52 protein-coding genes and 1 tRNA gene (1 of these 53 cut by a window edge) are annotated in these 57,294 nt (G+C 60.5%); 19 read left to right on the forward strand and 34 right to left on the reverse strand.

The window, feature by feature from the left end:
* A protein-coding gene (locus PH547_RS24650; RefSeq protein WP_104822076.1) for an RNA polymerase sigma factor crosses the window boundary here: on the reverse strand, positions 1 to 558 show its 5' portion. The gene continues 87 nt to the left of window position 1, outside the view; the window shows 558 of its 645 coding nt (coding positions 1-558); the start codon lies at positions 556 to 558; its stop codon lies beyond the left edge, outside the window.
* 59 nt (positions 559 to 617) lie between these two features.
* On the reverse strand, positions 618 to 1,160 hold the full coding sequence (locus PH547_RS24655; RefSeq protein ID WP_104822075.1) for a tetratricopeptide repeat protein: 543 nt from the start codon (positions 1,158 to 1,160) through the stop codon (positions 618 to 620).
* 199 nt (positions 1,161 to 1,359) lie between these two features.
* Here PH547_RS24655 and PH547_RS24660 point away from each other — a divergent pair, with 199 nt between their 5' ends.
* The 3 genes from PH547_RS24660 (at position 1,360) to PH547_RS24670 (ending at position 4,267) form a co-directional block, all read left to right on the forward strand.
* Positions 1,360 to 2,412: a type III polyketide synthase gene (locus PH547_RS24660; protein WP_104822074.1), complete on the forward strand. Its 1,053-nt coding sequence runs from the start codon at positions 1,360 to 1,362 to the stop codon at positions 2,410 to 2,412.
* Positions 2,412 to 2,909 (forward strand): isoprenylcysteine carboxyl methyltransferase family protein, encoded by a 498-nt coding sequence (locus PH547_RS24665; protein WP_104822073.1) that lies wholly within the window; start codon positions 2,412 to 2,414, stop codon positions 2,907 to 2,909. The genes PH547_RS24660 and PH547_RS24665 overlap by 1 nt, the downstream gene beginning before the upstream one ends.
* Before the next feature lie 110 nt (positions 2,910 to 3,019).
* Complete coding sequence (locus tag PH547_RS24670) at positions 3,020 to 4,267, forward strand: NAD(P)/FAD-dependent oxidoreductase (protein ID WP_104822072.1); 1,248 nt, start codon at positions 3,020 to 3,022, stop codon at positions 4,265 to 4,267.
* A gap of 10 nt (positions 4,268 to 4,277) precedes the next feature.
* On the opposite strand, the gene PH547_RS24675 is transcribed toward PH547_RS24670, so the two are convergent.
* The 11 genes from PH547_RS24675 to PH547_RS24725 all read right to left on the reverse strand — a co-directional run bounded on the left by PH547_RS24675 (position 4,278) and on the right by PH547_RS24725 (position 15,684).
* Positions 4,278 to 4,805 (reverse strand): gluconokinase, encoded by a 528-nt coding sequence (locus PH547_RS24675; protein ID WP_104822071.1) that lies wholly within the window; start codon positions 4,803 to 4,805, stop codon positions 4,278 to 4,280.
* A gap of 14 nt (positions 4,806 to 4,819) precedes the next feature.
* On the reverse strand, positions 4,820 to 5,773 hold the full coding sequence (locus tag PH547_RS24680) for a peptide ABC transporter ATP-binding protein (RefSeq protein ID WP_104822070.1): 954 nt from the start codon (positions 5,771 to 5,773) through the stop codon (positions 4,820 to 4,822).
* A complete protein-coding gene (locus PH547_RS24685; protein ID WP_104822069.1) occupies positions 5,773 to 6,786 on the reverse strand; it encodes an ABC transporter ATP-binding protein in 1,014 nt (337 codons plus the stop codon). The genes PH547_RS24680 and PH547_RS24685 overlap by 1 nt, the downstream gene beginning before the upstream one ends.
* Entirely contained in the window at positions 6,786 to 7,679 is an 894-nt protein-coding gene (locus tag PH547_RS24690; RefSeq protein WP_104822068.1) for an ABC transporter permease subunit, read from the reverse strand. Before PH547_RS24690 ends, PH547_RS24685 begins: the two co-directional genes overlap by 1 nt.
* Positions 7,680 to 7,688: 9 nt before the next feature.
* Positions 7,689 to 8,693, reverse strand: coding sequence for an ABC transporter permease subunit (locus tag PH547_RS24695; RefSeq protein WP_104822067.1), 1,005 nt, complete (start codon positions 8,691 to 8,693; stop codon positions 7,689 to 7,691).
* Positions 8,694 to 8,783: 90 nt separating this feature from the next.
* Positions 8,784 to 10,379, reverse strand: a complete 1,596-nt coding sequence (locus PH547_RS24700; protein ID WP_104824990.1) for an ABC transporter substrate-binding protein — start codon at positions 10,377 to 10,379, stop codon at positions 8,784 to 8,786.
* A gap of 336 nt (positions 10,380 to 10,715) precedes the next feature.
* Positions 10,716 to 11,204 (reverse strand): iron-responsive transcriptional regulator RirA, encoded by a 489-nt coding sequence (gene rirA / locus PH547_RS24705; RefSeq protein WP_104822066.1) that lies wholly within the window; start codon positions 11,202 to 11,204, stop codon positions 10,716 to 10,718.
* A gap of 132 nt (positions 11,205 to 11,336) precedes the next feature.
* A complete protein-coding gene (locus tag PH547_RS24710) occupies positions 11,337 to 12,449 on the reverse strand; it encodes a M48 family metallopeptidase (protein ID WP_104822065.1) in 1,113 nt (370 codons plus the stop codon).
* Entirely contained in the window at positions 12,421 to 13,488 is a 1,068-nt protein-coding gene (locus tag PH547_RS24715; protein WP_104822064.1) for a YjgN family protein, read from the reverse strand. Before PH547_RS24715 ends, PH547_RS24710 begins: the two co-directional genes overlap by 29 nt.
* A 194-nt stretch (positions 13,489 to 13,682) precedes the next feature.
* On the reverse strand, positions 13,683 to 14,030 hold the full coding sequence (locus PH547_RS24720) for a VOC family protein (protein WP_104822063.1): 348 nt from the start codon (positions 14,028 to 14,030) through the stop codon (positions 13,683 to 13,685).
* 157 nt (positions 14,031 to 14,187) lie between these two features.
* Positions 14,188 to 15,684, reverse strand: coding sequence for a CoA-acylating methylmalonate-semialdehyde dehydrogenase (locus tag PH547_RS24725; RefSeq protein WP_260303356.1), 1,497 nt, complete (start codon positions 15,682 to 15,684; stop codon positions 14,188 to 14,190).
* Between the two features lie 112 nt (positions 15,685 to 15,796).
* Here PH547_RS24725 and PH547_RS24730 point away from each other — a divergent pair, with 112 nt between their 5' ends.
* Positions 15,797 to 16,678, forward strand: coding sequence for a LysR family transcriptional regulator (locus PH547_RS24730; protein WP_104822061.1), 882 nt, complete (start codon positions 15,797 to 15,799; stop codon positions 16,676 to 16,678).
* A gap of 114 nt (positions 16,679 to 16,792) precedes the next feature.
* Here PH547_RS24730 and PH547_RS24735 read toward each other — a convergent pair whose 3' ends face one another.
* Positions 16,793 to 16,951: a hypothetical protein gene (locus PH547_RS24735; RefSeq protein WP_199773519.1), complete on the reverse strand. Its 159-nt coding sequence runs from the start codon at positions 16,949 to 16,951 to the stop codon at positions 16,793 to 16,795.
* A gap of 210 nt (positions 16,952 to 17,161) precedes the next feature.
* Between PH547_RS24735 and PH547_RS24740 the strand changes: the two genes are divergently transcribed.
* On the forward strand, positions 17,162 to 17,875 hold the full coding sequence (locus PH547_RS24740) for a hypothetical protein (RefSeq protein WP_104822060.1): 714 nt from the start codon (positions 17,162 to 17,164) through the stop codon (positions 17,873 to 17,875).
* Between the two features lie 75 nt (positions 17,876 to 17,950).
* Positions 17,951 to 18,097 (forward strand): hypothetical protein, encoded by a 147-nt coding sequence (locus PH547_RS24745; RefSeq protein WP_199773518.1) that lies wholly within the window; start codon positions 17,951 to 17,953, stop codon positions 18,095 to 18,097.
* Between the two features lie 49 nt (positions 18,098 to 18,146).
* Here the strand turns inward: PH547_RS24745 and PH547_RS24750 are convergent.
* Positions 18,147 to 18,223: transfer RNA gene (locus tag PH547_RS24750), tRNA-His, on the reverse strand.
* Between the two features lie 213 nt (positions 18,224 to 18,436).
* A complete protein-coding gene (locus tag PH547_RS24755; RefSeq protein ID WP_283049204.1) occupies positions 18,437 to 18,886 on the reverse strand; it encodes a phasin in 450 nt (149 codons plus the stop codon).
* A gap of 223 nt (positions 18,887 to 19,109) precedes the next feature.
* Here PH547_RS24755 and PH547_RS24760 point away from each other — a divergent pair, with 223 nt between their 5' ends.
* Positions 19,110 to 22,808, forward strand: coding sequence for an ATP-binding protein (locus PH547_RS24760; protein ID WP_104822058.1), 3,699 nt, complete (start codon positions 19,110 to 19,112; stop codon positions 22,806 to 22,808).
* A gap of 12 nt (positions 22,809 to 22,820) precedes the next feature.
* On the opposite strand, the gene PH547_RS24765 is transcribed toward PH547_RS24760, so the two are convergent.
* Complete coding sequence (locus PH547_RS24765) at positions 22,821 to 23,222, reverse strand: GFA family protein (protein WP_104822057.1); 402 nt, start codon at positions 23,220 to 23,222, stop codon at positions 22,821 to 22,823.
* 57 nt (positions 23,223 to 23,279) lie between these two features.
* Positions 23,280 to 24,170, reverse strand: coding sequence for a LysR family transcriptional regulator (locus PH547_RS24770; RefSeq protein WP_104822056.1), 891 nt, complete (start codon positions 24,168 to 24,170; stop codon positions 23,280 to 23,282).
* Positions 24,171 to 24,345: 175 nt separating this feature from the next.
* On the opposite strand from PH547_RS24770, the gene PH547_RS24775 reads away from it, so the two are divergent.
* Together PH547_RS24775 and PH547_RS24780 are read left to right on the forward strand one after the other, a co-directional pair.
* A complete protein-coding gene (locus PH547_RS24775; RefSeq protein WP_104822055.1) occupies positions 24,346 to 25,260 on the forward strand; it encodes a DMT family transporter in 915 nt (304 codons plus the stop codon).
* A 155-nt stretch (positions 25,261 to 25,415) separates the two neighbouring features.
* Positions 25,416 to 26,438, forward strand: a complete 1,023-nt coding sequence (locus tag PH547_RS24780) for an SAM-dependent methyltransferase (protein WP_104822054.1) — start codon at positions 25,416 to 25,418, stop codon at positions 26,436 to 26,438.
* Positions 26,439 to 26,608: 170 nt separating this feature from the next.
* Here the strand turns inward: PH547_RS24780 and PH547_RS24785 are convergent, their stop codons facing one another.
* The 3 genes from PH547_RS24785 to PH547_RS24795 form a co-directional block, all read right to left on the reverse strand.
* On the reverse strand, positions 26,609 to 27,136 hold the full coding sequence (locus PH547_RS24785) for a hypothetical protein (RefSeq protein ID WP_104824989.1): 528 nt from the start codon (positions 27,134 to 27,136) through the stop codon (positions 26,609 to 26,611).
* 223 nt (positions 27,137 to 27,359) lie between these two features.
* A complete protein-coding gene (locus PH547_RS24790) occupies positions 27,360 to 29,279 on the reverse strand; it encodes a DEAD/DEAH box helicase (RefSeq protein ID WP_285169650.1) in 1,920 nt (639 codons plus the stop codon).
* A gap of 354 nt (positions 29,280 to 29,633) precedes the next feature.
* Positions 29,634 to 31,586: an acetoacetate--CoA ligase gene (locus PH547_RS24795; RefSeq protein WP_285169651.1), complete on the reverse strand. Its 1,953-nt coding sequence runs from the start codon at positions 31,584 to 31,586 to the stop codon at positions 29,634 to 29,636.
* A 164-nt stretch (positions 31,587 to 31,750) separates the two neighbouring features.
* Here PH547_RS24795 and PH547_RS24800 point away from each other — a divergent pair, with 164 nt between their 5' ends.
* Entirely contained in the window at positions 31,751 to 33,649 is a 1,899-nt protein-coding gene (locus PH547_RS24800) for an AsmA family protein (protein WP_285169652.1), read from the forward strand.
* Positions 33,650 to 33,676: 27 nt separating this feature from the next.
* Here PH547_RS24800 and PH547_RS24805 read toward each other — a convergent pair whose 3' ends face one another.
* The 4 genes from PH547_RS24805 to PH547_RS24820 all read right to left on the reverse strand — a co-directional run bounded on the left by PH547_RS24805 (position 33,677) and on the right by PH547_RS24820 (position 37,788).
* Positions 33,677 to 34,492: an ABC transporter permease subunit gene (locus tag PH547_RS24805; RefSeq protein ID WP_104822051.1), complete on the reverse strand. Its 816-nt coding sequence runs from the start codon at positions 34,490 to 34,492 to the stop codon at positions 33,677 to 33,679.
* A gap of 3 nt (positions 34,493 to 34,495) precedes the next feature.
* Positions 34,496 to 35,407: an ABC transporter permease subunit gene (locus PH547_RS24810; RefSeq protein ID WP_283049185.1), complete on the reverse strand. Its 912-nt coding sequence runs from the start codon at positions 35,405 to 35,407 to the stop codon at positions 34,496 to 34,498.
* Between the two features lie 2 nt (positions 35,408 to 35,409).
* A complete protein-coding gene (locus tag PH547_RS24815) occupies positions 35,410 to 36,552 on the reverse strand; it encodes an ABC transporter ATP-binding protein (RefSeq protein ID WP_283051443.1) in 1,143 nt (380 codons plus the stop codon).
* A 150-nt stretch (positions 36,553 to 36,702) separates the two neighbouring features.
* Positions 36,703 to 37,788: a polyamine ABC transporter substrate-binding protein gene (locus PH547_RS24820; protein ID WP_483315578.1), complete on the reverse strand. Its 1,086-nt coding sequence runs from the start codon at positions 37,786 to 37,788 to the stop codon at positions 36,703 to 36,705.
* A 336-nt stretch (positions 37,789 to 38,124) separates the two neighbouring features.
* Between PH547_RS24820 and PH547_RS24825 the strand changes: the two genes are divergently transcribed.
* Positions 38,125 to 39,123, forward strand: coding sequence for an aldo/keto reductase (locus tag PH547_RS24825; protein WP_104822048.1), 999 nt, complete (start codon positions 38,125 to 38,127; stop codon positions 39,121 to 39,123).
* A 37-nt stretch (positions 39,124 to 39,160) separates the two neighbouring features.
* Here the strand turns inward: PH547_RS24825 and PH547_RS24830 are convergent, their stop codons facing one another.
* The gene (locus PH547_RS24830) at positions 39,161 to 40,033 is read right to left on the reverse strand and encodes a LysR family transcriptional regulator (protein WP_285169655.1); all 873 of its coding nucleotides are present in this window, start codon (positions 40,031 to 40,033) and stop codon (positions 39,161 to 39,163) included.
* A gap of 88 nt (positions 40,034 to 40,121) precedes the next feature.
* On the opposite strand from PH547_RS24830, the gene PH547_RS24835 reads away from it, so the two are divergent.
* Positions 40,122 to 40,376, forward strand: a complete 255-nt coding sequence (locus tag PH547_RS24835; protein WP_285169656.1) for a hypothetical protein — start codon at positions 40,122 to 40,124, stop codon at positions 40,374 to 40,376.
* On the opposite strand, the gene PH547_RS24840 is transcribed toward PH547_RS24835, so the two are convergent.
* From PH547_RS24840 to PH547_RS24855, 4 genes are all read right to left on the reverse strand, one after another.
* Positions 40,352 to 42,889 carry a methyl-accepting chemotaxis protein gene (locus PH547_RS24840; RefSeq protein ID WP_285169657.1) on the reverse strand — a complete coding sequence of 846 codons (2,538 nt, stop codon included), beginning with the start codon at positions 42,887 to 42,889 and terminating at the stop codon, positions 40,352 to 40,354. The two genes, PH547_RS24835 and PH547_RS24840, sit on opposite strands and share 25 nt — an antisense overlap.
* A 355-nt stretch (positions 42,890 to 43,244) precedes the next feature.
* A complete protein-coding gene (locus PH547_RS24845) occupies positions 43,245 to 43,388 on the reverse strand; it encodes a hypothetical protein (protein ID WP_199773517.1) in 144 nt (47 codons plus the stop codon).
* A gap of 229 nt (positions 43,389 to 43,617) precedes the next feature.
* Positions 43,618 to 44,802, reverse strand: coding sequence for a BaiN/RdsA family NAD(P)/FAD-dependent oxidoreductase (locus PH547_RS24850; protein ID WP_283049174.1), 1,185 nt, complete (start codon positions 44,800 to 44,802; stop codon positions 43,618 to 43,620).
* Entirely contained in the window at positions 44,786 to 44,974 is a 189-nt protein-coding gene (locus PH547_RS24855; RefSeq protein WP_199773591.1) for a hypothetical protein, read from the reverse strand. The genes PH547_RS24850 and PH547_RS24855 overlap by 17 nt, the downstream gene beginning before the upstream one ends.
* Between PH547_RS24855 and PH547_RS24860 the strand changes: the two genes are divergently transcribed.
* From PH547_RS24860 to edd, 5 genes are all read left to right on the forward strand, one after another.
* Complete coding sequence (locus tag PH547_RS24860; protein ID WP_285169658.1) at positions 44,940 to 46,376, forward strand: glutamine synthetase family protein; 1,437 nt, start codon at positions 44,940 to 44,942, stop codon at positions 46,374 to 46,376. The two genes, PH547_RS24855 and PH547_RS24860, sit on opposite strands and share 35 nt — an antisense overlap.
* Positions 46,377 to 46,389: 13 nt before the next feature.
* Positions 46,390 to 47,688 carry an NAD(P)/FAD-dependent oxidoreductase gene (locus PH547_RS24865; protein ID WP_285169659.1) on the forward strand — a complete coding sequence of 433 codons (1,299 nt, stop codon included), beginning with the start codon at positions 46,390 to 46,392 and terminating at the stop codon, positions 47,686 to 47,688.
* 130 nt (positions 47,689 to 47,818) lie between these two features.
* The gene (gene zwf / locus PH547_RS24870) at positions 47,819 to 49,294 is read left to right on the forward strand and encodes a glucose-6-phosphate dehydrogenase (protein WP_283049170.1); all 1,476 of its coding nucleotides are present in this window, start codon (positions 47,819 to 47,821) and stop codon (positions 49,292 to 49,294) included.
* Positions 49,295 to 49,309: 15 nt separating this feature from the next.
* On the forward strand, positions 49,310 to 50,008 hold the full coding sequence (pgl, locus tag PH547_RS24875; protein ID WP_104822040.1) for a 6-phosphogluconolactonase: 699 nt from the start codon (positions 49,310 to 49,312) through the stop codon (positions 50,006 to 50,008).
* A gap of 179 nt (positions 50,009 to 50,187) precedes the next feature.
* Positions 50,188 to 52,011, forward strand: a complete 1,824-nt coding sequence (edd, locus tag PH547_RS24880) for a phosphogluconate dehydratase (RefSeq protein WP_285169661.1) — start codon at positions 50,188 to 50,190, stop codon at positions 52,009 to 52,011.
* A gap of 43 nt (positions 52,012 to 52,054) precedes the next feature.
* Here edd and PH547_RS24885 read toward each other — a convergent pair whose 3' ends face one another.
* Positions 52,055 to 52,885, reverse strand: coding sequence for a DUF3313 domain-containing protein (locus PH547_RS24885; RefSeq protein WP_445944975.1), 831 nt, complete (start codon positions 52,883 to 52,885; stop codon positions 52,055 to 52,057).
* An 85-nt stretch (positions 52,886 to 52,970) separates the two neighbouring features.
* On the opposite strand from PH547_RS24885, the gene PH547_RS24890 reads away from it, so the two are divergent.
* Both PH547_RS24890 and PH547_RS24895 read left to right on the forward strand, forming a co-directional pair.
* A complete protein-coding gene (locus PH547_RS24890) occupies positions 52,971 to 53,195 on the forward strand; it encodes a hypothetical protein (protein WP_158704417.1) in 225 nt (74 codons plus the stop codon).
* On the forward strand, positions 53,177 to 53,773 hold the full coding sequence (locus PH547_RS24895) for a TetR/AcrR family transcriptional regulator (protein WP_104822037.1): 597 nt from the start codon (positions 53,177 to 53,179) through the stop codon (positions 53,771 to 53,773). The genes PH547_RS24890 and PH547_RS24895 overlap by 19 nt, the downstream gene beginning before the upstream one ends.
* 181 nt (positions 53,774 to 53,954) lie before the next feature.
* Here the strand turns inward: PH547_RS24895 and PH547_RS24900 are convergent, their stop codons facing one another.
* The 3 genes from PH547_RS24900 to bglA form a co-directional block, all read right to left on the reverse strand.
* Positions 53,955 to 54,368, reverse strand: coding sequence for a hypothetical protein (locus PH547_RS24900; RefSeq protein WP_199773516.1), 414 nt, complete (start codon positions 54,366 to 54,368; stop codon positions 53,955 to 53,957).
* A gap of 140 nt (positions 54,369 to 54,508) precedes the next feature.
* Complete coding sequence (locus PH547_RS24905) at positions 54,509 to 55,600, reverse strand: ABC transporter ATP-binding protein (RefSeq protein ID WP_104822036.1); 1,092 nt, start codon at positions 55,598 to 55,600, stop codon at positions 54,509 to 54,511.
* A 24-nt stretch (positions 55,601 to 55,624) separates the two neighbouring features.
* Positions 55,625 to 57,277 carry a beta-galactosidase BglA gene (gene bglA / locus PH547_RS24910; protein ID WP_104822035.1) on the reverse strand — a complete coding sequence of 551 codons (1,653 nt, stop codon included), beginning with the start codon at positions 57,275 to 57,277 and terminating at the stop codon, positions 55,625 to 55,627.
* Between the last annotated feature and the right edge of the window lie 17 nt (positions 57,278 to 57,294).

Below are 57,294 nucleotides of genomic sequence, written 5' to 3' on the forward strand. Positions count from 1 at the left end.
TGCCGCCAGCCGGCTCATCACCGTTCCGATCGGCACATCCAAAACCTCCGCCACCTCGCGATAGGAAAGTCCTTCGACATAGGCGAGGAACACGGCGGTGCGTTGCGCTTCCGGCAGCGCCTGCACCTGTTTCAGCACCTGACCAGCGAGAATATGCGTCTCCGTCTCGCGCGCACCATCAAAGACCAACGTCTCGTCGGCATCGACAAAACCCTGGCCCATGCGCACCCGGCGCGATCGGATCTCGTTCAGCCAGATCGAATGCAAGATCGAAAACAACCACCGATCGAGCCGCGTACCGGCTGCGAACTGACCCGCCCGCTCCAACGCTCTCACGCAGGTCGCCTGCACCAGGTCATCCGCAACATCGCGTTGGTGCGACAGCACCACTGCATAGCGCCAGAGCCGCGTCAGATGCTGTGACAGACCCGCCCTGATATCGTCTTCGCTGGCTATGGCACCCTCCGCGAGGTTCGCGTTTTTGGGAATCGCCGGTCGTACCGGCGGTTCCGATCTTACCCGACTATAAGCAGAAATTGTGGAATGAGCGACTGACACTCGAATATCCCTTTAAATGCTGACTGCTTATGCCGGCCATCTTAGGTCCGACGCCGAAATCAGAGGCTCGACGGATTCTTGATGGCGTCGTTCAGGTCCTGATATTCCTCGCAGGACGTGTTGCCGCAGAGCGTTTTGATCGTGCTCAACTGGTCCTTGGCGAGGTCGATCTGACCCTTGATGACATAGGCTTCGCCGAGATATTCGCGAACCAACGCGTATTTCGGGTCCATTGCGACCGACTTCAGGTAATAGGAAATGCCCTCATCCGTGCGGCCGAGCTTGCGGGTGGCGTAACCGCGATAATTCAATGCCTCCGCCGTGTTCGGATTCTGCATGGTGTCGAGAACTTCCAGCGCTTCTTCATAGCGGTGGTCCTTCTTGGCGAGCGAATAAGCATAATCGGCGCGATTTTCATCGGTGATATTGGCGCCCTGCTGCTTTACGCACTTCTTCGTCTTCTTGTCGTAGATTTCGCCCTTCTTGCAGGTCGGCGTCGAGCTGCTGTCGTCGCCCATCGCGAAAACCGGAACGGTAAAGGCGCCGAGGGTGAGGCAGGCGCCGAGCGCGACGGAGGCCAGGCGGAAAGCGGTAGTCGTCATGGGATTGCTCCTTGGCAAAAATGAACGTTGCGACGGGAGAACACGCCATCCGTTCATTTTATTCGCGAGCGAGAGATATTTTCTGGCGCTTTGCCCTACGACCGGCCGTCACTCTTTCGTGACCGGCGTCCTGCCGAATAATTCCTGATGCTGGCGTGTTTCTACCTGCGTACCCGCCGAGGGTTACAAGGAGAAACAAGTGTCCGATACCGTCAAGCTTGTCAGTCTGGCCGTCGCCACGCCCGACAACATCATCTATCAATCCGAGGCTGCCGAGACCGCCGGCCGCCTGTTTTCCGATCGCTTCCGCGATTTCAAACATCTCGCCCGCGTGTTCGATAGCGCCGGCATCCGCAAACGCTATGCCGCGCGTCCGCTCTCGTGGTTCGAACAATCGCATGGCTGGCAGGACCGCATGGACGCCTATGCCGAGGTCGCAAGCCAGCTCTTCAGGAAGACTGCTACCGATGCGCTGGAACGCGCCGGTTTGAAGGCAGAAGATGTTGATTGCATCGTTACGGTGTCGTCGACGGGCATTACGACGCCAAGCCTGGAGGCGAGACTTGCGGCTGAGATGGGCTTCCGCTCCGATATTGAGCGCGTGCCTGTCTTCGGTCTTGGTTGCGCGGCCGGTGTTTCCGGCCTTGGCATCGCCGCGCGCATGGCGAAAGCCCGCCCAGGGGCTGTCGTGCTCTTCGTTTCCGTCGAACTCTGCTCGCTGGCCTTCCGGCTGGACGAGCTGACGCGACCGAACATCATCGCGACAGCGCTGTTCGGCGATGGCGCCGCCGCCTGTATCCTGCGCGCCGGCAAGGATGGTCTCGCGGAAATCGAATCGACGGGCGAGCACCTCTTTCCCGATACGCTTGGAATCATGGGCTGGAAGATCGACGATACCGGCTTCGGCATCATCCTGGAGCAATCGCTGCCACCCTTTGCCGAAGCGAATATCAAGCCCGCCGTCGCCGGCATTCTCGAACGCGCCGGCCTGGCCATATCCGATGTCGACCGCTTCATCTGCCATCCCGGCGGCACCAAGGTACTGGTGGCACTGGAGACTGCCTTCGGTCTCGAACCCGGCTCGCTCGATATCGAACGCGAGGTGATCGGCGATTATGGCAATATGTCGTCGCCGACCGTGCTCTTCGTACTGGAGCGAGCGATCAATGCCGGCCTGCCGCGGCGTTCGGCTCTCATCGCCATGGGCCCCGGCTTCGCGGCAAGTTGCGTCACGCTGAAGAGGGCCGCCTGATGCTCTGGCCATCGATCGCACTTCTGACCTTCGTCACCCTGCAGCGGCTGGCCGAACTGCTGCACGCCCGGCGCAACACCGCCGCGCTCCTTGCGCGTGGTGCCCGCGAGATTGCGCCGGAACACTATCCCTATATGGTCGCGATGCACGCGGCCTGGCTCGCCGGTCTGTGGCTTCTCGCCGCCGGCCGGCCGGTCAATCTTCTCTGGCTCGCCATCTTCATGGTGCTGCAGGGCTTGCGCGTCTGGGTGCTGGCGACGCTGAAAGGACGCTGGACAACGCGGATCATCGTGCTGCCGGGTGCAGCCTTGGTGGCAAGCGGACCCTATCGCTTCCTCAGCCATCCGAACTATGCGGTGGTCATCGGCGAGATCGCCGTGCTGCCGCTCGCCTTCGGCCTGCCGCTCTACGCCTTGGTCTTTTCGCTGCTCAATGCCGCCATTCTCACCATACGCATTCGCGCCGAAAATACGGCTTTGAGACAGGCCGTGGCTTGATTGCATTTTTCATTTGCGCCGCAGCATTTTGGCAGGCATTTTCGATGCTTGAGCATGGTTTCCGGACGGGATCGTGCGCAACTAAAAGAAGAATGCGGATAGCAGGGAACATGACAAAAGACGCAATCGTGCTCGGCGCGGGCATCGTCGGCATATCGACGGCCATCCACCTTCAGCGGCGCGGGCGGCAGGTCATCCTCGTCGACCGCAAAGCTCCCGGTAAAGAGACCTCTTTCGGCAATGCCGGGCTGATCCAGCGCGAAGGCGTCGTACCCTACGGCTTTCCGCAGCAGTTCGGCCTGCTACTGCGCTATGCCTTCAACAACCGCATCGACGCGCATTACCATCTGCGCGCCCTGCCAGGCCAGATTGCCTTTCTTGCTCGCTATTGGTGGAATTCCAACACCAAGCGGCATGAGATGATCTCACGCGCCTATGCGCCGCTGATCGAGCATTCGATCAGCGAGCACAACGACCTGATAGAAGCATCGCATGCAGAGGAATTGATCCGCAAGAACGGCTGGATGGAGATTTTCCGCACGAACGAGAAACGCGATGCGGAATTCGCCGAGGCCGAACGTCTCAACCGCGAATTCGGCGTCGCTTACGATGCACTGACCGGCGCCGATATCGCAACATTGGAGCCGCATATCAGAGGCAGCTTCTCCGGCGGCCTGCGCTGGCGCGATCCCTGGTCCGTGCTCGATCCGCATGGTCTGATCGCTGCCTACCGCAACTACTTCGAAAGCATTGGCGGGCGTTTCGCGACCGGCGACGCCCTCTCGCTCGGCCGGTCCGGCGCCCACTGGAAGATGGTGACGTCGGAAGGCTCGATCGAGGCCGAGGATGCCGTCGTCGCCCTCGGCCCCTGGGCCGATCTCGTGACGAAGCGTCTCGGCTATGCTTTTCCTTTGGGCGTCAAGCGCGGCTATCACATGCACTACGCCGCCGAGGGTGACGCCATCCTCAACAACTGGACGCTGGATGCCGAGCGCGGCTATTTTCTGGCGCCGATGAGCCGCGGCATCAGGCTGACGACCGGGGCGGAATTTGCGCTGCGCGATGCGCCGAAAACACCGATCCAGCTCGACCGTGCCGAAGCCGTCGCCCGCACCGTCTTCCCGCTCGGCGAGCGACTCGACCCGGAGCCCTGGATGGGCGCCCGCCCTTGCACGCCGGATATGATGCCGATCATCGGCAAGGCGCCGCGCCACAACGGCCTATGGTTCGCCTTCGGCCACGCCCATCATGGACTGACGCTGGGACCCGTCACCGGGCGCGTGCTTGCCGAGCTGATTACCGGAGAAAAACCGTTCATCGACATCTCGGCTTATGCACCAGACCGGTTCGCGCCCTGATATCCTGGATTTAGCGGATCGCGTCGAGACCCTTGAGTGCAGCTTCGACGATGCCGTCGATCGTGTCGTCGATGCCGACGGTAACGACGCCGGGTTCCCCCGTCGGCACTTCCAGCGTTTGTAGCTGGCTTTCCAGCAGCGACGCGGGCATGAAATGGCCCTTGCGCTCGCCCATGCGCTTGGTTAGCAGCTCCTTCGAGCCGTCGAGATAGACGAGATAGAGGTGCCCGCCAGCGGCGGCGCGCAGACGCTCGCGATAAATACGCTTTAGCGCCGAGCAGGTAACGGCGACCCCCTCGCCTTTCGCAAGGCTCGCCGCAATTTCCTGACCGATCCTTTCCAGCCAGGGCCAACGATCCTCATCCGTCAGGGGAATGCCCTTGCTCATCTTCTCGACATTGGCGGCAGGATGCAGCGCGTCGCCTTCGATGAAACGGATGCCGAGCTTGGCCGCGACACCCTCGCCGATCGAGGATTTGCCGCTGCCGCTGACGCCCATGATAATGACGGCAAGGGGGGATTTCGGTACGTCGCTCATAGTGCTTCCAGCCATCAATCCAGCGGAAAGAAACAGGCGAATTTATGCGTGCCGTCGCCGAGCAATTCCGGCGTCACCTGCCGGCACTTGTCCTGCGCACGCCAGCAACGCGGATTGAAGTGACATCCGGTTGGTGGATTGAGGGGAGACGGCAATTCGCCCTGCAGGCGGATGCGGTTCTTCTCGCGCTCGGGATCGGCGATCGGCGTCGCCGACAGCAGCGCGGCGGTATAGGGATGGCGCGGACGGGTAAAGACTTCCTCCGCCGTGCCGGTCTCGACCGGGCGGCCGAGATACATCACCATCACATCGTCGGCGATATGGCGAACGACCGAAAGACCGTGGGAGATGAAGAGATAGGCGAGACCCATCTCCTTCTGCAGGTCCATCAAAAGGTTCAGCACCTGGGCCTGGATCGACAGGTCGAGCGCGGAGACAGGCTCGTCCAGCACCAGCACCTTCGGCCGCAGCATCAATGCGCGGGCGATGGCGATGCGCTGGCGCTGGCCGCCGGAGAACATGTGCGGATAGCGGTCGTAATGTTCCGGGCGCAGACCGACGCGCGCCATCATCTCCTCGGCCTTGCGGCGGCGCGTGGCGGCATCATCATCGGTGTTGATCTTCAGCGGCTCCTCGAGGATGGAGCCAACCTTCTGGCGCGGATTGAGCGAGCCGTAAGGATTCTGGAAGACGATCTGCACGGCGCTGCGCAGGCTGCTGTCGCCAAGCTTAGCCGGCTTACCATCGATCAGCAATTCGCCCGCCGTCGGGTCTTCGATCATCGTCACCAGGCGGGCGAGCGTCGACTTGCCGCAACCGGATTCACCGACGACGGCGAGCGTGCGGCCGGACTGCAGGCTGAAGCTGACGCCGTTCAACGCCTTGACGGTCGCCTCCGGTTTGAAGGCGCCGCGCCTGACGGTGTAAAAACGGGCGAGATCACGCCCTTCGAGAACAGCACCCGTCATCAACGGCCTCCTGCTGCTTGCGTGGCGGCAACGCCGGGATGGCCTAGCGGCTTGCCGTGTTCCAATGGATAGTTGCAGAGTGCCACGCCGAGCTCCGCGCCCTGCCGCTTTACGCCGCGGTCGCAGGCCGGCGTTGCAAACGAGCAGCGTGGCGCGAAAAGACAGCCGGTGGGGCGGTCATGCTGGCCGGGCACGACGCCGGCAATCGACGGCAGGCGCTCGCCGACCACGGCACGCTCCGGCAGAGCCGAGAGAAGTGCGGCCGTATAGGGATGATGCGGATCGCGGAACAATGCCTTGACCGGCTGCTCCTCGACCTTCTGGCCGGCATATTGCACCTGCACGCGCTCGGCAGTTTCGGCCACCACGCCCATATCGTGGGTGATCAGCACTAGCGCCATGCCCTGTTCTTTCTGCAGGCGCGCGAGAAGATCGAGGATCTGTGCCTGGATGGTCACGTCGAGCGCGGTGGTCGGCTCGTCGGCAATCAGAAGCTTCGGATTGCAGGCGAGCGCCATGGCGATCATGACGCGCTGGCTCATACCACCGGACATCTGGTGCGGGTAGTTCGACAAGCGGTCCGCGGGCGCCGGGATACCGACCAGATTCAAGAGCTCGATCGAGCGCTCACGACGCGCCTTGCGGTCGAGACCCATGTGGATGCGCAGGGTCTCGCCGAGCTGGAAGCCGACCGTGAAGCACGGATTGAGGCTCGACATCGGCTCCTGGAAGATCATCGCCATGTCCTTGCCGATGATCTTCCGGCGCTGGCGGGACGAGATGCCGCGCAGGTCTTTGCCGTCGAATGTCATGCGATCGGCGGTAATCTTCGCCGTCCAAGGCAGAAGCCCCATCATGGCGAGCATGGACACCGACTTGCCGGAGCCGGATTCGCCGACAATCGAGAGGATTTCACCCTTGTCGCAGGTGAGCGATACGCCGTCCACTGCCCGGAACAGGCCCGACGCGGTCTGAAATTCAACGGTGAGATTTTCAATATCGAGAAGCGGCATCACGACCTCTTCAGCTTCGGGTCGAAGGCATCGCGCAGGCCGTCACCCATCAGATTGATGGCGAGAACCGTGATCAGGATGCACAGACCGGGAAAAGTGACGAGCCATGGGTTGCTCTGGAAGAATTCACGCGAATCCGCGAGCATCGTGCCCCATTCTGGTGTCGGCGGCTGCGCGCCCTGGCCGAGAAAGCCGAGGGCGGCGGCATCGAGAATTGCGGCCGAAAAGGCGAGCGTCGCCTGCACGATGAGCGGCCCCAGACAGTTCGGCAGGATGGTCTTGAACATCAGGCGAAGCGGGCCGGCGCCGGAGACGCGCGAGGCGATGACATATTCCTTGTCACGCTCGGCAAGCACCGAGGCACGTGTCAGGCGGACGAAATGCGGCTGGTTGACGATGGAGATCGCGATCATGGCGTTGGTCAGGCCAGGCCCCAGGATCGCCACCAGTACCAAGGCGAGCAGCAGCGAGGGAATGGCAAGGATGATATCCATGATGCGCATGATGATCGTATCGGTGCGGCCACGAACATAGCCGGCAACGAGGCCGATCAGGATGCCGGCGAGCGCCGAAAGCGAGGCAACCACCAGACCGATGAACAGCGAAAACCGCGTGCCGTAGATCAGGCGCGAGAGAAGGTCGCGACCATTGGCATCCGTGCCGAGGAGAAAGCTGCCATTGCCGCCTTCGGCCCAGGCGGGCGGCAGGCGCTGCATGGCGCTGCCATAGGCGGCATCCGGATTATGCGGGGCGACGACGCCGGCGAAGATCGCCAGGAACAGGACGAAGACGAAGATCGCCAGCCCGATGACGGCGCCCTTGTTGCGCGAGAAATAGTACCAGAACTCCGCAAGAGCGGAGGGGCGGTCGGATTTGAGACTTACCGTGCTCATGGGCCGCTCCTAGTGACGAATGCGTGGATTGATGAAGCCGTAGAGCAGGTCGACGGCGAGATTGACGAGCATAACAATGCCCGCGATCAGCAGCAGACCGCCCTGCACCACAGGATAATCGCGCTTGAAGACGGCGTCGATCATCCACTTGCCGATGCCCGGCCAGGAAAAGATGCTTTCCGTCAGGATGGCACCGCCGAGCAGCACGCCGACCTGCAGGCCGATGGTAGTGACGACCGGGATCATGGCGTTGCGCAGGGCATGCACGGAGACGACGCGCAGCGGCGCGAGGCCCTTGGAGCGCGCGGTGCGAACATAATCCTCGCCCAGAACTTCGAGCATGGCCGAGCGCGTTTGCCGCGCGATGACGGCGAGCGGAATGGTGCCGAGCACGATGGTCGGCAGGATCAGCGAATTCAGAGCAGACCAGAAGGCGCCCTTTTGACCGGACAGGAGGCTGTCGATCAGCATGAAGCCGGTGATCGGCTTGAAGAAATAGATGAGCCCAATGCGGCCCGAAACCGGCGTCCAATGCAGATAGCCGTTGAAGACGATGATCAGCAGCAGGCCCCACCAGAAGATCGGCATGGAATAGCCGACAAGGGCGACGCCCATCACGCTCTGATCGAACCACGTGCCGCGCTTGACGGCGGCGAAGACGCCGGCCGGAATGCCAAGACAGATCGCAAGGATCATGGCGCAGATCGACAGTTCCAGCGTTGCCGGGAAGAAGGTCAGGAAGTCGGTCAGCACATCGCGCTTGGTGGTGATCGAAGTGCCGAGATCACCGTGCAAGGCACTCCAGATATAATGGCCGTATTGCATGACCAGCGGCTGGTCATAGCCGAGATCATGGGAGATCTGGGCGTGACGCTCCGGCGACATGACGCGCTCGCCTGACAACAGCATGACGGGATCGCCGGGAAGCAGGCGGATGAAAGAAAAGGCGACGATCGATACGCCGAGGAATGTCGGGATCAGCACTGCAAGGCGGCTGAAAAGAAATCGCAACATGGCAGATGTCCAAAGTTTTCCGGCGGTCAAGCATGTTGCCTGACCGCCGGTTTCACCCGGCTTTCGACCGGGTATTTCAGAGCGTGTCCGTTATTCGGCGATATCAACGCCATCGAAGCGGTGAACGCCGACCGGATCCTGCACGTAGCCGGAAACCTTGGAGCTCATCGGAATGAACTCTTCGGAATGGTCGATGGTCATCCACGGAGCTTCGCGCTTGAAGACGACCTGCGCCTGTTCGTAGAGCTTGGTGCGCTCCTTGACGTCGGCAGTCTGCTTGGCCTTCTTCACGAGATCGTCGAATTCCTTGTTGCACCACTGGGCACGGTTGTTACCGCCGACTGCATCGCAGCCGAGCAGCGTGTCCAGGAAGTTGTCCGGATCGCCGTTGTCGCCGGTCCAGCCGAGGATGGCCGCGCCATCGCGGTCCTTGGCGGAGGAGAGCTTCAGGTACTGAGCCCAGTCATAGGTGACGATCTCGACCTTGACGCCGATCTTGCCGAGGTCAGCCTGCATCAGCTCGGCAGCGCGGCGAGCATTCAGCATGTAAGGACGCGAAACCGGCATCGCCCAGATTTTCATGCTGAGGTTCTTGACCCCAGCCTTTTCGAGCATCTTCTTGGCTTCTTCGGGGTTGTACGGATCGTCCTTGATGTCCTTGTTGTAGGACCACATGGTCGGCGGGATCGGGTTGGTGGCGACCGAGCCGGAACCCTGGAAGACGGCGTCGACGATCGCCCGCTTGTCGACGGCCATGTTCAGCGCCTTGCGCACTTCGGCCTTATCGAAGGGAGCGACCAGCGTGTTGTAGGCGAGATAGGAGACGTTCAGGCCCGGCTGTTCGAGAACCTTCAGGCTCTTGTCTGTCTGGAGATCCTTGATGTCGGCGGCGTTCGGATAAGGCATGATCTGGCATTCGCCGGACTTCAGCTTCTGCGCGCGAACCGATGCGTCCGGCGTGATCGCAAAGACGAGATCGTCGATCTTTTCCTTGCCCTTGAAGTAGGTTTCATTCGCCTTGTAGCGGATGACGGCATCAGGCTGATAGGCGACGAAGGTGAACGGACCAGTGCCGAGCGGCTGCTGGTTCATCTGTTCCATCTTCTTGTCGGCCTGCAGCTTGTCGCCGTATTCCTTCGACAGGACCGATGCGAAGTCCATGGCGAGGTCGGCGATGAACGGCGCTTCCGGACGGTTCAGGACGAACTTGACCGTGAGGTCATCAACCTTCTCGATCGACTTGATGAGCTTCGGGAAGCCCATGCCCGCAGCGTATTCATAGGAACCGCCGGCGACGTACTTGGCCCACGGGCTGTCTTCCTTGAGCTGACGCTCGAACGAGAAGACGACGTCGTCGGCATTGAGATCGCGCGTCGGGGTGAAGAAATCAGTGGTCTGGAACTTCACGCCCTTGCGGAGCTTGAAGGTGTATTCCTTACCGTCAGGGGAAACAGTCCAGCTTTCGGCGAGGCCCGGCTCAACCTCGGTGCTGCCGTGCTTGAACTCGACGAGGCGGCTGTAGACCGTACGCGAAGAGGCATCGAAGGTGGTGCCGGCGGTATAAATCCCCGGATCGAAACCTTCCGGCGACCCTTCCGAGCAATAGACAAGCGTTTTGGACCAGGCGGACGTCGCCATAACCGAAGTCAGGGCTGTCACTGCCAGCAGGACAGAGATCTTTTTCATGATATCGTTTCCCAGGTTTGTTATTCTTTTGAAGCCGTGGATCCCCATAGGTTCCTATCCGGATCGCGCCGATGGAACGCTATTTAATGTATGAAAGCAACACGCTCCGCCTAAAATTTTTCCAAATTTTGGAGTTTGGAAATTTTAAGCTAAAAATGGTCTGGGATTGGTAATAATCTGACGAAATCGCGCCCCTTTTTGACGCAATCTGGATAATTTTGCGCTTGCCTCTTCGAAAAATATTAAGATTGGCAGCGAATTCCCCGACCCTACAAACGAAAAATCCGCGGACACCTCAAGGCGACCGCGGATTGAAGAATTGCGCAAATTCAGGCGTCAGGCGGCCGGCGCCGCGATCGCCGGCTTCTTGGCGATCGCCCTGTGATCGTTCTCGGTCAGACCGAGCAGGAAATTGATCTGCGGACGGGCCTTGACGAGATCGTCGATGGAATATTCCGTCAGCACGTCGAAGAAGGCATTGAGTGCCTTGCGCAGCGCCGAATTCAGGCCGCAGCTATCGACCAGCGGGCACTCCACGACACCTTCCTCAAAGCATTCCGCCATCGCGAAACTATCTTCGGTCACCTTGACAACGTCGAACAGGCTGATGTTGGCCGCCGGCTTGCCGAGACGCACGCCGCCATTGCGGCCACGCACCGTTTCGACCAGACCAGCCTTGGTGAGCGGCTGCAAAATCTTGAACAAAAACAGCTCGGAAACACCATAGGCCTTTGCGATTTCCGGGATACGGCTCAAGTTGCCTTCATTGGCGGCGCAATACATGAGCATGCGCACTGCGTAGTTGGTCTGCTTGGTCAAGCGCATGCCGATCTCCTGGAATCAAGGCCGTATGGGACGGTTCGACTGGTATATAGTGCCTTTCGTAGTTTTGAACAATTCCAAAATATGAAAATCACATTCACGTTATTCTGATGGGGATATTCGTCGCCAGTCGTCTTACGGCAAATGCGTATCCGTCGCTCCCTGCCCCGCCCGCAGCTCCCTGGCGTAATCGAGGATAGCCTGCTTGCGTTCCGGCGTGCCGGGATGGGTCGACAGCATGCTGGTGCTGGAATGATCGTCGAGTTTGGTTTCCAGAATGTCGAAGAAGCGCGACAACGCTGTCGGGTCCATGCCCGCTTCCTGCATCAGCTCGACCGAACGGCGATCCGACTGGGCTTCGGCCGAGCGGGAATAGGAAAGCGCCAATAGGCCACCGCCTTGGGTCAAAACATCCTGCACGCCGGAACCGACATCGCCGGCAATCAGTAAGACCAGACCGGCGACGCCAGCGGCGCGGTAAAGCTGGCGGAGGCTGTGCTTGTATTCGACGTGGCCGATCTCGTGGCCGAGAACGGCGGTGATCATTTCCGTATCCCCGTCGGCAAGGTTCACCAATTCGTCCGTCAGGATCAGATTGCCGTCCGGCAACGCAAAGGCATTCGGACCGATGACACCGCCGTCGCGAAAATTCAGCTTGTATCGCCCGACGCCGCCTTCCGCATGGGTGGCGATCTTTTCGAATTGATCGGTGATTTCCTTACGCTTGGCTTCCGGCAGCCTGCTCGCGCTGAGCGTTACCTGATCCAGCGTCTTCAACGTGCCCGCAGACATCATCTCCGGCACAACGGGCGGCGTCACCAGCACGGCGACCTCCACCAGCGCCGGCAAGGCGTAGTGGTAGATGGTCGATGCCAGCACGACCGTCGCAACGGCGAAAGCAATCATACGCGGGCGAACGATCTCCAGCCGATGCACGAAACCGCTGCGCCCTTCGCCGCGGCTTTGGAGATAGGCGTCGACGGCATCGTTATCGCGCGTTTCGAACACCGACTCGTTGCCGAAAACGATGCGTCGCGGAATGGAGCCGACACGCGGGCTGATTTCAATATCGGAACGGATGCCCCAGGCGAGGCGCTTGTCCTTCTCGTCGTCCTCGTCCGAGAGCACGGTGAGCGAACCGCCGATATCAACCAGCCGGGCGGCAACCGCCCGGCTGGAATGGGGCGGATGCCAGGTGCCCGTGGCAATTGATGCCGGATCAGAAACCAAAGTCGAAACCGTCGACATCGAGATATTCCGCGCTGATGACGCCGCCGGTCGAGCGGATCTGGTCGAAGACGACGCCGATATCGCCGTCGACATGAATGGCGGTGTGCTCGGCCAGATAGCGTTGCAGGCGCACCGCCGCCCAGGGACGCATCAGGCCGAGGGTTGCAAATGTGACGATCACATTGGAGATCGCAATCCACGCATAGCGTCGACGACCGAGATCGCTTTTGAGTTGATGGCGATGATCGACCATTGCGGCCGACCAGATGATGTTGCGCACCGCCGCGCGATAGTAGAGGCCGGCGATTATGTAAATCGGGATAATAAGCACAATCATCCAATGCCACAGGCTGATGCTACCCATTCCCCGACCCATCGAGTTGCCGCCGAAACCGGACGCGACAGCACTAAAAAGCCCCAAGATTACGATGCCCGCGATCACAATCGCGACTACGGTGACGAACGCCTCGTAGAGCGCGCCCAATCGCGGCTCGGTGGAGAACTGTCGATCGCCATAGCGCAGATTGTCGAAGATATATTTGTAGAACCACCGGCTTGCTACCGGAGACAGCAACCCAAGCGAGATTATCGTTACCAGAGCACCTAAAAAGATCGCCTTCAATGCGCCGCCATAGGTCCCGACGAAATCGAAGCGCACGTTGCGATAGCTCGTCACACGCGCATTGAACTTCAGGCCGCGCATGAGAAACCATGGGAATACCACCAGCATCACCGGCCAAATCGCCAGGACCGCCAGCGGTGCTACATGCGAAAGGATATTTAATGCGACGAGAAGGCCGAAGACGATCAGGCGGCCGATAAAGATCTGCTTGCCCTTGGCGTGATATTCGAATGTGTGCCCGAGCAGCGCGGTGTTGCCATAGAAATAACGGTTTCGCCGGACTTTCGCCCAGGCCGAATAGATGCCCAAGGTAATGATCGTCAGCAAAACATTGACGATCCAAATACCGAAATACTCAGCGGCACGGCCGGTGAACGATGCACGCTGGAAAACCCGGCTCTCCCCGATCGGATAGCTCTTTTCAACAACTGCCATGCTGAAATCTCCCTGCCCATTATTGCAGTATCGTCGGCTGCATCACGAGGCAAAAAATTCGCCTCATAGCTGCATTTGAGAGCAGGAAAATCAGCGGTAGGCAATGAGAAAATAGACGATCAGAACGGACAGCGCCGGCTCGCCGCAACTAGGGCCAGAACTGCGACTTCAATGCCACACCCAACGGCCCGCCTTCAGCTCACCGAAACCCAGACCGCCATCTCGCAGCCGCCAGGCTCGCGGAAGTGAAAGCGCCGGCCGCCGGGGAAGTCGAAGGCGGGCCGGGTGACGACGCCGCCGGCGAGTTCGACGGCGCGCTGTGCCGCTTCCAAATCCGTCGTGCGAACGACAGGGAGCGGCGCGTCGGTGGCCTCTGCCGCGTTGCCCTGAATGCCGGCGTCAATGCCGGCCGCTTCGATGGCGTGATAGGTCGGACCATAGCTGACGAAGCTCCATTCGAAAGCTTCCTCGAAAAAGCGCCGGGTCTTCAGCCCGTCGGTCGATGGAAATTCGAGATAGTCGATCTGATAGGTCACGGACATCGCTCCGTCCTCCGGTTGTTCTTGTTTTGTTCTAAAACAAAACGCACCATCCAGCAAGATGACTCAGCAGAAAATAACCGCAACAAAAAACCGCCGCCCAAATCTGCCTCAAATCGGCAATTGAGCGGCGGTTCGTATCAGGCGAGACCGGAGAAGCTTACTTCATCGTCGGCATGACGAATTCAGCGCCACCCTTGATGCCGGACGGCCAGCGGGCTGTGATCGTCTTAGTGCGGGTCCAGAACTTGATCGAATCCGTGCCGTGCTGGTTGAGGTCGCCGAAGCTGGAAGCCTTCCAGCCGCCGAAGGAGTGATAGGCGAGCGGAACCGGGATCGGCACGTTGATGCCGATCATGCCGATGTTGATGCGCGAGGCGAAATCGCGGGCGGCATCACCGTCGCGGGTGTAGATCGCGACACCATTGCCATATTCGTGCTTCATCGGCAGATCGAGCGCTTCTTCATAGTTCTTGGCGCGGACAACGGAGAGGACAGGCCCGAAGATTTCGGTCTTGTAGATATCCATCTCAGGCTTGACGTGGTCGAACAGCGTACCGCCAACGAAATAACCATCTTCATAGCCCTGCAGCTTGAAGCCGCGGCCATCGACGACGAGCTTGGCGCCTTCTTCGACACCGCGGTCGATGAGGCCGTTGACGCGGTTATACGCATCCTTAGTAACGAGCGGGCCCATATCGGCCTTGTCATCGGTGTAAGGCCCGATGCGCAGCGACTCGATCTTCGGCACCAGCTTTTCGACCAGGCGGTTGGCGGTCTCCTCGCCCACCGGAACGGCAACGGAGATCGCCATGCAGCGCTCGCCGGCCGAACCGTAACCAGCGCCCATCAGGGCGTTGACGGCCTGATCCATGTCGGCATCGGGCATGATGATCATATGGTTCTTGGCGCCGCCGAAGCATTGCGCGCGCTTGCCGTTCATCGCCGCCGTGCCGTAGACGTAGCGGGCGATCGGCGTGGAGCCGACGAAGGAAACGGCAGCAATATCCGGATCGGTCAGGATAGCGTCGACCGCACCCTTGTCGCCATTGACGACGTTGAGGATGCCGGCCGGCAGGCCTGCTTCGATCATCAGTTCGGCGAGGCGAAGCGGCACGGACGGATCGCGCTCAGACGGCTTCAGGATGAAGGCGTTGCCGCAGGCGATCGCTGGTGCAAACATCCACATCGGGATCATCGCCGGGAAATTGAACGGCGTGATGCCGGCGCCGACGCCGACCGGCTGGCGAATGGAATACATGTCGATCGCCGGGCCGGCGCCTTCGGTGAACTCACTCTTCTGCAGATGCGGAATACCGCAGACGAATTCGCAAACTTCCAGGCCGCGGAGAACATCGCCCTTGGAGTCCTCAACGGTCTTGCCGTGCTCCTTGGAGAGCAAGGTCGCCAGCTCGTCCATATGCTGGTTCAAAAGTTCGACGAACTTGAAGAAAACGCGGGCGCGGCGCTGCGGATTGGTGGCGGCCCATTTCGGCTGTGCGGCCTTGGCGTTTTCGACGGCAGCGCGCATTTCCTCGACGCTGGCGAGCGCGACCGTCGCCTGAACTTCGCCGGTTGCCGGATTGTAGACATTGCTCGTGCGGCCGCTGGTGCCGGCGACGTGCTTGCCGCCGATGAAATGACCGATCTCTTGCATGGATGTGCCTCCTCGTTTTCTGGAATGATGACAGGATCGCACTTCAATTTGCACAAATCAATGAGCTGTTATAAGCAACCGTTGTGCAGAAATTGAAGTCCTGGATGTGCATATGGATTGGGATGATGTCCGCATGTTCCTCGCGGTTGCTCGCACGGGACAAATCCTTGCGGCCTCGAAAAGGCTTGGGGTTAACCACGCGACGCTGTCGCGGCGGGTGACGACGCTGGAGGAACGGCTGAAGACGCGGCTGCTGGTGCGCCGCACCAATGGGTGCGACCTGACCTCCGAGGGCGAAATTTTTCTGCACGCGGCCGAGCGCATGGAAACCGAGATGCTGCGCGCCCAGGCAAGCGTCGGCCATCTCGACAGCGCCATCACCGGCACGGTGCGCATCGGCGCGCCCGACGGTTTCGGCGTCTCCTTCCTCGCACCCCGTCTGGGACGGCTGATTGCGCGCTATCCGGAACTGCGCATCCAATTGGTGCCGGTGCCCCGCTCCTTTTCGCTGTCGCAGCGCGAGGCGGATATCGCCATCACGCTTGAGCGTCCGGAACAAGGTCGCCTGATCTCGTCCAAGCTGACGGACTATACGCTCGGCCTTTACGCCTCGAAGGCCTATCTCGACCGGGCGGGCCTGCCCGACAGTGTCGAGGCGCTGAAATTGCACCCCCGAATCGGCTATGTCGAAGACCTGATCTTTACTGCCTCGCTGAATTTTTCTGGCGAGATCATGCGGAGCTGGGATGCGTCATTCGAAATCTCCACCTCCATCGGCCAGACGGAGGCGGTACGTTCCGGCGCCGGCATCGGCATCCTGCACGACTATATCGCAAAGCAACATCCGGAGCTGACCCGCATCCTTCCCGATGTCTCCATCAAACGCGCCTATTGGACGACCTATCACGAAAGCGCCCGCGATCTGGTGCGGGTACGCACCGTCGCGGACTTTCTGCAGGAGCTGGTGAGCGAGGAAAGGCGTATGTTTTTCTGAAGCCGCGTCGGGCCTCTAAAGCTCGTCGCGATCTTTCAGATTCGCTCCCACGCTTTAGCTCCTTGTTTTTGCATGTCGTTCGCAAAACCGCCGCACACTTTTGCGCGACATGCATTAGGCATGCTTCGGCGGCTCTTCGTTCTCATCGGGATTGGGAACGGGAAATTCATCCGGCAGCCTATCGGGATCCGGCTCCTCTATCGGCGGCTCCGGTGTCCAGCCGGGACCCGGCATCGGCGGCTTGTCGGGAATCGGCTCGCGTGGCACGGACATGGCCAGTTCCTTCGGTCTTGTTGTTGATATGAACAGAACGGCGGCGAGCTGGCACGGTTCCAAAGGAAATCCTGCGACTTCCCGGGAAGGACGCGACCGGTCTCTCCGGCTCGGCCTGATTGCCGCTTCATTTGCGCATGGCGCCGGTTCGTGCATAAGTAGAACAGCAGACTTTCGTTTTCATCCAGGCAGAGTCCGAGGGGGCGCTTGATGTTGAAAGCCGGAGTATTCTTCGCGGCGCTTGCCATCGGTCTCAGCGCATGCACGACCATCGATTTTTCTAAGCTCGCTCCGGCAACGCTGACCGGCAGCCTGTTCGTGATGTGGGTCGGAGAGGGAAATTCCAGCGGCGACGGCAAGTTCGTTTTCGTGCCGGATCCCGCCGATCCCCTCACCTTTCGCCGAGCCGACAGCTCCCTGCCGGGCGCCGAGATCCAGCCCGGCCTGATGTATACGGACGGCGGCTCCATCCCGAAGATCGCCCAGGTCTTCAAGGGCTTGTCGCCATGGGGATATGCCCCGGCCTACATGATCCACGACTGGATGTTCACGGCGCACCATTGCATCGTCGATGGCGAGAACGACAAACGGTTCGACCAAGTGCGCAACGTGTCGTTCAAGGATTCCGCGGAGATCCTCGGCGAAGCCATCCAAGGGATGGTGAAAGCGAACAAGGTTCAGCGCAACGATGTGGCCGGCACGGCCATCACCGCGGCGGTCGGCAGCAGCATTGCCGAGAACCTCTGGAACAAAAAGGAGGCCTGCGCCGCCTCCAAGGTCAGCGCCGAGGATGTCGCGGCAGTCGAAAAAGCCATCCCCGGCGCGGCCCGACCCGCCGCCAGAAGGACATTCAGGGTTTCCCCCGAGACTCCCGCAATACCACCCCGCGGCCGCGCCACGATCGTGTCCCGGATCACGTTCTAGGAACGGGGTGAGGCCGCGCTGGACAAGGCCCAACCTTGGCCTAGTATCCTAATAAGGATGAAGGGAGCACAGGTCATGAGCGAGAAGAAGAAGCCGAATCTGACCGAGAAGGAACGCAAGGAGCAGGACGATTATCTTGAGGAGGCGCTTGAGGAGACTTTTCCGGCGAGCGATCCGATCTCACCGGGACATGTCGCAAAGAAGCCTCAGGACAAGAAATAGCCTGCGACTAATGCCGGCTTCCTGCTTTCGTCCAATCAATGGGGAGAAATGGTACGGTTGGGGGGTCTCGAACCTCCGACCTCAGGTGCCACAAACCTGCGCTCTAACCAACTGAGCTACAACCGCACATGCTCGCGTCGCCGCGAACGGGGGTGACATACGAGGACTTTGAAATTATTTCAAGTCCTATCTCCCCGCAATATGAAAAAGCTGGGTATGACGTGTTTCCAAAGATCACATCACATTCGGACGAATGCACCATGACCCTGAAATTAAAACGTCCCGCTTTCAGTGTTTTACCGAAAGCGAGACGTTCTGGTCTTGGGAGGCTTGGAAAGATTAAGCGACCTTGAAGGAGGACATGGCCTTTTCAGCGGCGTCCTTGGCCGGCTTTGCCAGCTTTTCGGCGACCTTCTTGGTGGTTTCCTGAATGGACTTGGCCTGCTCGACGGTTACTTCAGCCTGCTTGCGGATGAAGGAGGTCTGCAGTTCGAAGAGTTCGGCGACGGACTTGACGCGAAGCAGAGCTTCCATGTGCGCCAGCGAGCTTTCGGCATTGGTGCGCAGGACGTCGATCGTCTTGAGGCCGATTTCCACGGAGCCGGCCTGGGCGGTCTGCACAGTGGCTTCGAGGGTCTTACCAGCGTCTTCGGCAGCCGTCTTCATCTTGGCGAAGGCTTCCTTGGACTGGGCAGCGCCTTTTTCCGCGAAGTCGCGGAAGGATTCAGAGAGCTTGGAAGGGTCGAATGCAGCCGTTGAAAAAACGTCGTCTTTCTTTACAGTAGCCATGATAGCGCTCCTATATGGGCCCTCCTCAGAGGCGCCCTTGGTGAATTGATTGAGCCCTATATAATATAAACTATTGTGCAGTGCAACATATTTTTTGCGATGCACAACACGTTAACCCTTCCAGTCAAAAACCTGGGCCTTCGCTGGACCTGAAACCGGGGCGCCGTTATTAATAAAGCGTTAAAGTAAGAGAGGCGATCACGCCCGCAAAACAGGTCGGAACATGCCCGCAATTCAGTACCCATTCATTGACATTGCCGTGCACCCCCGCGTTCGGGAGCGTTTTGCGCGCGGCGAAGCCATGGTGCTGTTTTCGACCGGCATGGATCGCGTGCTCTGGGCCAACGGCGCTGGCGCTAATCTTTTCGGCTACGATATCATCTATGATTTCCTCGACCAGGGACCGAAGGCCGGCGACGTCTCCTTCCGCCAGATCGAGGCGACGGCGCGCGGACTTGGCGCGGTCGGCGACCAGCGCACCTTCCTGATCCGCATGGCCTCCGGCTTCCAGCGCGCGGTCGTTAACGCCGCAGTCGAAATCATCCAGGTTCAGGCGGGCGAAGAGGCGATCCTGTTTTCCTCGCCGGTTTCCTCCAAGCCGCTGGCCGCGGCGGAAAGTGCGAAGCGGATGATCGACGGCTTCGACGACCCCGATACGCATATGGCCGTGATCGGCCGCGACGGGGAAATTATCGCCGCTTCCGCTCGCTTCGATGCGTTGGGCGTGACGCCGCAGACCGCAAGGATGCTGACGACCATGGCGGGCGCCCAGGCGGAACGGCTGATCAAGCGGCCGATCCCGACCGGCCACGGCTATCTACCCGCCGCCGTCGGCAAGCTGTCGGAAATCCCTGCCCTGCATCTGCTTTTCGTCGTCGAGACCGCAGCCGACAATCTCGATCCAACGGCAAGCCTCGTGGCTGACGCATCTGCCGCCTCAGCCTCAGGCGGCGCGATCGAGCCGGAAGCGGAAGAGGCGCGGAAGGAACTCGAGACAGCCGCGGCTGACGAAACACCTATTACCGAGGCTGCGCCTGCCGAGCATGTGCCCTCCCCCGATGTCATCGATGCGGTGGCGGATATCGAGGAAGTCGAGCACACGCCGGAAATGTCTGGCGCCGACCATGAAGTGGTGCATGCGCACCCCGATGCCCTCGGTCAGGACATCGACGCGTTGGTGACGATGGACGGCGCGACGCCCGAACAGATCGAGGCGGCTGCGCATGCCGACGAGCTTGTCCCGGAGGCCGATGATGATCTGCTGCGCAGCGCCGGAGAAAGCCAAGCGGAGGACGCGGTGGCAGGCACTGAGCCGGTCGCAGCCGAGGCTGGCGCTCCGGAAATCGACCAGTCGGAAGAGTTCACCTTCAAGCGCAGCGGCCGTGCTACGCGTTTCGTCTGGCGGATCGACGCCGAAGGCCGCTTCAGCGAAGTCTCGCGCGAGTTCGCTGAAGCCGTAGGGCCGCATGCGACGAAAGTCACCGGCGTTGCCTTCGCTGACATCGCCAGGCATTTCAATCTCGATCCGGACGGCAAGATCGCCGAGCTTCTGGCGCGGCGCGATACGTGGTCGGGCCGGACGATCTACTGGCCGGTGGAAAATACCAGCCTAGTGGTGCCGGTCGATCTGGCCGCATTGCCGACCTATACGCGCAGCCGCGAATTCGACGGCTTCCGAGGCTTCGGCGTCGTGCGCCTCTCCGATGCCATCGAAGATCCGATGAAGCTCGGCCTGACGCTGGACGGCGACGAAGAGCAGGCAGCGCCGACGCCGGGCTTGGCTGAAGAGCCAGCAGTGGAGACGGCTGCTCCGGCGATTGCCGAGGAAGCGCTGCAGGACGCGATGGAGGAAAATGTTGCCGCAGACGAGGAGACTGCTCGCGAAGCAGGATCCGGGGCAACGGAGGAGTTCTCTCCCCGGGATGAGGAGCCGCCGGCCCTGACGATCGCCGAGACGCCGAACCGCCGGGAATCCGACAAGATCATCCGATTGCACGAGCGCCGCGCACAGACGCCAGGCAGCTTGTCGCTGAGCGAACAGGCGGCCTTCCGCGAAATCGCCCGTCAGCTCGACCCCTTCGGCAAACGTGCGGAGACATCGGGCGGTCAGCCCGAAAGCATGGAACAGTCCGAAGAAGTGGTGGACATCTCTCCGCAGCCGAATGCGGCGGATGAGGTTTTGTCCGATGCCGTCGAAGCGCCGGCCGACGACCATGCAGCCGAAAAGCGGCCGCATGCCGAAGATCAGCCGGAAAGCAGTGAAACCGCACAATCCGAAGCGAATATGCCGGCGGCTACGGCCGAGACGGAAGAGGTTGCCGGTTCCGACTTGCGGGAATCAAAGGCTGCCGGCGAGCCGGAACGGGACCGCGATCCGCTGGAAGTCTTGAACACCGCCATTCCACCCCGCGTAAAAATGCGCGATGGGCTGTCGGCCGAGATCGTCGATCAACTGCCCCTCGCCATTCTCATCCATGCCGGCGACCGGCTGATCCACGGCACTCCGGAATTCCTGCGGCTGACCGGCTATGAAAGCCTCACGGACCTGGAGCATGTCGGCGGGCTGGATGCGCTGCTGCAGCGCCATGACCTCGAAGGCAAGGCCGAACGGCCGGGGACGATGATGGTAGTGCGCGCCGACGACACGCTCGTGCCCGTTACCGCGCGGCTGCAGTCAGTCCGTTGGGAAGACGGCACCGCTTTGATGCTGGCGCTGATGCCGCTCGAAAAGAGCGAAGCCCCCGCGCCCGAGCCCGTGCCGGAAGAAGCGCGACCGGAACGCATGGTCGAAAAACTCGCAAAGCTGCAGGTCGAAATCGAAGAGCTGCGTTCGACGCTGGAAACGGCAACGGATGGGGTCGTCATCATCGGGCAGGAGGGCGAGATTCGCTCGATGAACCGCTCGGCCAGCGCGCTCTTTAACTACGACGACCAGGAAACCCGCGGCAAACCATTCGTCATGCTCTTTGCGCATGAAAGCCAGAAGGCGGTGCTGGACTATCTTGGCGGCCTCTCCGGCCATGGCGTGGCAAGCGTGCTGAACGACGGCCGCGAGGTCATCGGCCGCGAGGCGTCCGGCGGCTTCGTACCCCTGTTCATGACCATGGGGCGGTTGAATTCCTCGAACGGCTATTGCGCCGTCATCCGCGACATCACGCAATGGAAGCGCACCGAGGAAGAGTTGCGCAACGCCAAGCGCGCGGCAGAGACTGCAAATGCCCACAAGACCGATTTCCTCGCCCGCGTCAGCCATGAAATCCGTACGCCGCTCAACGCCATCATCGGCTTCTCCGACATGATGGCCGGCGAACGCTTCGGGCCAATCGGTCATTCCCGCTATATCGAATATGCCACCGATATCGGCCGCTCGGGTCGGCATGTGCTCGACATCGTCAACGATCTCCTGGACATTTCCAAGATCGAAGCCGGTGAGATGGACCTGGAATTTTCCTCGGTCGGCCTCAACGAAGCGATCGCCGAAGCCGTGTCGCTGGTGCAGCCGCAGGCCAACAGCCAGCGCGTCATCATCCGCACGGCGCTGTCGCAGTCCGTACCGAACGTCGTCGCCGACCTGCGTTCGATCAAGCAGATCGCGCTGAACATCCTGTCGAATGCCATCCGCTTCACGCCGTCGGGCGGCCAGATCGTCGTCTCAACGTCTTACGAGGGGAACGGCAGTGTCGTCATGCGCATCCGCGATACCGGCGTCGGCATGACCCGCAGCGAGTTGGAACAGGCGATGAAACCTTTCCGCCAGGTTTCGACCAACGCCCGCAAACGTGGCGACGGCACCGGCCTTGGCCTGCCGCTAACCAAGGCCATGGTCGATGCCAACAGGGCAACCTTCTCGATCAACTCGGCGCCGAATGAGGGCACGCTGGTCGAGATCACCTTCCCATCGCCGAGGGTGCTGGCGAACTGAGAGAGATCGCCCTCAAAACCAGAGATCGCGCACGCAGCCCCCTTTGGAAGGAAGGTCTTCAAACGTATCGAGTCCATCGAAATGATCGATCGGCAGGTCAGCGACGAGGTCCGGCGGCGCAAGCCGCAGGTTCACGGCGATACGTCGGCGGCCATCCTTTTGCAGCCGTAGGCCACGCCAGCTCAATACGCAGGCGCAGGACGGGCAGAACAATATTTCGAGAGAGGGATTGTCCCTGCCGGCGCGCGTGTAAGACGAAGTCCGTCCGGTGACGGAAATCCGCTCCCATTCATAGTCATAGGCCCATAGCGCACCATAGCGCCGACAGAGCGTGCAATTGCAGGCCGTGATCGAGCCTGGATCGCCCTTGAGCGTCCAGCCCGCCTCGCCACAGTGACATGAGCCGATCAGCATGTGTACGCCGCTCCATTCCGGTGCCTGTTCGAGGACGGCATTCTGCCTCCAATCAGCTCAACTCGCCAGAGCCAGCCCTCCGTAACGACTTATTTCGCTTTCGATCTCTGCCACAAGGGTATCGAGCGCGGGATTTCTCACCTTGCGTCCGCGGCGCACCACATAGGCCAAGGCAGGGGGCGCCGGCAGGCCGTTGGTGACGATCTCCATGTCGGGCTGCAGATGGCGGCCGTTCAGAAGCGCCACGCCCAAGCCCGAGGTAACGGCCGCAATAATCCCAGCCGCGCTCGCACATTCGAACACAGTTTCGAGAACCACGCCGCCATCCTGTCCGATGTCGAGCGCCCAGCGGCGATAGAAGCACTCATCGTCGAAGGACAGAAAAGGAACCGGCCCGTCTTGCGGCAGCGATAGATCAGGATGCTTGACCCAATGAAGCTGTTCCCGAAACAGAACGATATCGGTCGGGCGGACTTCATGCGCGAAAACCTGCACGATGGCGGCATCAAGCTCTCCCCGCTCCAGCATTCCCCGCAGGACCAAGCTCATGCGGACCTTGGTGCGAACAGAGACGTTCGGATGCAGGCGGCGAAATCGCCCCAATATGCGCGCGAGATCGGTGCAGGTGGTATCCTCGGTCAAGCCGAGGGCGACGCGGCCGGCGAGCGACGTCTTCGAGAGGCTCAAGAGCGCCTCGTCGTGCAGGCCGAGGATGCGTCCCGCATAGTCCAGCAGATCCTCCCCGGCGGCGGTGAACATCGACGCTCCGGGCTTGCGGCTCAGCAGATCGCAATCGAGGCTCGTCTCGAGCCGCTTGATCTTATGGCTGACGGCGGATTGCGAGAGGCTCAGGGCCTCGGCCGCACGGGTGATGCCCCCGTGATGGCGGATCGCCCACAATGCGCGCAGCGCATCGATTTCCAAACGCCGGCTGGTGAACTCGGTCATGGCAAACTCGGCTTATATGATGATCTTGCAGAGAGAATGCATATTCCGGCGGTATTTGGCAAATATTCATTAGTTTTAAGATTGAGATGTCATGCCATGATCGATATTTGTCATGTGTAATCGGATGGGTCCTGACCTATGGCTGAGGGATAGGTGACATCCAACCGAGAGCCCAATGACCGACCAATCCCTGTCCCGGCCCCTACTGAACAACAGCCGCTTCCTTTGGCCCCTGATGGCTACGCTGCTGATCTTTAGCTGGAGTTCCGGCTTCGTCGGTATCCGCTATGCCAGCCAGGAAGCCAGCGTCATGTTGGTCCTGTTCTGGCGCACGCTTCTGTCGGGACTGGTCCTGCTACCCTTTGCCTTGGCGATCGGGCCGCGCATGCGGCTGCGTGCGATAGCGGAACAGATGCTGTTCGGCGTGATGTCGGTCTTCCTTTATCTGGGCGGCTTTGCACTGGCGATCGAACAGCGGGTGCCGACGGGGCTGGTGGCGCTGATCTCCGACCTCTTGCCGCTGGCGATTGCCGCCCTGTCGCAGCCTGTTTTGGGCGAGCGGCTGAGCGCGCGCCAATGGCTGGGAACGGCGATTGCGGTGGCGGGCGTATTGATCGTCTCGATAGACAGCCTCAGCTTCGGCGCGGCTCCAATCTGGGCCTATGGATTGACCGTCGGCTCGATGCTGGTCTTTGCCTTCGCATCGGTTCTGCACAAGCGGCGGCGGACCAAGCATATGCCCGTTCATCAAGGCCTTTGCATTCATACCCTTACGGCCTCGGTGCTCTTCGGCATCTGCGCCATGATGCAAGGCGATCTTGCGCCGCCGCTGACGCGCGGTTTCGCTATCGGCATGATATGGCTGGTGCTGATCGCAACCTTTGCCGCCTATTCGGTCTATTACACCAGCCTGCGCCTCTTCCCGGTCGCGCAGGTCAGCGCAGCCATCTATCTCAGCCCGCCCGTTACCATGTTCTGGGCCTGGGCCCTGTTCTCCGAACCGCTGACGACGGCGATGTTCGTAGGGTTGGCGGTGACGCTGGTGGGAGTCTGGATGACGTCGCGCAGTCCCTTAGCGGAAAAGGTCTGACCTATCATATTGCCAGAGGCAGACATTCTCTGCCTCTGCTCCACGCGCCACTATACTTTAGCGGTAGCAAACTTACTTTTGGTTGCCTTTCGTGGGATAGTTCCTCCGTGGAGACCGGCTATCCTGGTCGGTCGTTGGCGCATGAGGGGGCTCCAATGTCATCGACGGCAGCAGAAGCAGGCACAGGCGAGATTTCACCCAATCTGATAGTTGACGCGATGTTTGCGTGCCGAAAAACGGCCGCGATCAAGGCCGCCATAGAACTCGATCTTTTTACCTTGATCGGTGACGGCCGCAACGCTGCGTCGTTGGCAGCCGCGACGAATGCGGCCGAACGCGGTGTGCGCATTCTGTGCGACTATCTCGTTGTAAACGGCTTTCTGACTAAGAAAGGCGATCAATATGTTCTCACGCCATCCAGCCGCGTATTCCTCGACCGGCATTCGCCGGCCTATATGGGCTCAGCCATCGAGTTCATCGCCGCGCCGGAAATCCTCAAGCAGGTGCTGGACGACCCGACCTCCTATGTCCGCAACGGCGGGTCCGTTGGATTGGCAAATATGTCGCCGGACAATCCCGTGTGGGTGAAGTTTGCCCGCGGCATGGGTTCATTCACCGGCAGCAGCGCAGTCAGCCTCGCAGCGGAAATGGCCAACCTACGGATATCGCCGAAGAAGATTCTGGACATCGCCGCAGGACATGGGCGTTTCGGGATCGAGATGGCGAAGACTTTTCCTTCAGCCCAGATTGTCGCGGTGGATTGGAGTTCAGTTCTGGAATTGGCTAAATATAATGCGCGACAATTTGGTGTCGCAGAGCGCTACAAGGTCGTTCCCGGCAGCGCATTCGAGGTCGATTGGGGCACGGACTACGATCTGATCCTGCTTCCGAACTTCCTTCATCACTTCGACATAGAAACCTGCGCCGAATTGCTCAGAAAGGTCCGGGCCAGCCTGAGTCGCGACGGCAAGGTGGTCGGGGTGGAATTCGTGCCCAACGACGATCTTGTCTCGCCTCCCTTCCCAGCCGCTTTCTCATGGGAAATGCTCGCCAGCACGCCAAAGGGCGAGGCCTACACGCAGAAGGATCTAGCCGAAATGGCCAGACGCGCCGGTTTTCAAAACGCCAGGGTCAAACCACTGCCGCCATCACCGGCGAGCTTGGTCTTTTTCGAGTAACGGCACTCTGGAGATAGCGACAAGGGGCTGATGCCCCCTTAAGCTCCCGAAAAACTATTCACCCGAGCCCGGGCAACCTTGCGCTTGGCCCTTGATTTCGACTTGCCAGGCTTCTTCGCCAAAACTTCTTGTCTGCGCACCCGGAAACACTACCCTCGCCCACATGCATCTCACTCGAATTCATCTCGCCTGTAAAAATTGCCGTAGATGTGCCTCACATCCGCATCAGGTGGTGCCCAACTGCCGGGATCGCTTTCGCTATAAATGAGAGTGATGAAATGATTAGAAGTCACGCCAGCGATCCCCGTCGAGACGTCGCGCTCCTCGACAATAGTAAACTTTGGGCTGTTCTGTGGATTGCCGTTTGCGGCAGCGGCCGGTTCTAAACTCGATTTGTTGAAGATGACATACCATAGCCAAGGATCGAACAAAGGCGCGCCGCCGATCGTCACAACGCTAACTGGAACAATGACAACGGCAATAACGCTGCTGGCCATTCCACGGAAACGACGATGACATAGTGCAATAAGTGCGCTGATTGACCAAACGAACAGTGTTACCACCGCCGCCAGAAACAGCAGTGGAACTCCGAACAGGTCGAGGAGTCCTCGTAGCGCATCGGCCCAACCAAGTGACCAAAAATCAAAGGCGCGAATGCAGACACCACAGGCAGCGCCCAGCAAACCGGCGATGGCCATTCGCCGAGTATTCCAAATGTCTTTGGGCCGACCTGACGCATCCATCTCGTTGCTCTCCGTCGTCGAATGAGTCTCCCAAAGTCGGCACAACTATTGGGCCGAACCGGGGCATGCGCTTTGCCGGCGGCACTGCGATAGCGCGTCAAGCTTGTGCCAACGTGCATACAAATCGAATGACTATGTCATAGAGTGCGCCGCGCCCCTATGGAGCGCGGCGGCGGGATTACTCCCCGCGCGCCTTCGCAGCCTTGCGCTTGGCCCTCGAATTGGGCTTGCCTGCTGCCGGGCCGGCGTCTTTCTTGACGAAATTCGGCTTGCCGGGCTTCTTTGCCCAAGGCTTCTTGTCCGGACGTTCGGAGACACTGCCCTCGCCGGCCTGCGCCCGTTCCGGCTTGCGGTCGGACTTCCATTTTGGCTTGGCGGCGTCGTTCGGGCGGACACCCTTATCCGAGAAGGGCTTCTTCTTGCCGTAGGTTCCTTCCCGCTTGGCCTGCGAAAAATCCGGTACACCGGCCAGCGGCTTGACGCGGATGCCGCGCTCCAGGGTCTTGTCCGGGCCGATGGTCGACAGGAAGCGTTCGGCGCCTTCTTGCGAAAACTCGACGAAGGTTTCTTCCGGCATCATCTTGATCGCGCCGATGTCGCGCTTGGTGAGGCCGCCATTGCGGCAGAGCATCGGGATCAGCCAGCGCGGCTCGGCATTTTGCTTGCGGCCGACCGAAAGCGACACCCAGACGCCGTCGGTAAAGTCGTTGCGTCCCGCAGACGGCCCGTCGTGGTGAGTAACGGGGAAATCGTCGTGGCGTGGCTTTCTGCGCTCGCCTTCGGCAGGCACGTCCTGCAACTCCTCAGGCGCGGAGTGGCCGGTTCGATATTGCCGCAGGAATGCAGCGGCGACCTGCTCGGCGCCATGGCGCTCCAGCAACTGCCGCACGATGGACTGCTCGTCTTCGGCAAGCGGGGCCGCGAATACCGGATCGGCGAGAAGACGTTCATCGTCACGCTGGCTCACTTCGTCGGCCGATGGCGGCTTTGCCCAGGTGGCGCGGATGCGGGCGGCTTCCAGCAGGCGTTCGGTGCGACGGCGGGCGCTCAGCGGCACGATGAGGGCGCTGACGCCCTTGCGGCCGGCGCGGCCGGTGCGACCGCTGCGGTGCAGCAGCGTTTCCGGGTTGGTCGGCAGGTCGGCATGAACCACCAGCTCCAGGCCCGGCAGATCGATGCCACGGGCGGCGACGTCCGTTGCGATGCAGACACGGGCGCGGCCGTCGCGCATGGCCTGCAGCGCATGGGTGCGTTCGCTCTGGCTGAGCTCGCCTGATAGGGCCACAACGGAGAAGCCTCTGTTGTTAAAGCGCGCGGTCAAATGGTTGACGGCCGCACGCGTCGAGCAAAAGACGATAGCGTTCTGCGCCTCATAGTAGCGCAGAACGTTGATGATCGCGTTTTCCCTGTCGCTCGGAACGACGGTCAGGGCGCGATAGTCGATATCGACATGCTGCTTGGCTTCCGAGGCGGTGGCGATGCGCACGGCGTCGCGCTGGTAGTTTTCGGCGAGCTTTGCGATCGAGCGCGGCACGGTTGCCGAAAACATCAATGTCCGCCGCTCGGCCGGCGCCGTTTCCAGGATGAATTCGAGGTCTTCACGAAAGCCGAGATCGAGCATCTCGTCGGCCTCGTCCAGCACCACGGCCTTGAGCTCGGAGATATCAAGCGAATTACGGCGGATATGGTCGCAAAGACGGCCCGGAGTGCCGACGACGATGTGCGCGCCGCGTTCCAGCGCCCGCTTCTCGGTGCGCATATCCATGCCGCCGACGCAGGAGGCAATGGTCGCGCCGGTCAGTTCATACAGCCATTCCAGCTCGCGCTGCACCTGCAGCGCCAGTTCGCGGGTCGGCGCGATCGCCAATGCCAGCGGCGTGCCGGCGGGGCCGAAGCGCTCGGCACCCTCCAGCAGGCTCGGCGCCAGGGCCAGGCCAAAGGCAACCGTCTTGCCGGAGCCCGTCTGGGCCGAAACCAGTGCGTCCTTGCCGGCCAGGCCGGGATCGAGCATGGCCTTCTGTACCGGCGTCAGCGCTTCGTAACCGCGCTTTGCCAAAGCCTGGGCGATCGCAGGAACGATGCCTTCGAATTCAGTCATTATCCGTGTCTTTCGGAATTCTTCGCGCGCCAGCCGGCGCGGATCATCGTGGCCCGCACGTCGCAGGCCTCTTCTTCAGGCGTGCACATACTTGGTCGGCAGGCCATTGTACAGAGCGGGCGCGTATTTGTGCGACGCACAACGAAAAAAAGGCAGCGAATAGCGCTGCCTTGGAAGTTCATGCTGCCTAACGAAGCTCGAGTCGGTCAACTTCATGTTTCGGGAACCTTTCGGCTCCAAGCCGTCCAAAGTTCAAACGAACGGCCCCAAGTTGGATTTTACCTTTGACCAATCTCTCTTAACGCCGAGTTACCGCCGATAGGCCAGCCTTTGCCCCTCAGTTTTAAGAGGGCATCAGTTCTTGAGCTCCTCCAGCCCGGCAAAGAGGTCCAGCGCTTCGGGATTGGCAAGCGCTTCCTTGTTCTTCACCGGCCGGCCATGCACGACGTCGCGGACCGCGAGCTCGACGATTTTGCCGGACTTCGTGCGCGGAATATCGCTGACGGCGATGATCTTGGCCGGTACATGGCGCGGCGAGGCGCCGGTGCGAATGCGGGTCTTCATCGCCTTCATCAGACCTTCCGTCAGTGCCGCGCCGGCCGCGAGGCGAACGAAAAGCACGACGCGCACATCATCATCCCAATCCTGGCCGATGCAGAGCGCTTCGAGAACTTCAGGCATCTGCTCGACCTGATTGTAAATCTCCGCCGTGCCGATGCGGACGCCGCCGGGATTGAGCGTCGCGTCCGAACGGCCATGGATGATCAGGCCCCCATGCTCCGTCCACTCGGCAAAATCGCCATGGCACCAGACATTGTCGAAACGCTCGAAATAGGCCGCATGATATTTGACGCGGTCGGGGTCGTTCCAGAACATCACCGGCATCGAGGGAAAGGCTTTGGCGCAAACAAGCTCGCCCTTTTCGCCGCGCACGGGCTTGCCCTCCTCGTTCCAGACATCGACGGCAAGGCCGAGCCCGGGTCCCTGGATTTCGCCGCGCCAAACCGGCTGCAAGGGATTGCCGAGCACGAAGCAGGAGACGATATCGGTGCCTCCCGAGATGGAAGCGAGCTGAATGTCGTCCTTGATGCCCTCATAGACGAAGGAGAAGCCTTCCGGCGACAGCGGCGAACCGGTGGAAGTCATCAGCCGCAGGCTGGAGAGATCATGCGAAGTTTTCGGCGTCAGGCCGCTCTTGCGCACGGCGTCGATATATTTGGCCGAGGTGCCGAACAGAGCGAATTTCTCCGCCTGCGCATAGTCGAAAAGGATATTGCCGTCAGGCGCGAAGGGCGAACCGTCGTAGAGGCAGAGAGTGGCGCCGGCGGCAAGCCCCGTCACCAGCCAGTTCCACATCATCCAGCCGCAGGTGGTGAAGTAGAAGACCTTTTCGCCGGGGACCACGCCGCAATGCAGGCGATACTCCTTCATGAGCTGCAGCAATGCGCCGCCGGTCGAATGGACGATGCATTTCGGCACGCCCGTCGTGCCCGAGGAAAACAGGATGAACAGCGGGTGTGAAAACGGCAGCGGCTCGAATTCTACCGCCTTCGCCTCGAAAGATGCAATGAACGTGTCCAACGCCTTTGCATCCGGTGTCGCCGCCGCGACCGCATCGGCATCGCCGGCATAGGGAATGATGACGGCAGGTGCACCGAGGCGCTGCGCGATGGCGCCGACCTTTGCCGTCACATCCTGCAATTTGCCGCCATACCAATAGCCGCTGCAGGCGATGAAGAGTTTCGGCTCGATCTGGCCGAAGCGATCCAAAACGCCCTGCTCGCCGAAATCCGGGGAGCAGGAGGACCAGATAGCGCCGATCGAGGCGGCGGCCAGCATGCAGGCAATGGTTTCCGGCATATTCGGCATCATGGCGGCGACACGGTCACCCCGGCCGATGCCGAGAGCGCGATAGGCCTGTTGCAGGCGCGACACCATGGCCGAGAGCCGGTCCCAGGACCAGCGGTCGCGCACCCTGTCTTCGCCCCAGAAGACCAACGCATCGCCCTCGCCGCTTTTCGACAGCAGGTTCTCGGCGAAATTCAGCTCGGCATCGGGAAAGAAACGCGCCTCCAGCATCTGGTCGCCGTTGATCAGCGCCCTTTCGCCACGTTTTCCCTTGATGCCACAGAAATCCCATACTGCCGTCCAGAAGGTTTCCCGGTCGGCGATTGACCAGGCATGCAGGCTGGCGAAATCGGAAAGCGATAGGCCGAAGCGTCGGTTGCAGTCTTCCATGAAGACAAACATCGGGCTTTGCCGGCGAAATTCATCCGATGGCGTCCAGAGCGGCTGAGTATCTCGCATATTATCTCCTCCGGTTTTCGGCTTATATACCATGCTGCAGCGCATTATAAAGTCACTGAGTTGTCGGCATTCCTGCTGTACAATGTTTGCATCCGCCAATCATTTCCTATATCCGGCAAACGGAGGCATATCAGCGCTATCAGTATGAAAGTCTGAGTTGGATCATGAGAGCGTCGAGGAATAAAAAGTGGTGGTTGACGATGCGATCGGCCTCGCGCTGGCTACCTGCCGTTGCGCGCACCACTGGCATCGTCCTTCTCACCATCATCATCGTCTTCGCCGTTTTCCGGGCAACCGCTCCCTTCCTGATTTCCAGCGGCCTTGTGCGTGCCGGCATCGAGAATGCGCTATCGGACTGGACCGGATATCGCGCCCAGATCGAGGGTGCGCCGACGCTGGAATTCTGGCCGACGCCACGCGTGACGCTCAACCAGGTTACCATCCGCGAACCGACGAAAAACGGCAAGGTGCTTGGCCATGTCGACAGCCTTTCGGCGGACTTCTCGCTGTTTGCGGCGCTGCGCGGGCGCGCGCATTTTCATGAATTCCATTTCCTGCGGCCGGTGATCTACATCCGGCGTGACGAGACCGGTCTGATCGACTGGACGAATGAGGGGCTGCTGTCCAAGGCAATCGAGCGGGTGGAGACGTCCTCCAACCAGGGCATGCCGATCAGCAAGGATCAGGATGCCGTCATCGGCATGCTGACGATCGAGGACGGTCGCGTCGAAATGACGGACGATCGCAGCGGCAATCTCTACAAGATGAGCAGCATAAATGCGGACATCTCCTGGCCGCGGCTGTCCGGGGCGATGACTGCCGTCCTTCTGGCGCGGCTCAACGGTCAGGACGTCAAGATCGATTTCAATTCTGCCCAGCCTCTGCTGCTCTTTGCCGGCAAGAGCGTCGATGCGAAGACAAGCTTCTCCTCGCCGCTGATCAACTGGACCTATGCAGGCGCCACCAGCATTTCCAATCTCTCCGCGCTCGCCGGAAATCTGGATCTGAGCGTGCCGAATGTGCCGTCTTTCCTGGCCTGGAGCGGAGAACATCTGCCGGCCGCCGATACGCTACGCAACGTCTCTCTCAATGCCGACGTCGCCGCGATCCCAAATGGTCTGCGCTTTAACAATCTGAACTTCAAGGTCAACGAATCCGCGGCGTCCGGCGTCATGGATCTGAGCTATACGACAAGCGGCAAGCCGAAGATTTCCGGAACGCTCGCCTTCGACCAGATGAACCTCAATCCGTTCCTGGCGGCCTTCTCCATGCGGCTGGCCGCGGATACGGCCATCGACGCATTGCTCAACGGCAATCCGCTACAGCGCCTCGATTTGGATATGCGGCTCTCGTCGAACAAAGCCGTGCTCGGTCCCTTCCAGTTCGATAATATCGGCGCCAGCCTGCTGGTTGCGGGCGGCAAGGCAAAATTCGATATCGGCGACAGCGGCTTCGAGGGTGGAGAGCTCACCTCGCATCTGGAAGTCACGCAAGGCGACTTCGATGGCGGCGGCAAATTACAGATATCCATCCACGATGCCGATTTCGGCGGGCTATTCACCCGGCTCAACCTTGCAGGACCTCTACCGCTGACGACCGGTTCTCTGGATCTTTCGCTCAGCACGTCGAAGCCGATCTGGGCTGCCAATCTCAGCGATGTCGCCGGCAAGATGCATTTCACGTCGGCCACCGGCTCCTTCCGGCAATTCAACATCTCAGCCTTCCGTGCGCTTGCGTCCGAAAAGGCCTTTTTCCGGATGAGCGATATCGCCGACACGGCCTTCGATTTCGACAGCCTCAACGTCGATGCTAGCGTTGCCAAGGGATCGGTCGAGGTTCACAGCGCCCAGATCGTCGGGCGCAACGAAACGGTGATGCTGAACGGCGTCGTTCCCTTCCGCAGCAACGCACTGGCGCTGTCGGGCACGATGCAGGCGAGCAATCCGGCCAATGCGACGGAGCTGCCGATGCTGCCCTTCTTCATCGGCGGCACCTGGCCGGACCCGGTGATCTCGCCGGTCACGACGCTGCTGAAGAAGCCTGATCAGCAGACGCAGCAATAACAGGTCCCGTCTGCGGATGGCTCTGACCTATGCCGCGGCAGCAGCCTGCTCGTCCCTTTGGCGCTGCACTTCGCGGCGCTTGGTGACGACGGAGGCGCAGATGACGCCGATGGTGACGACGCCGATCAGGATGGTGCAGATGGCGTTGATCTCAGGCGTCACGCCGAGCTTCACCTGGCTGTAGATCAGCATCGGCAATGTCTTTGCGCCAGCCCCCGAAGCAAAAGTGGCGATCACCAAGTCGTCTAGTGACAGCGTCAGCGCCAGCACCCAGCCGGAGAACACGGCCGGCGCGATGATCGGCAGCGTGATCTCGAAGAAGGTGCGCACCGGCGGTGCGCCGAGATCGAGCGCCGCCTCCTCGATCGAGCGATCGAAGCTCAGAAGTCTGGACTGCACGACGACGGCGACGAAACACATGGTCAGCGTCGTATGCGCCATGACGATGGTCCAGAAGCCGCGATCGAGGTCGGCGGTGACGAAAAGCAGCAGCAGCGACAGGCCGGTGATGACGTCGGGCATGACCAGCGGTGCATAAATCATGCCGGAAAACAGGATGCGGCCACGGAAGCGCGTGTAGCGCACGAGCGTGAGCGCCGCCAGCGTGCCAAGGACGGTGGCGATCGTCGCCGAGAGCAAGGCAATGCGCACAGTCAGCCATGCGGCGTTGAGCATGCTGTCGTTGCTGAGCAGATGGCTGTACCACTGGGTCGAGAAGCCGCCCCAGACTGTGACCAGCCGCGAGGCGTTGAAGGAATAAATGACCAGCAGCAGGATCGGCAAATAAAGGAATGCAAGGCCGAGCGTTACGGAGACGATGTTGAAGCGGGACCAGCGAATCATGACCTATCTCCCCTTCTCATCGGCTTTTGCCTGTATGTGCTGGAAGAAGACGATGGGTATCACCAGCACAAGCAGCAAGATGGTCGCCACCGCCGATGCCAGCGGCCAGTCTGTATTGCCGTAGAACTCGCTCCACAACACTTTGCCGATCATCAGCGTTTCGGAGCCGCCAAGCAGGTCTGGGATGACGAACTCGCCGACCGCGGGGATGAAAACCAGCATGCAGCCGGCGATGACGCCAGGGATCGACAAGGGGAAGGTCACGCGCCAGAAGGCGCCGATCGGCGTGCAGCCGAGGTCCTGTGCCGCCTCGATCAGCGTGCCGTCCATCTTTTCCAGCGAGGAATAGAGCGGCAGCACCATGAAGGGCAGATAGGAATAGACCATGCCGATATAGACGGCGGTATTGGTATTCAGGATCACCAGCGGCTCATGGATGATGCCGAGCGTCATCAGCAATTGATTGAGCAAGCCCGTCGTGCTCAGGATCGACATCCAGGAATAGACGCGGATCAGGAAACTCGTCCAGAACGGCAGGATGACCAGCATCAACAGCGTCGGGCGGATGCTGCGCGGCGCCTGCGCCATACCGTAAGCAATGGGATAGGCGATGATCAGAGTCAGGATCGTCGATATGCCGGAAATCTTCAGGCTTTGGAGATAGGCGTTGAAATAGAGGGGATCGCCGGCCAGCCAGGTGTAGTTGTCGAAGGACATGCTCTGCAGCTTGTCCCACCAATCGCTGAAACTGTCCGACCAACTGAAAGCCGGATCATAGGGCGGAACCGAGAGCGCCTTCGTCGACAGCGAAATGCGGAAGACGATCAGGAAGGGCGCGAGAAAGAAAACCAGCAGCCAGGCATAAGGCACGATGATGACGAGGCGCTGGTAGATGGAAGAGCCGAGCGTCCTCATGATCAATCCTTCAGCAGCACGCCGGCATTTTCATCGAAGGAGACCCAGACGCCTTGATCATAGGAGAAAGGTTCCTCCACTGCGCGCACTGCATTCAGCGACGAAGCCTTGACGACCTGTCCGCTCTTCAGCTTGACGTGGAAGACCGTCATGTCACCGAGATAGGCAATATCCCAGATCTCGCCCTCGGCGGCATTGACCGAGGCGTTGGCCGGCGGGCGCGGCGTGACACGTAGCTTTTCCGGCCGAATGGCGAAGCCCGCGCGGCTGCCCTCAGTGAGCATTTCGCTGGCTGCCGTGCGCAGGGTGAAGCCGTTGTCGACGGCAATCTCGACCGTGCCGCCATTTGCGCGCGTGACATTGCCGTCGAGGATGTTCACGTCACCGATGAAGTCTGCGACGAAGCGGGAATTGGGAGCCTCATAGATCTCCGCCGGCGTCGCCACCTGCACGACCCTGCCATGGCTCATCACGGCAATGCGGTCGGCCATGGTCATCGCCTCTTCCTGATCGTGGGTGACGACGACGAAGGTGAGGCCAAGGCTCTGCTGCAGGTCCATGAGTTCGAACTGGGTCTCCTCGCGCAGCTTCTTGTCGAGCGCGCCGAGCGGCTCGTCGAGCAGCAGCACCTTCGGCCGCTTGGCGAGCGAGCGGGCGAGCGCCACGCGCTGGCGCTGGCCACCGGAAAGCTGGTTCGGCTTGCGATTGGAAAATTGCTCCAGCTTGACGAGCTTCAGCATCTGCGCAACGCGCTCGGCGATCTCCGCTTTCGGCATGCCATCCTGGCGCAGCCCGAAGGCGATATTCTTTTCCACCGTCATATGCGGGAAGAGCGCGTAGGATTGGAACATCATGTTGACGGGGCGGCGATAGGGCGGCGTGCCGGCAAGATTCTGGCCGTCGAGAACGATCTCGCCCGTCGTCGGCTGTTCAAAGCCCGCCAGCATGCGCAGCAGCGTGGACTTGCCGCAGCCGGACGCGCCGAGCAGAGCGAAGAATTCGCGGTTGTAGATATCCAGCGAAAGATTGTCGACGGCGGTGAAATCGCCGAACTTCTTCGTGACGTTCTTGAAGGAAATATATGGCTTTGCCGAAGGATCCGTCCAAGGAGCAAAGGAACGCCGGATATTACCGAGAGACTTCATCATCTATCCCCGAATTGATTCTGTGTCGCTCCGGCTTTCCCCACCCGGTAGCGTTTCAGAATTCGTATTACCCCGTCCGCGACCGCTCAGCGATCTGGACGCATGGTCTAAGGAAAGGCCCGGACGTTTCCGTCCGGGCCTTTGTCTGACTTATTGACCGGTAACAACCTTGGTCCACAAGCGCGTCGCCAGACGCTGCGTCTTCGGATCCCACGGCGTCACCGTGAACAGGTTTTTCATGATCTCATCGGTCGGATAGACCGCCGGGTCCTCGAGGACTTCCTTGTTCACGAACTGCTGCGAAGCCTTGTTGCCGTTGGCGTAGGCGACGAAGTTGCTGGCCTTGGCGATGACTTCCGGCTTCATGATGTAATTCAGGAATTCATGCGCCTCGGCCACATGCGGCGCATCGGCCGGGATCGCCATGACGTCGAACCACATCTGCGCCTGCTTCGGCATCGAATAGTCGACATGCACGCCGTTCTTGGCCTCTTCGGCGCGATTGCGCGCCTGCAGCACATCGCCGGAATAGCCGAAAGCGATGCAGATATCGCCGTTGGCCAGCGCATTGATATATTCGGACGAATGGAACTTGCGGACGAAAGGCCGGATCGATGCCAGAAGAGTCTCAGCCTTCTTGAAATCCTCCTGCTTGGTCGAGTTCGGATCGAGGCCGAGATAGGCCAGCACTGTCGGGATGACGTCCTTCGGCGCATCGAGCATATAGATGCCGCAATCCTTGAACTTGGCGGCGACCTTCGGGTCGAAGATCACGTCGAGCGTCGGCTTGTCGTCGGTGCCGAGGATCTGCTTCACCTTGTCGACATTGTAGCCGATGCCGTTGGTGCCCCACATGTAGTCGATGGCATATTGGTTGCCGGGATCGTAGGTGGAGATGCGCTGCATCACCATGTCCCACATGTTGGAGATGTTCGGCAGCTTCGACTTGTCGAGCTTCTGGAACACACCGGCCTTGATCTGGCGTTGCAGGAAGTCCGCCGTCGGCACGACGATATCGTAGCCGGTCTTGCCCGCAAGGAGCTTGGTTTCCAGGGTCTCGTTGGAATCGAAGGTATCGTAGACAACCTTGATGCCGGTTTCCTTGGTGAAATCGGCCAGGATCGAATCATCGATATAATCCGACCAGTTGTAGATATTGACGACCTTGTCTGCGGCCTGGGCTGCCGTCACCAGCGAAACGGCTACGAAAGCCGTTGCTGCAAGCCGTGCGAACATGGACTTCATGGTCTCTCCTGTTTTGTTCAAGGGCATCGCGGCGATACCCAACCCTCTGTTTTTCCCGTCAGACTAGAAAGGAATTCCGAAGGCCACAAGGGGGAAAAGCAAGGCAGTATGAGCTTTCACGGATTTGCTGAAAATGGATTGGTCCCGCAGCGGAAACCCCGACGGGCGAGCGCACGCGATTGTGAACGTGAGGCCCGCTTCCTGCGTGAATGCCCGGATGGGCTTTGCTAACATCGCACCGTATCATTCCCACCAATAAACTCCTGCCCTTTTTTCACCGCCCTGCGTCAAGGGCAAACGCAACCCGTCTTTCCAAGGGTTTCCACCATGCAGTATCAAAAATTCGGCAATACCGGTCTCAGCGTCTCGCGCCTCTGCCTCGGCACCATGACCTTTGGCCTGCAGATCGAGCAGGAAGACATTGCGCATGCCATTCTCGACAAGGCGACCGACGCCGGCGTCAACTTCATCGACACCGCCGACGTCTATCCACTCGGCGGCGGCGAAGAGCTTGCCGGCCGCACCGAGGAAATCGTCGGCCGCTGGCTGAAGGGCAGACGCGATCGCTTCATCGTCGCCACCAAGGCGGTCGGCAAAGTCGGTCCCTCCCCCTGGGATCAGGGCGCGTCGCGCAAGCACCTTCTCGACGCCATCGATGCATCCTTGCGGCGTCTCGGCACCGACTATGTCGACCTCTATCAGCTCCATTCCGACGACCGCGACACACCGATCGACGAGACCCTGGAGGCGCTCGACGTCATCGTACGCTCGGGCAAGGCGCGCTATGTCGGCGTATCGAATTTCCTCGCTTACCGGCTGGCTCTGGCGCTCGGCCGCGCCGATTTCCTGCGCACCGCCCGCTTCGTCTCCGTGCAGCCGCGCTACAATCTGCTGTTCCGCCAGATCGAGCGCGAACTACTGCCGCTTGCGGAAGAACAGCACCTCGCCGTCATTCCATACAATCCGATCGCCGGCGGCCTTCTGACCGGCAAACACAGGCACGACGTCGCGCCGACCGAAGGCCGCTTCAGCTCGCAACTGCGCAATGCCGGCACGAACTATCTGCAGCGCTACTGGCATGAACGCGAATTCGCGACGATCGAGAAACTGCGCGGTATCGCCGACGAGGCCGGCCATTCGCTTACCAAGCTCGCCGTCGCCTGGGTGGCCGCCAATCCGGTGATCACCTCCGCCATTATCGGCGCCAGCCGTCCGGAGCAACTGACCGACACGCTCGCCGCCATCGATCTCAAGCTCGATCCGGCGCTGAAGGCGAAGCTGGACGACGCGACAGTGGAATATCGCTGGGGCGACGCTGCTCGCTGAAAAGGATCTAACCGGCAGCCGCTTTGGCTGCCGGTTTTTACGCGTAGGTCGGGCGCTTGCCCGCAAACAGTTCCGCATGGCTTTTCAGCAACTTGGTCATACGATCGACCACGGTGCGGATATCCCGCCGATGACGGTCGGCATCGTTCATGACGATCCACTGTCGATGGCGCAGGGACACGATCTCCTCGCCGACCCGTTCCAGCCTCGGTTCCTGATCGCCGACGAAGCAAGGCAGAACAGCGATACCTGCTCCCGCGAGCACGAGATCGTGAAGCGAGCGCGGGCGGCTTACGGTGAAGGCGATCTCTTCGCGTCTGTTCTGATGCGGCCAGCGCAGATAGGCCGATACCGCCTCCTCCTCCGCCACCGCGATCCAACGCTGCTGGCCGGAAAAGCGCATGTTGCGCGCCTGATAGGCGGCATAGGCGACGTCGCCGGTCTTGATGGCGGCGAGATTGGTCTCCTCTGGCTCGAAGGCGCGGATGCCGATGTCACTTTGGCGGTGGGCAAGGCTGGCGCGGCGCTCGCCGAGATATAGATCGATGCGGAATCCATCCCGCTCCGAACAGATCGTCGGCATGTTCTGGCTGAGCAGCCAGCCGACCCAGGTTCCGGCGGCAATGCGAACGACGGACATCCCCTGGGCGTCGCGCTGCCAGCTATCCACCTTGCGGGCGGCGGCCTCCATCTCCAGAAGCTGGTCGAAGAGCGCTTGCCCGTCGCCCGTTAGCGCATATCCCGTCTGGCTGCGCTGGAAGAGCGTGCGTCCGATCTGGCTCTCCAATTCCAGCATGCGCCGGCCGATCGTCGCCGGGCTCAAACCGCTGGAAGATGCAGCCCCCGTCAACCCGCCGCCGCGGGCGACGTCGAGGAAAAGCTGATAGGAATCCCAGGTCGCGTTTTTCATGATTGAAAAACATAGGGCGAAAACGGCTGTTTATAAAGAAGATTTCTCTGCGTAATTGAAGGGATGCTTTTCAATATGGAGACCTCCCATGATCGACTGCATCGCTTTAGCCAGAATTATCGAACTGGAGAATGACGCCCGCCACGCGCAATGGCGCCGCAACGAGGACGCTTTCTACCAAGAATATGGCCGTGACCCCTGGCCAGTGTTTACCTGGCTCGGGAACGCTCTCGATATCAGCTATGCATGGCTCAAAACGAAAAAGGCGGACCGGCCCGATATGGACCGATCCGCCTGTGATAGCGACGATTGCTGCGGTCAGGCGGCTTGCGCCCGCATATAGCCCGCGCCCTGCCCGCCTTCGATCTTGAACTGCTGGATGAGATAGAGCAGCGCGTCCGCTTCGGTGGCCAGTTCGCGGCTTGCCGCCGTGGTTTCTTCGACCATGGCCGCATTCTTCTGTGTCATCTGGTCCATCTGGTTGACGGAGGAGTTGACACCCTGCAGCGCGCTTGCCTGATCGTGGCTGGCGCGCGCGATCATTTCCACATGCTGGCTGATGGTGACGATCTGACCGCTGATCTGGGCGAGCACGGAGCCGGCCTCCTGCACGAACTGCGAGCCGGAATTGACCTCGTGGGTCGATTTGTTGATCAGCCCCTTGATCTCCTGTGCCGCGGCGGCGGAGCGCTGCGCAAGCTCCCGCACCTCCATGGCGACGACCGCAAAACCCTTGCCAGCCTCGCCGGCGCGGGCAGCTTCGATACCGGCATTCAACGCCAGAAGGTTGGTCTGGAAGGCGATCTCGTCGATGACGCCGATGATCTGCTCGATCTGGCGTGAGGCATCTTCGATACGGCCCATCGCATCGATGGCGTTACCTACGACGACGGAGCTGTCGTCGGCGCTGCGCTTGGCTTCGCGCACGATCGCATCCGCCTCCTTGGCGCGCTCGGCGGACGAGCGGACGGTGACGGTGATTTCATCCACGGCGGCGGCGGTTTCTTCCAACGCGGCCGCCTGCTGTTCGGTGCGCTTCGACAGGTCCTCGGCGGAAGCTGCCATCTGGCTGCCGTTGCTCTGGATCATCTCGACATTGTCGCGCACCTGGCTGAGCGTCTGCTGCAGACGCGACAGCGAGCTGTTGAAATCCTGGCGAAGTTGTTCGAGGCGGCCGATGAAAGGCGTCTGGATGCTAGCAGAGATATCGCCTTGAGCCAGCCGCTCGAGGCCGGCGGCAAGTTCGCTGACGGCGAAGTCGATCTGGCGGTCTAGCTCGCGCTTTTCGGCATCGTTGCGCTGGCGCTCGTGCTCGGCTGCGGTGCGCTCCTCGTCGCTCTGCTCCTCGATGCGTATCTTCGAAAGCGCGTTTTCCTTGAAGATGCCGAGTGCGCGGGCCATGTCACCGATTTCGTCGTGGCGCTGCTCGCCGGAGATCGCGGTTTCCAGCATGCCGTCGGCAATGCGGCGCATGGCGGCCGTGATCTGACCGATCGGACGCTGCAGGGTCAGGACTAGAGCGATGCCGCCGGCGACTGAGAGGATGATGCCAAGCGTGGTGGCGAGGATCGAGATGTAGTTCGCCTGGTCGCGCTCCGTGCCGGCGCTCTGCTTCTGGGTTTCGGCAAAGGCGGTGAGCTGACCCCAGACCTGATCGAGCTGCTGGCGGGCGCTGGCATATTCGGCGATGCGCTGGGTGATGGTATCGACCAGCTTGCCGCCGGCTTCATCCATCGACTTGATGGCCGGGCGGATGGCCTTGTCGATATCGCCGGCGAAATCCATGTCCTTGGCACTCTGGTTCAGCGTATTCATGTCGCCACCGAGTTTGGCGATTTCCTGGCGCAGACGGACAAGATTTTCCTTGGTAGTATTGGCGGTGAAGTCGGCAAGCACGAGCTGCAGCGAATAGATCGAACCTTCGAGACGGCGGGTATCCTGCAGAACGGAATTGGTCTGGACGACACGGGCGTCCAGTTGAACGAAGGTCGTGGTCGCCTGCCGCATCATCTGCGTTGCCGTGAGCTGCGTATAGGTCGACATCTGCCGGAAGCGCGAAAGCAGCCGACCGATGGCGGTGACGGTATCGTCCGTTGGAACATCAGTGCTTTCGGTGAAAGCGCCGAGATCCTTGATGGTGCCGGCCAGCGACTGCACGACGCTTTTCTGGTTCTGCGGCACGGCGAGATCGATCGCCCGTAGCGCCTTGTTGAGATCAGGCAACCGGTCCTTGAGCAGCTTGACCTTATCGGCGGGCGTTGCGGCCTTGTTGAAATCTTCGGCGACGGAGACAAGCGCATCGCCGCCCTTCAGTAGGCGGTCGGCGGCGCGCAACGTCGCGGTCGCGTCGGCCTGGTCCTTGCGCATCTGGTCTTCCAGTTGCTGACCATCGAAATCGACATTGAAGCGGGCGCTGATCAGCGCTCTCTGCGCGTCTTCGATCACCTTGCGAAAGGCGACTTCCTGCTCGTGTAGCGTCCAGAGCTTGGCAACCAGGTTTGCCGTGTCGGCAGTCTTGGTCGTCGCATCCGTCAGATTATCGCGGCCCTCCGCATCCTTACCGAGCTGGTCGAGCGTCGCGTTCAGGACACCCTGCTGCGATTTGATGTCCTGATAGAGCTTGTCGCGCTGCTGTTCGTTGGTGATGCGCAGGAAGTCATCCATCGAACCGTAGAGGTTCTTGAAGCCCGTCAGCGATTGCAGCACGCTGTTGGAAATTTCCATGCGCCCCTGCAGCAGGCCCGAAGCGTAGAGCCCGGTGAGGCCGACGGCGGAAATGCTGATGACGAAAGGCAGCACGAAGATCAGAACCTTCGTCTTGATCTTGAAACGAGACAGGATCTTGTCAATGAACATGGTGGCTCTGGCCTCTCATACACCGTACTACCCCTGCCGACGCCGCCACGGCGCTGACCGGATGCATAACCATCAAACTTGAGATGTTCGCAGACGGGGTCCCCAACCATGTCGGGAGGCAATCATTGCTTCGGCTCTACGTTGTAGAAGCACGCCCCAGAAAATCTTCGCGGATTGTGAGTCCGATTAATTAATTTTCGGATAAGGCGCCATGGCAATGACCTACAAGGCCATCGATAACTCGGGAAAAGCCTTAAAATGCAGGGAGGTAAGGCCGCGGGCGAGAGGATGCCGGGCGTATGCGCACGTGCTGGCCGCCGGCGAACGGCGGCCGAAGCCGATCAGGCCGATGATATCAGAAGCTGCGCACCGCAAGGTAAGCAATGCAGGCCGCCGTGGCGCCGGTTGCCAGCATCAGCAGCCGAATGGCCACCAATTTGGCATTGTCACGGGTTTGAGCAATTGCAATGGCGCGAGCGCGATGTTGTGTTCTATTCATGAGCCTAAATCCCATTTTCGCACTGACACGATAACCGGCAAAAGGTCGTTCCGGCAACTGCCAATGTGGACAATAAAGATGTAGGAAAGGAAAACGCCGGCACCAGAGCCTAGCCACAATTGTCGCACCCGGCGAATATTTATCCAAAAGGCGTAGGACTTTGCGGCTGGCAGTTCCACTTCCATAGCGGCGCGAGCAAGGGCTCCGTCGCTATGTGGAAATAAGTGTTTTAAGCCGCTTCGCCGGCGACATGGCCCGAGGCCCAGGCCCATTGAAAATTGTAGCCGCCGAGCCAGCCGGTGACGTCGACGCATTCGCCGATGAAAAAGAGGCCGGGGATGGTTTTCACCTGCATCGTCTTTGAATCGAGGCAGGCGGTATCGACGCCGCCAAGCGTGACTTCCGCCGTCCGGTAACCTTCGGAACCCGACGGCTTGACCGGCCAGGCCTGGACGGCGGCTGCAAGCTGCTGCAGGCGCTTGTCGGGCTGATCGGCCATATTGCCCGCTATGCCCTCTCCGTCGGCGAAATGCTGCGCCAGTCGCTTCGGCAATATCTCCGCCAGAGCCGTCTGTGCCGATTGCCGGCCATTGGCTTGCCGGGCCGTCTTGAGCGTGATGAAAATGTCGATATCGGGCTCGATCGCCACCGTGATCTCGTCGCCTTCCCGCCAGTAGGAAGAGATCTGCAGGATCGCCGGGCCGCTCAAGCCGCGATGGGTGAAGAGCAGGGCTTCGCGGAACGCGGTCTTGCCGTGGCGGATTTCGGCAGGCGCGGCGATGCCGGCAAGCGGCGCCAGGCGCTGGAGAAGCTGGGGATCGAGGGTCAGCGGCACGAGGCCGGGACGCGTCTCGACGAGCGGCAGGCCGAATTGCTCGGCGATGCGATAGGCAAAGCCGGTGGCGCCCATTTTCGGGATCGACTTGCCGCCGGTGGCGATGACCAGAGACGCCGCCTCCAAGGTACCCTCCGACGTGGCGACCTTGTAGCCCCCGCCCGCGACCGGCTCGATGGCGCCGATTTCGGTGCGCAGCCGCAACTCCACGCCGGCTGCCCGCATCTCGTCGGTCAGCATGCGGATGATGTCTTTGGCGCTGTTGTCGCAGAAGAGTTGACCGAGCGTCTTTTCATGCCAGGCGATGCCATGGCTCTCGACCATGGCGAGGAAATCCTTCGGCGTGAAGCGCGCCAAGGCCGACTTGGCGAAATGCGGATTGGCCGAGAGGAAGTTCTTCGGGCCGGCATGAATATTGGTGAAATTGCAGCGGCCGCCGCCGGAAATCCGGATCTTCTCCCCCGGCGCTGCGGCGTGGTCGAGCACGACGACGGAACGCCCGCGCTGGCCGGCGCGGATAGCGCACATCATGCCTGCGGCGCCTGCGCCGAGGACGATCACATCATATCTGCCGGCCACGTTTCATTCCTTTATCCATTGCTGCGCCGCACTGTCGTTTTTCCATCATATGGCGAAAGTCCGAACGGTTTTCCCCCTCGCCAATTGGCAAACTGCCGTTATGATGAAATCTTCGATCAACGCAAATACGGTGTTTTATGCCCGCGAAAAAGACCCCGCTGAAAGCTTCCATGCCGGTCTCGAAAATCGCAACAGTTCCCCCAAGCTTACGATCAGCGCGCGGCGTGGCAAATTGGAAGGAAGCGGCTCAGTGGCTGCGGGCGCGGGGAATCGAAGACATAGAATGCATCACACCGGACCTTGCGGGTGTGCCACGCGGCAAGATGATGCCCACCTCGAAATTCACCTCCAACACCTCGCTCGCCCTGCCCTCGGCGATCTATCGTCACACGATTTCAGGCGAATATCCGGAGGAGACCGAAAGCTTCCGTTACGAGCCGCGCGACAGTGACCTGAAGCTGGTGCCCGATCTTTCGACGCTCTCGGTCGTGCCCTGGGAGAGCGATCCGACGGCACAGGTGATTTGTGACATCGTCAATTCCGATGGCGATGCGGTGTCCTACACGCCGCGCAATCTGTTGAAGCGGATCATGGGCCTCTACTGCGAGCGTGGATGGAAGCCGGTGGTCGCGCCGGAGATCGAATTCTATCTCGTCGCCAAGAATGACGATCCGGACTATCCGTTGCATCCGCCGAAGGGCCGTTCGGGCCGCTCGATCCTCGGCGGCCAGGGTTATTCGATTGCCGGCATCAACGAATTCGACGAATTGATCGACGACATCTATCATTTCTCGGAGAAGCAGGGCCTGGAGATCGACACGCTGATCCATGAAGAGGGTCCGGCGCAGCTCGAAATCAACCTGCGCCATGGCGATCCGATCGAGCTTGCCGACCAGGTGTTCATGTTCAAGCGCACCATTCGCGAAGCGGCGATGAAACACGGCATCTATGCTACCTTCATGGCCAAGCCGATCCAGAGCCAGCCGGGCTCGGCGATGCATATCCACCAGTCGGTGGTCGATATCGTGACCGGCAAGAATGTTTTCACCAATCCGGACGGTAGTCCCTCGCCGGAGTTCTTCCACTTCATCGGCGGCATGCAACGTTATGTGCCGAATGCGCTGGCGATGCTGGCGCCCTATGTGAACTCCTATCGCCGCCTGGCGCCGAACATGTCCTGCCCGGTCAACAACGCCTGGGGCTATGACAACCGCACCACCGCGTTCCGCGTACCGGTCTCCGATCCGCAGGCGCGCCGCGTCGAGAACCGGTTGCCGAGCTCTGACGCCAATCCGTATCTGGCGCTCGCGGCCTCACTCGCTTGCGGCTTGCTCGGTATCATGAAGAAGGTGGAGCCGACCGCACCGACCGAGGATTCGGCCAACGAAGGTTCGATCGATCTGCCGCGCGGGCTTCTCGAAGCCATTGCGCTCCTGGAAGGCGAACCGGCTTTCCAAGAGGTACTAGGCAAGGACTTCATCGACATCTATGTCGGCGTCAAGCGCGGCGAATTCGAAACCTTCATGCAGGTGATCAGCCCCTGGGAGCGGGAATTCCTTCTGCTCAACGTGTGAGGGAGGCCCGCCCATGACATTGCAGGAAGCATGGCAGAGCCCGATAGCGCCGGGCCTTTCCTGGTATCAGGCAACCATCGGCCCTCGCCCCGCCTATCCGAAGCTCGACGGCTCCCGCCGCGCCGACGTGGCCATCATCGGCGGCGGCTACACCGGCCTACAGGCCGCCTACAACCTTGCCAAGGGCGGCGTCGATGTGGTGCTGATCGATGCCAATCGCTTCGGCGACGGCGCCTCCGGTCGCAATGGCGGCCAGCTCGGCACCGGCCAGCGCTCCTGGCCCGAGGAGCTGGAAGAGAAGATCGGCTACGAACGCTCAAAGGCACTGTTCGATCTTGCCGAGGACGCTAAACACCATCTTCTTGACTTTGCCGCCGAGCAGGGCATCGACATCGACTTCATGCCCGGCCAGATGAATGTCACGCATAAGCGGAGCTACAAGCGCGCCTATATGGAGAATGCCGAAATCGCAGCGACGCGCTACGGCTATCCGCATGTCAGCTTCATGGACCAGGCCGAAACCCAGGAGCGGCTTGGCTCGAAGCTCTATCTCTACGGTGTCCGGGATATGGGCACGGGCCATATCCATCCACTGAAGCTGCTCATCGGCCTAGCGCGGGTAGCGCAGGCCGCCGGTGCTTCGATCTTCGAAATGACGCCGGCGAAGGCGATCCGGCAATCCGGCGGCAGGACGCTGATCGAGACCGACAGCGGCACGATCACCGCCGACCGCGTGCTGATTGCCTGCAACGGCCATATCGGCAATCTGGAGCCGGTGACCGCGAGCCATGTCATGCCGATTCGCTCCTTCATCGGCGCCACCGAACCGCTCGACAGGTTTCCGGATGTCCTGCCCGGCGGCGAAGCGGTGGCGGATTCGCGATTCGTGGTGCGTTATTTCCGCAAATCGAAGGACGGGCGCCTGCTGTTCGGCGGGCGCGAGGCCTATACCGCCGATAACCCGCGCGACATAACGCAGCACATTCGACGCCAGATCGCCGAAATCTACCCTGCCCTCGGCAATATCAACATCACCCATGCCTGGGGCGGATCTGTCGGCATCACCATGCCGCGCCAGCCTTTCGTGCGCGAGGTCATGCCCGGCGTCACCTCCATCGGCGGCTATTCCGGCCACGGAGTCATGCTGTCAAACTATTGCGGTAAACTCTATGCGAAAACGGTTCTCGGGAACGCCGACGACCTTGCGCTTTTCAAGGCGTTGAACATCCCGCCCTTTCCCGGCGGCGCCCGCATGCGGGCGCCTCTCCTATTCCTGGCGCTCTCGTGGTTTGCGTTGCGCGACAGGTTCTAGAAACAGAACGGATTTCCTCTTCCGGCAATCCGCTCTAAAAAGCCGAGTCTGATTTTTGCGATGCACACTGGCCTTTTTAAATCGATTAGATTAAAAGGGGCCTTAACCAAGACTGATTGAGAGATAGCTCATGAGCAGCCAAATCATTCCCGTTGAACCATTTGACTATGTCGTTTTCGGCGGCAGCGGCGACCTTGCAGAACGCAAGCTTCTGCCCGCCCTCTATCATCGCCAGGTCGAAGGCCAGTTTTCCGAGCCCACCCGCATTATCGGCGCATCCCGCAGCGCGCTCTCGCATGAAGAATACCGCAAATTCGCCGAGGCCGCGCTGAAAGAGCATCTGAAAAAGGGCGAATTCGACGAAGCGGAAGTGAGGAAATTCTGCGCGCGCCTATTCTACGTACCGGTCGACGCCAAGACCGATGCCGGCTGGGATCAGCTCAAGAAGATTCTGGACGAAGGCAAGGACCGCGTGCGCGCCTTCTATCTCGCCGTCGCTCCGGGCATTTTCGGCGACATCTCGCAGAAGATTTCCGATCACAAGCTGATCACCAAGCAGACCCGCATCGTCGTCGAAAAGCCGATCGGCCGCGACCTCGCTTCCGCGCTGCAGCTCAACGACACGATTGGCAAGGTCTTCAAGGAAGAGCAGATCTTCCGCATCGACCACTATCTCGGCAAGGAAACGGTGCAGAACCTGATGGCGCTGCGCTTTGCCAACGCGCTTTATGAGCCGCTGTGGAACGCCAACCACATCGACCATGTGCAGATCACGGTTGCGGAATCGGTCGGCCTGGAAGGGCGTGCCGGTTATTACGATACCGCTGGCGCGCTGCGCGACATGGTGCAGAACCACATCCTGCAGCTCCTCTGCTTGACCGCGATGGAAATTCCGTCATCGATGGACTCCGAAGCCGTTCGCGACGAGAAGCTGAAAGTTCTGCGCGCTCTGAAGCCGATCGACGCTTCCAACGTCGAGCAGGCGACCGTTCGCGGCCAGTATCGCGCCGGCGCTTCGGCAGGCGGCCCGGTCAAGGGCTACCTCGACGAGCTGGAAGGTGGCGTCTCCAACACCGAGACCTTCGTCGCCATCAAGGCCGAGATCGGCAACTGGCGCTGGGCCGGCGTTCCCTTCTACATCCGAACCGGCAAGCGTCTTGCCGGCCGCGTGTCGGAAATCGTCATCACCTTCAAACCGATCCCGCACAACATCTTCGATCAGGCCGCCGGCCGCATCGTCGCCAACCAGTTGATCATCCGCCTGCAGCCGGACGAAGGCGTCAAGCAGTCGCTGATGATCAAGGACCCGGGTCCGGGCGGCATGCGCCTGCGCAACGTCTCGCTCGACATGAGCTTCGCTTCGGCCTTCAACGTCCGCAATCCGGATGCCTACGAGCGGCTGCTGATGGACGTGGTCCGTTCCAACCAGACGCTGTTCATGCGCCGCGACGAAGTGGAAGCCGCGTGGGAATGGGTCGATCCGATGCTCAAGGGCTGGGAAGCCACCAGCCAGCCGGTGCAGGGTTATACCGCCGGCACGTGGGGTCCGAGCCAGGCCATCGCGCTCATCGAGCGTGACGGCCGCACATGGCATGACGATATCTAAACTGGGACAACGACGATGACAGCGAACATGCATGCTTTCGCCAATGGCGCCGAACTCGCCGGCAAGCTCGCGGACAAGGTGGTCGAGGTTCTCACGGCCGCCATCGCCACCCGCGGCTCTGCAAGCATTGCGGTCTCCGGCGGTTCGACGCCGAAGATCTTCTTCCAGACGCTGTCATCGCGTTCGCTCGACTGGAGCAAGGTGACGATTACCCTTGTCGACGAACGGTTCGTGCCGGCAGACAATCCGCGCTCGAACCACCTGCTCGTTCAGGAAAACCTGTTGAAGGACAAGGCGGCGTCGGCACAGTTCTTTCCGCTCTACCAAGCCGCGGCTTCCGTCGAGGAGGCCGCCGTTATCGCCACGGAAAAGACCAAGTGCATCGGCTTTCCCTTTGACGTTGCCATCCTCGGCATGGGCAATGACGGCCACACGGCCTCGTTCTTTCCGGGCGGGAGCAATCTCGCTGCGGCGCTCGATTCGAACAGCCCGCGCGGCATCATCACGATGGAAGCCGAAGGAGCCGGCGAACCCCGGCTGACCTTCACCTTCTCCAGCCTTCAGGATGCCGGATTGCTGGTGCTCCATATCGAAGGGGCAGGCAAGAAGGACGTTCTCGCCAAAGCGGAAGCGCCAGGCGAAGAGACCGAGATGCCGATCCGCGCCATTCTGCGCCGGGCCGCCTCCCTGGTCGAGATTTACTGGGCTCCCTGACAGGCCGCACGGCCGCCATCGGACCCTGAACGACACAGCAATCACCGCTGCGCCTCACGCCCCGAAAAGGCGTGCCGGCATAGCAATGACATTTGAAGTCTGCGCCTAGCCCTTTCCCAAGACGGATCGACGTTGATCTTTCGGGGTTATGCGCAAAAACAGACGGAGGCAGATCGACCATGGCCGCTGACGCCCGCATTTCGGCAATCACCACACGTATCATCGAACGCTCGAAGCCGACACGCGAGCGCTATCTGGACCGCCTGCGCAATGCCGCAACGGTGGGTGCACAGCGCTCCGTGCTCGGCTGCGCCAATCTTGCGCATGGCTTCGCCATCTGTTCGCCCTCCGAGAAAGAAGCATTGGCGGGGGACCGCGTGCCCAATCTCGGGATCATCACCTCCTATAACGACATGCTCTCGGCGCATCAGCCCTTCGAGACCTATCCCGCCATCATCCGCGAGGCGGCGGCAGAGGCAGGCGGCATTGCTCAGGTTGCCGGCGGCGTGCCTGCCATGTGCGACGGCGTCACGCAGGGCCAGCCGGGCATGGAACTCTCGCTCTTCTCGCGCGACCTGATCGCCATGTCCGCCGGTGTCGGCCTGTCGCACAACATGTTCGATGCGGCCGTCTTCCTCGGCGTCTGCGACAAGATCGTACCCGGCCTCGTCATCGCGGCGCTCTCCTTCGGCCATCTGCCGGCCGTCTTCATCCCGGCCGGGCCGATGACCTCTGGCCTGGCGAACGACGAGAAATCGCGCGTGCGCCAGCTCTATGCCGAGGGCAAGGTCGGCCGCACGGAGCTGCTGGAAGCCGAATCGAAGTCCTATCACGGCCCGGGCACCTGCACCTTCTACGGTACGGCCAATTCCAACCAGATGCTGATGGAGATCATGGGCTTCCATATGCCCGGCGCCTCCTTCGTCAATCCCGGCACGCCGCTGCGCGAAGCGCTGACCCGCGAGGCGACCAAGCGGGCGCTCGCCATTACCGCCATGGGCAACGAATTCACGCCCGCCGGAGAGATGATCGATGAACGCTCGATCGTCAACGGCGTCGTTGGCCTGCATGCGACCGGCGGCTCGACCAATCACACGATGCATCTCGTCGCCATGGCGCGCGCGGCCGGTATCGTGCTGACCTGGCAGGACATTTCCGAGCTTTCGGACATCATCCCGCTGCTCGCCCGCGTCTATCCGAACGGGCTCGCCGACGTGAACCATTTCCACGCCGCCGGTGGCATGGGCTTCCTGATCAAGGAGCTCCTGAAGAAGGGGCTGCTGCACGACGATGTGCGTACCGTCGCCGGCCAGGGGCTTTCGGCCTATTCGATCGAGGTGAAAATCGGCGCCGATGGCGGCGTCGTCCGCGAACAGGCGCCGGAAAAGAGCGGCGACCCCAAGGTGCTGGCGGGCATCGACGCGCCGTTTCAGACCACTGGCGGCCTGAAAATGCTGCGCGGCAATATCGGCAAGGCGGTGATCAAGATTTCTGCCGTCAAGCCGGAGCGCCATGTCATTGAGGCGCCCGCCGTGATTTTCCACGACCAGCTCGAGATCCAGCAAGCGTTCAAAGACGGCAAGCTCAACCGCGATTTCGTCGCCGTCGTCCGCTTCCAGGGCCCGAAGGCAAACGGCATGCCGGAGTTGCACAAGCTGACGCCGGCACTCGGCGTGCTACAGGATCGCGGCTTCCGCGTGGCGCTGTTGACCGATGGGCGTATGTCCGGCGCGTCCGGCAAGGTACCGGCCGCCATCCACGTCACCCCGGAAGCCGTCGAGGGCGGACCGATTGCCCGCATCAAGGAAGGCGACATCATCCGCATCGACGCGATTGCCGGTACGTTGGAGGTGCTGGTCGACGCTGCCGACATGGCCGAACGCGATCCCGTCGTCATCGACCTCTCCGAGAATGAGTTCGGCATGGGCCGCGAGCTCTTCGCCTCGTTCCGCCACGGCGCCGGCCCGGCCGACCAGGGCGCCAGCGTCCTGTTCCATCATTGATGGTTGCGTCGCCGGAATTCGGCAAGACGACGTCGAACATTGATCAGGGAGTGTTCGACGCCGTCTTTTCCGCATTCGCCGGAGCCTTGTCCGTCCACCCCGGCGGGAGGCCGATGCGTGCTCCTATGAAGCCCGTCACGCCCGGCGACTTCCCAAATGCTTTGCAGGCCTCATACTTGGGCGCTCGGCCGACGAGAGCCGCCAAATTCGCTCTGGAAGGGAAAGAGGGCATCGATCCGAAGGGCGTTTTGCCCTTGACCAACAACTTGCTGAAGTCGCCGCCGAATTTGGCGGCGAGACTGTAGGCATCTCCTTCCCTGGCAACCGTTCCTGAATCAAGAAACGCGTTTGCCCCACGTCCCCAGATCATCACAGCTCTCTGCACGCCCTGAGGATTAAGGGCCTCCGCCTCGAGAGAGAGACTGCCCATGCCGATCGGGATGCGGGGGATGGGCACGGGTACATTCGGCAGCAGCACGCTCTTGCCGACAGATGCGACTTTCGAAACGCCGACGGCTGTAGCGTTCGTTGCCTTGACCTGCGTGACGACGGCGCGAACAGTCAGATCCGCCTGATGGGTTAGACCGACAACGACGAATCGTTCACTCAATCCGGAACAAAGCGCCCTGTCGACGGCATTGGTGACGAGGTTGCGCTGCTCGGGCGTGAAGGCGGCGCTTTCAGCCCGCAATGAAAAAGCAGTCGGAATAATCTTCACGGTCTTCGCCGTCAGAACATCGTCCCTGCTCACCCGAAGAAGCGAGTGGGCAACCAGCCCGTCCGATCGGGTCAGGCCGTCATAAGATCGCAAGGATCCCGCGCGATCCAGGGGCGCTGCCGCGCACCCCCCCAAGAAACTTAGCAAAAGAGCCATCGACCAAATATCGGACCGCCGACGCCCAGGGGTTTCGGCGGCATCTGAACCGTAAGTCTCGCAATTATCGTGATTTGAGATTGCATTGGCTGGCATGGACGTATCGCTCTCCTGCGTTTGGTTAGGGCATCTCGTATCAACATTAAATATTACACTGGATGTAAAAATTAATGTTGGCTACTTTGCGGCAATCCAAAAATGGCGCGCTGGAATTATTTCACCGGGAATTGAGCAGGGTGCGGGACAAGCTGATGGTTTGAGTGGCGCTGCGACTTATGACAGTATGGAGCGATGCATGATCGCCCCTTAAAACCGGAAGGCCTGCGCGAGCAAAAGCGACGCCTGACATTTCAACGCATAGCGGAAGTCGGACTGAAATCCTTTCTAGCGAAGGGTTATCAGGAAACGACGATCGACGAGATTGCGGCCGCGGCTGGTATTTCCCGCCGGACTTTCTTCTATTACTTCAAAAGCAAGGACGACATTCTTCTGGCGCATCAGCGCGGATATATGGACGCTCTCCGGGCAAGCATCACAGAGAACGCATCAGCCGGACGACCGCTCGATGTCATTCATCAGGCAACCCTGAGACTTGTAGCACGCCTTCAGGCTGAGGCTCCTCAGCTTCTTGAGACGGCCCGGCTTCTGCGTCAAAGCGAGTCCCTGCGCGCACGCACGCGCAGCAACTACCTGCAGCTCGAACAGGTTGCCTACGAGACACTGTGCGAACTGTTTCCGACGAGGGACCGCGACGGACTACGGCTGGTTTCAATGATTGCCGTAAGCCCTCTTCGCCTCTCGGTCGACAAGTGGCTGCAGGAAGACGGCAAGCTACCGCTGATTGACTACATGGAGGATGCGCTCAAGAAGTGGCAGGCGGAAATTTGATCCGTCTCTAAATCAAAAAGATAGAGTGGGATGTCGCCCGAAAACCGCGCACAGTCTTCGGCATCCCGCTCTATCCCTTTGTTTTTACGCAATTCCGGACGAAAAACCGCTTCGCACTTTTCCTGGAATTGCTCCAGCGCGTGGATCGTCGCCCAAACCTATTCTTGGCGACGAGATTTAATCAAGCACGGATATCGAGCACGCGGTCGCGGTGCGACGGATGGGTGCTGTAGACGAAGATCTTGTTCATCTCCTTCTCCGACAGCAGGCGCAGGAAACGGACCTCGATGGTGTTGTTGGGGAAGATCTTCATCAGGATGCAACCGACCTTGGTGATGCGGGCATCGGGGATGTCGAGATAGAACTGCTTTGGCAGATTATACTGGGTGAGGATCGCCAGAATCGCGCTGCTCTGCGAGATTCGGATGATATCGCAGCGGCGTGACGCCAAGTTCATGACGCCTTTTTCGGTATATTCGATCCGCGCCGCGTTCATCGTGTCCTCCATTCTGTACCGCACCTCGCGGTCGTACATGAAGGACTCTTCCTTGTTGAGGAAATGCTGGCCTGGGTGAGCGGTGCCGGAAGCTGCCATTATCGTAAATCCCTGAAGTATATTACGAAGCTCAGGCTACCAGCGGGTATTTAACAGAAGGTTTGGAAGCGCTAGACCAAGTTGCATTTTATTGTATTTCTACACCTGGACTAGCGCTCCCGCGCTCTTGGGAGGATGCCTTATTGCTTGCGATAGGTGTGGCCGTCAGCATCGAAAAGATGCAGCTTCTGCCTATCGGCCGCAAAGCGCATCTTCTGCCCGCGCTTAACGTCTGCGATGCCGGGTATCTTGACGATGATCGGCTCACCATCCACCAGGCCCTCGATATAAAGTTGCGTGACCTCGCCGAGGGCTTCCACGATGGAGACCTCGCCTTCGAAGAGGTAATTCTCGTCCGTCGCGATCCGCAAATCTTCCGGGCGAACGCCGAAGCTTGCGGTTTTGCCTTGCTCGGATGCCGCCGTCGCAATGTCGAGCGTCACCGTCTTGCCGCCTGTCAGAGTCACTGTCGTCATCGCGCCGGTGCCAGTGACCTTCGACGGGATGATGTTCATGGCCGGCGAGCCGATGAACTTCGCCACGAAGAGGTTGGCCGGATGCTCATAAAGCTCGAGCGGCGCACCGACCTGCTCCACACGACCGGCCGACAACACCACGATGCGGTCCGCCAAGGTCATGGCTTCCACCTGGTCGTGGGTGACATAGATCATCGTCGTCTGGGGCATGGAATCGCTGAGCTTGGCGATCTCGATACGTGTCGCCACGCGCAACGCCGCGTCGAGGTTCGATAGCGGTTCATCGAACAGAAAGACCTTCGGGTTGCGGCAGATGGCACGGCCGATTGCGACGCGCTGGCGCTGACCGCCCGAGAGAGCCTTTGGGAGGCGCTCAAGATATTGCGTGAGCTGAAGGCTCGCGGCGGCGGCGCGAACGCGGCGGTCGATCTCCTGCTTGCTTTCCCCGGCGATGCGCATGCCGAAGGCCATGTTGTCGAAGACCGTCATATGCGGATAGAGAGCATAGGACTGGAAGACCATCGCGATGCCGCGCCTTGACGGCGGCACCTCGTTGACTTTCTGTCCCGCGATGAGCATGTCGCCGGAGGTGATGCTCTCGAGCCCGGCAATCATACGCAGCAAGGTGGATTTGCCGCATCCGGACGGGCCGACGAAGACGATGAATTCGCCCTCCTGGATATCCAGATCGATGCCATGCAGAACATGCACATTTCCGTATGATTTTCGGATGTCCTTCAGAACAAGCCCTGTCATCTATGCTCTCCTCCTCCCAAACACTCAGGCGAGACGCGCGAAGTAAGCGCCCCAGGCCGGAATATCGATCTTGTTGCCGTAGTTGTTGCTTGCAAAACCGTGACCGGCAAGAGCCTGCCAACTCCCCTCAGGCAGGGTTGCAGTCGCTTCTGTCGCGCTCATGTTGAACACACAGAGAATAGTCTCGTCGCCGTAGTGACGCGTATAAAGCAGCACGTCCCCCTGCGGTTCAGCAAACGCAATCTCGCCCTTGGCGAAAGCCGGGTGCTGCTTGCGGAAGGCGAGGAAGCGGCGATATTGCTCCAGCACCGAACTCTCATCTCCATGCTGCACGCTGACAGCGCGCAGGATATGCTCTACCGGCACCGGAAGCCAGGGTTTCACCGTCGAGAAACCGCCTTGTGCGACCTGGCTGTCCCAGACCATCGGCGTGCGGCAGCCGTCGCGGCCCTTGAATTCCGGCCAGAATTGGATGCCGTAGGGGTCCTGCAGATCCTGATAGGCGAGATCGGCTTCCGTCAGGCCGAGCTCCTCGCCCTGGTAGAGGCAGACCGAGCCGCGCAAGGTCAGGATCAAGGCCGCATATTGCTTGGCAAGCGCATCACGATCGGCAACCAGGCTGCCCCAGCGGCTGACATGGCGCACCACGTCATGGTTTGAAAACGCCCAGCAGGCCCAGCCGTCCGGCGCGGCGGCGGCAAAATCCTTCATGACGTCTTCGACGCGTTCCGGCGACAGCGGGTCCGGCGCCAGGAATTCGAAGGCGTAGCACATATGCATCTTGTCGTCGCCGGACGTATATTCGCCGACGATCTCGAGCCCGCGCTGACTATCGCCGACTTCGCCGACGGCGGCAATCGCCGGATATTCATCCAGCACGGCGCGGAAACGCTGCAGGAACTTCAGATTCTCCGGACGGTTCTTGTCGTAGAGATGCTCCTGGAAATTATAGGGATTGACCGCCGGCGCGGTCGAAGCATTGCGGCGGGACGGCTCCAGCGCGGGATTGTCGCGCAGTTCCCGGTCGTGGAAATAGAAGTTGATGGTATCGAGGCGGAAGCCATCGACGCCACGGTCGAGCCAGAAGCGCACGACGTCCAGCAGCCGGTCCTGAACCTCGGGATTGTGCAGGTTCAGGTCGGGTTGCGAGATCAGGAAGTTGTGCATGTAATATTGCATGCGGGTCGGATCCCAGGCCCAGGCAGAACCGCCGAAGATGGAGAGCCAGTTGTTGGGCGGCGTGCCGTCCGGCTTGGCATCCGCCCAGACATACCAGTCCGCCTTGGGATTATCCTTGCTCGAGCGGCTTTCGACAAACCAGGGATGGCGGTCGGAACTGTGTGACAGCACCAGATCGATCATCACCTTGATGCCGAGACGATGCGCTTCGGTCACCATCACATCGAAGTCGGCAAGCGTACCGAAGATCGGATCGACATCTTCATAGTTGGAGACGTCGTAGCCGAAATCACGCATGGGCGAGGTGAAGAACGGCGAAATCCAGATCGCGTCGACACCGAGGGCTGCAATATGCGGCAGGCGGACGGCGATCCCCTTGAGATCGCCGATGCCGTCGCCGTTCGAGTCCTGATAGGAGCGCGGGTAGATCTGATAGATCACGGCGCCACGCCACCAGTCCTTGTCAACAGCCGAAATCGATTGAGGGGCAATGCTCATGCTGAGTGGTCCTGTAT

Origin of the sequence: Rhizobium cerradonense (genome assembly GCF_030182455.1) — a bacterium.
Taxonomy (GTDB): domain Bacteria; phylum Pseudomonadota; class Alphaproteobacteria; order Rhizobiales; family Rhizobiaceae; genus Rhizobium.

Coding starts and splice junctions, on each gene's coding strand:
- PH547_RS24710 (WP_104822065.1), bottom strand. CDS start 12,449: ATGTCGACGGTTTCGACTTTGGTTTCTGATCCGGCATCAATTGCCACG.
- PH547_RS24770 (WP_104822056.1), bottom strand. CDS start 24,170: ATGACCGAGTTCACCAGCCGGCGTTTGGAAATCGATGCGCTGCGCGCA.
- PH547_RS24730 (WP_104822061.1), top strand. CDS start 15,797: ATGGATTGGGATGATGTCCGCATGTTCCTCGCGGTTGCTCGCACGGGA.
- PH547_RS24810 (WP_283049185.1), bottom strand. CDS start 35,407: ATGAGGACGCTCGGCTCTTCCATCTACCAGCGCCTCGTCATCATCGTG.
- PH547_RS24670 (WP_104822072.1), top strand. CDS start 3,020: ATGACAAAAGACGCAATCGTGCTCGGCGCGGGCATCGTCGGCATATCG.
- PH547_RS24755 (WP_283049204.1), bottom strand. CDS start 18,886: ATGGCTACTGTAAAGAAAGACGACGTTTTTTCAACGGCTGCATTCGAC.
- PH547_RS24735 (WP_199773519.1), bottom strand. CDS start 16,951: ATGTCCGTGCCACGCGAGCCGATTCCCGACAAGCCGCCGATGCCGGGT.
- PH547_RS24785 (WP_104824989.1), bottom strand. CDS start 27,136: ATGGCCATCGCCGGTTTGCTGGGCGCTGCCTGTGGTGTCTGCATTCGC.
- PH547_RS24835 (WP_285169656.1), top strand. CDS start 40,122: ATGATCGACTGCATCGCTTTAGCCAGAATTATCGAACTGGAGAATGAC.
- PH547_RS24720 (WP_104822063.1), bottom strand. CDS start 14,030: ATGTCCGTGACCTATCAGATCGACTATCTCGAATTTCCATCGACCGAC.
- PH547_RS24790 (WP_285169650.1), bottom strand. CDS start 29,279: ATGACTGAATTCGAAGGCATCGTTCCTGCGATCGCCCAGGCTTTGGCA.
- PH547_RS24865 (WP_285169659.1), top strand. CDS start 46,390: ATGACATTGCAGGAAGCATGGCAGAGCCCGATAGCGCCGGGCCTTTCC.
- PH547_RS24685 (WP_104822069.1), bottom strand. CDS start 6,786: ATGCCGCTTCTCGATATTGAAAATCTCACCGTTGAATTTCAGACCGCG.
- zwf (WP_283049170.1), top strand. CDS start 47,819: ATGAGCAGCCAAATCATTCCCGTTGAACCATTTGACTATGTCGTTTTC.
- rirA (WP_104822066.1), bottom strand. CDS start 11,204: ATGCGCTTGACCAAGCAGACCAACTACGCAGTGCGCATGCTCATGTAT.
- edd (WP_285169661.1), top strand. CDS start 50,188: ATGGCCGCTGACGCCCGCATTTCGGCAATCACCACACGTATCATCGAA.
- PH547_RS24700 (WP_104824990.1), bottom strand. CDS start 10,379: ATGAAAAAGATCTCTGTCCTGCTGGCAGTGACAGCCCTGACTTCGGTT.
- PH547_RS24740 (WP_104822060.1), top strand. CDS start 17,162: ATGTTGAAAGCCGGAGTATTCTTCGCGGCGCTTGCCATCGGTCTCAGC.
- PH547_RS24820 (WP_483315578.1), bottom strand. CDS start 37,788: ATGTTCGCACGGCTTGCAGCAACGGCTTTCGTAGCCGTTTCGCTGGTG.
- PH547_RS24855 (WP_199773591.1), bottom strand. CDS start 44,974: ATGGAAGCTTTCAGCGGGGTCTTTTTCGCGGGCATAAAACACCGTATT.
- PH547_RS24715 (WP_104822064.1), bottom strand. CDS start 13,488: ATGGCAGTTGTTGAAAAGAGCTATCCGATCGGGGAGAGCCGGGTTTTC.
- PH547_RS24840 (WP_285169657.1), bottom strand. CDS start 42,889: ATGTTCATTGACAAGATCCTGTCTCGTTTCAAGATCAAGACGAAGGTT.
- PH547_RS24655 (WP_104822075.1), bottom strand. CDS start 1,160: ATGACGACTACCGCTTTCCGCCTGGCCTCCGTCGCGCTCGGCGCCTGC.
- PH547_RS24695 (WP_104822067.1), bottom strand. CDS start 8,693: ATGTTGCGATTTCTTTTCAGCCGCCTTGCAGTGCTGATCCCGACATTC.
- pgl (WP_104822040.1), top strand. CDS start 49,310: ATGACAGCGAACATGCATGCTTTCGCCAATGGCGCCGAACTCGCCGGC.
- PH547_RS24665 (WP_104822073.1), top strand. CDS start 2,412: ATGCTCTGGCCATCGATCGCACTTCTGACCTTCGTCACCCTGCAGCGG.
- PH547_RS24725 (WP_260303356.1), bottom strand. CDS start 15,684: ATGCAAGAGATCGGTCATTTCATCGGCGGCAAGCACGTCGCCGGCACC.
- PH547_RS24775 (WP_104822055.1), top strand. CDS start 24,346: ATGACCGACCAATCCCTGTCCCGGCCCCTACTGAACAACAGCCGCTTC.
- PH547_RS24780 (WP_104822054.1), top strand. CDS start 25,416: ATGTCATCGACGGCAGCAGAAGCAGGCACAGGCGAGATTTCACCCAAT.
- PH547_RS24680 (WP_104822070.1), bottom strand. CDS start 5,773: ATGACGGGTGCTGTTCTCGAAGGGCGTGATCTCGCCCGTTTTTACACC.
- PH547_RS24805 (WP_104822051.1), bottom strand. CDS start 34,492: ATGATTCGCTGGTCCCGCTTCAACATCGTCTCCGTAACGCTCGGCCTT.
- PH547_RS24900 (WP_199773516.1), bottom strand. CDS start 54,368: ATGGCAGCTTCCGGCACCGCTCACCCAGGCCAGCATTTCCTCAACAAG.
- PH547_RS24675 (WP_104822071.1), bottom strand. CDS start 4,805: ATGAGCGACGTACCGAAATCCCCCCTTGCCGTCATTATCATGGGCGTC.
- PH547_RS24885 (WP_445944975.1), bottom strand. CDS start 52,885: ATGGCTCTTTTGCTAAGTTTCTTGGGGGGGTGCGCGGCAGCGCCCCTG.
- PH547_RS24830 (WP_285169655.1), bottom strand. CDS start 40,033: ATGAAAAACGCGACCTGGGATTCCTATCAGCTTTTCCTCGACGTCGCC.
- PH547_RS24745 (WP_199773518.1), top strand. CDS start 17,951: ATGAGCGAGAAGAAGAAGCCGAATCTGACCGAGAAGGAACGCAAGGAG.
- PH547_RS24760 (WP_104822058.1), top strand. CDS start 19,110: ATGCCCGCAATTCAGTACCCATTCATTGACATTGCCGTGCACCCCCGC.
- PH547_RS24815 (WP_283051443.1), bottom strand. CDS start 36,552: ATGAAGTCTCTCGGTAATATCCGGCGTTCCTTTGCTCCTTGGACGGAT.
- PH547_RS24800 (WP_285169652.1), top strand. CDS start 31,751: ATGAGAGCGTCGAGGAATAAAAAGTGGTGGTTGACGATGCGATCGGCC.
- PH547_RS24845 (WP_199773517.1), bottom strand. CDS start 43,388: ATGAATAGAACACAACATCGCGCTCGCGCCATTGCAATTGCTCAAACC.
- bglA (WP_104822035.1), bottom strand. CDS start 57,277: ATGAGCATTGCCCCTCAATCGATTTCGGCTGTTGACAAGGACTGGTGG.
- PH547_RS24895 (WP_104822037.1), top strand. CDS start 53,177: ATGCATGATCGCCCCTTAAAACCGGAAGGCCTGCGCGAGCAAAAGCGA.
- PH547_RS24765 (WP_104822057.1), bottom strand. CDS start 23,222: ATGCTGATCGGCTCATGTCACTGTGGCGAGGCGGGCTGGACGCTCAAG.
- PH547_RS24825 (WP_104822048.1), top strand. CDS start 38,125: ATGCAGTATCAAAAATTCGGCAATACCGGTCTCAGCGTCTCGCGCCTC.
- PH547_RS24795 (WP_285169651.1), bottom strand. CDS start 31,586: ATGCGAGATACTCAGCCGCTCTGGACGCCATCGGATGAATTTCGCCGG.
- PH547_RS24690 (WP_104822068.1), bottom strand. CDS start 7,679: ATGAGCACGGTAAGTCTCAAATCCGACCGCCCCTCCGCTCTTGCGGAG.
- PH547_RS24905 (WP_104822036.1), bottom strand. CDS start 55,600: ATGACAGGGCTTGTTCTGAAGGACATCCGAAAATCATACGGAAATGTG.
- PH547_RS24860 (WP_285169658.1), top strand. CDS start 44,940: ATGCCCGCGAAAAAGACCCCGCTGAAAGCTTCCATGCCGGTCTCGAAA.